This is a genomic window from Bradyrhizobium sp. CB1717, from assembly GCF_029714325.1.
Lineage (GTDB): Bacteria > Pseudomonadota > Alphaproteobacteria > Rhizobiales > Xanthobacteraceae > Bradyrhizobium.
Genome location: NZ_CP121666.1, coordinates 8,653,776 through 8,709,007, shown reverse-complemented (window position 1 = coordinate 8,709,007; position 55,232 = coordinate 8,653,776). Strand labels below are relative to the sequence as shown.

54 protein-coding genes and 1 tRNA gene (2 of these 55 cut by a window edge) are annotated in these 55,232 nt (G+C 65.1%); 37 read left to right on the top strand and 18 right to left on the bottom strand.

Going from position 1 to position 55,232, the window contains the following annotated elements:
- The 4 genes from QA649_RS40495 to QA649_RS40480 all read left to right on the top strand — a co-directional run.
- Nucleotides 1-1,483: the 3' portion of an FAD-dependent oxidoreductase gene (locus tag QA649_RS40495; RefSeq protein ID WP_283026209.1), read on the top strand. Its footprint begins 224 nt before the window's first position; only the last 1,483 of its 1,707 coding nucleotides appear in the window; its start codon lies beyond the left edge, outside the window; its stop codon occupies nt 1,481-1,483.
- A 125-nt stretch (nt 1,484-1,608) separates the two neighbouring features.
- A complete protein-coding gene (locus QA649_RS40490) occupies nt 1,609-1,917 on the top strand; it encodes an EthD family reductase (protein ID WP_035706504.1) in 309 nt (102 codons plus the stop codon).
- A gap of 183 nt (nt 1,918-2,100) precedes the next feature.
- Nucleotides 2,101-2,607, top strand: a complete 507-nt coding sequence (locus QA649_RS40485) for a hypothetical protein (protein ID WP_283022029.1) — start codon at nt 2,101-2,103, stop codon at nt 2,605-2,607.
- A gap of 125 nt (nt 2,608-2,732) precedes the next feature.
- Nucleotides 2,733-3,557, top strand: coding sequence for an alpha/beta hydrolase (locus QA649_RS40480; RefSeq protein WP_283022028.1), 825 nt, complete (start codon nt 2,733-2,735; stop codon nt 3,555-3,557).
- Between the two features lie 46 nt (nt 3,558-3,603).
- On the opposite strand, the gene QA649_RS40475 is transcribed toward QA649_RS40480, so the two are convergent.
- Entirely contained in the window at nt 3,604-4,245 is a 642-nt protein-coding gene (locus tag QA649_RS40475; protein WP_283022027.1) for a TetR/AcrR family transcriptional regulator, read from the bottom strand.
- Between the two features lie 83 nt (nt 4,246-4,328).
- Here QA649_RS40475 and QA649_RS40470 point away from each other — a divergent pair, with 83 nt between their 5' ends.
- The 9 genes from QA649_RS40470 (at nt 4,329) to QA649_RS40430 (ending at nt 10,398) form a co-directional block, all read left to right on the top strand.
- Nucleotides 4,329-5,267, top strand: a complete 939-nt coding sequence (locus QA649_RS40470) for an SDR family oxidoreductase (protein WP_283022026.1) — start codon at nt 4,329-4,331, stop codon at nt 5,265-5,267.
- Nucleotides 5,268-5,293: 26 nt separating this feature from the next.
- The gene (locus QA649_RS40465; RefSeq protein WP_283026208.1) at nt 5,294-5,953 is read left to right on the top strand and encodes an NAD-dependent epimerase/dehydratase family protein; all 660 of its coding nucleotides are present in this window, start codon (nt 5,294-5,296) and stop codon (nt 5,951-5,953) included.
- A gap of 81 nt (nt 5,954-6,034) precedes the next feature.
- A complete protein-coding gene (locus QA649_RS40460) occupies nt 6,035-6,484 on the top strand; it encodes a DUF2948 family protein (RefSeq protein WP_026312525.1) in 450 nt (149 codons plus the stop codon).
- A 269-nt stretch (nt 6,485-6,753) separates the two neighbouring features.
- Complete coding sequence (gene hisD, locus QA649_RS40455) at nt 6,754-8,049, top strand: histidinol dehydrogenase (protein ID WP_283022025.1); 1,296 nt, start codon at nt 6,754-6,756, stop codon at nt 8,047-8,049.
- Nucleotides 8,046-8,543 carry a UPF0262 family protein gene (locus QA649_RS40450; RefSeq protein WP_283022024.1) on the top strand — a complete coding sequence of 166 codons (498 nt, stop codon included), beginning with the start codon at nt 8,046-8,048 and terminating at the stop codon, nt 8,541-8,543. Before hisD ends, QA649_RS40450 begins: the two co-directional genes overlap by 4 nt.
- Nucleotides 8,544-8,548: 5 nt before the next feature.
- Complete coding sequence (locus tag QA649_RS40445) at nt 8,549-9,016, top strand: low molecular weight phosphatase family protein (RefSeq protein ID WP_283022023.1); 468 nt, start codon at nt 8,549-8,551, stop codon at nt 9,014-9,016.
- A 155-nt stretch (nt 9,017-9,171) separates the two neighbouring features.
- Nucleotides 9,172-9,801, top strand: coding sequence for a Maf-like protein (locus tag QA649_RS40440; RefSeq protein ID WP_018646418.1), 630 nt, complete (start codon nt 9,172-9,174; stop codon nt 9,799-9,801).
- Between the two features lie 152 nt (nt 9,802-9,953).
- The gene (gene yacG, locus QA649_RS40435; RefSeq protein ID WP_283022022.1) at nt 9,954-10,136 is read left to right on the top strand and encodes a DNA gyrase inhibitor YacG; all 183 of its coding nucleotides are present in this window, start codon (nt 9,954-9,956) and stop codon (nt 10,134-10,136) included.
- A gap of 186 nt (nt 10,137-10,322) precedes the next feature.
- Nucleotides 10,323-10,398 (top strand) — tRNA-Phe (locus QA649_RS40430).
- 99 nt (nt 10,399-10,497) lie between these two features.
- Here the strand turns inward: QA649_RS40430 and QA649_RS40425 are convergent.
- Nucleotides 10,498-12,987 carry an EAL domain-containing protein gene (locus tag QA649_RS40425; protein WP_283022021.1) on the bottom strand — a complete coding sequence of 830 codons (2,490 nt, stop codon included), beginning with the start codon at nt 12,985-12,987 and terminating at the stop codon, nt 10,498-10,500.
- A gap of 389 nt (nt 12,988-13,376) precedes the next feature.
- Between QA649_RS40425 and QA649_RS40420 the strand changes: the two genes are divergently transcribed.
- Nucleotides 13,377-14,180 (top strand): substrate-binding domain-containing protein, encoded by an 804-nt coding sequence (locus QA649_RS40420; protein WP_349254056.1) that lies wholly within the window; start codon nt 13,377-13,379, stop codon nt 14,178-14,180.
- Nucleotides 14,181-14,227: 47 nt separating this feature from the next.
- Here QA649_RS40420 and QA649_RS40415 read toward each other — a convergent pair whose 3' ends face one another.
- The 3 genes from QA649_RS40415 to QA649_RS40405 form a co-directional block, all read right to left on the bottom strand.
- Nucleotides 14,228-15,238, bottom strand: coding sequence for a 2Fe-2S iron-sulfur cluster-binding protein (locus QA649_RS40415; protein WP_283022019.1), 1,011 nt, complete (start codon nt 15,236-15,238; stop codon nt 14,228-14,230).
- Between the two features lie 147 nt (nt 15,239-15,385).
- Entirely contained in the window at nt 15,386-17,128 is a 1,743-nt protein-coding gene (locus QA649_RS40410; protein ID WP_283022018.1) for an ethylbenzene dehydrogenase-related protein, read from the bottom strand.
- Between the two features lie 294 nt (nt 17,129-17,422).
- A protein-coding gene (locus QA649_RS40405) for an IS3 family transposase (protein ID WP_283022017.1) occupies nt 17,423-18,576 on the bottom strand; the annotation gives its coding sequence in 2 pieces (ribosomal slippage) (nt 17,423-18,327 and nt 18,327-18,576; 1,155 coding nt in all).
- Nucleotides 18,577-18,866: 290 nt separating this feature from the next.
- Here QA649_RS40405 and QA649_RS40400 point away from each other — a divergent pair.
- The 3 genes from QA649_RS40400 (at nt 18,867) to QA649_RS40390 (ending at nt 21,233) form a co-directional block, all read left to right on the top strand.
- Entirely contained in the window at nt 18,867-19,112 is a 246-nt protein-coding gene (locus QA649_RS40400) for a hypothetical protein (RefSeq protein ID WP_283022016.1), read from the top strand.
- A 160-nt stretch (nt 19,113-19,272) separates the two neighbouring features.
- Nucleotides 19,273-20,592, top strand: a complete 1,320-nt coding sequence (locus QA649_RS40395; protein ID WP_283022015.1) for an aminotransferase class V-fold PLP-dependent enzyme — start codon at nt 19,273-19,275, stop codon at nt 20,590-20,592.
- Between the two features lie 137 nt (nt 20,593-20,729).
- Entirely contained in the window at nt 20,730-21,233 is a 504-nt protein-coding gene (locus tag QA649_RS40390) for a hypothetical protein (protein WP_283022014.1), read from the top strand.
- A gap of 154 nt (nt 21,234-21,387) precedes the next feature.
- Here QA649_RS40390 and QA649_RS40385 read toward each other — a convergent pair whose 3' ends face one another.
- Nucleotides 21,388-23,508, bottom strand: a complete 2,121-nt coding sequence (locus QA649_RS40385; RefSeq protein ID WP_283022013.1) for an ATP-binding protein — start codon at nt 23,506-23,508, stop codon at nt 21,388-21,390.
- A 136-nt stretch (nt 23,509-23,644) separates the two neighbouring features.
- Here QA649_RS40385 and QA649_RS40380 point away from each other — a divergent pair, with 136 nt between their 5' ends.
- The 3 genes from QA649_RS40380 to QA649_RS40370 are packed head-to-tail and all read left to right on the top strand — an operon-like array spanning nt 23,645 to nt 26,327.
- On the top strand, nt 23,645-24,316 hold the full coding sequence (locus tag QA649_RS40380) for a heme-binding beta-barrel domain-containing protein (protein ID WP_283022012.1): 672 nt from the start codon (nt 23,645-23,647) through the stop codon (nt 24,314-24,316).
- Nucleotides 24,317-24,335: 19 nt separating this feature from the next.
- Nucleotides 24,336-25,046, top strand: a complete 711-nt coding sequence (locus QA649_RS40375) for a RibD family protein (RefSeq protein WP_283022011.1) — start codon at nt 24,336-24,338, stop codon at nt 25,044-25,046.
- 9 nt (nt 25,047-25,055) lie between these two features.
- Nucleotides 25,056-26,327, top strand: coding sequence for an NAD(P)/FAD-dependent oxidoreductase (locus QA649_RS40370; protein ID WP_283022010.1), 1,272 nt, complete (start codon nt 25,056-25,058; stop codon nt 26,325-26,327).
- Between the two features lie 44 nt (nt 26,328-26,371).
- Here the strand turns inward: QA649_RS40370 and QA649_RS40365 are convergent, their stop codons facing one another.
- Nucleotides 26,372-26,674 carry a hypothetical protein gene (locus QA649_RS40365; RefSeq protein ID WP_283022009.1) on the bottom strand — a complete coding sequence of 101 codons (303 nt, stop codon included), beginning with the start codon at nt 26,672-26,674 and terminating at the stop codon, nt 26,372-26,374.
- Between the two features lie 163 nt (nt 26,675-26,837).
- Nucleotides 26,838-27,407: a cysteine hydrolase family protein gene (locus QA649_RS40360; RefSeq protein WP_283022008.1), complete on the bottom strand. Its 570-nt coding sequence runs from the start codon at nt 27,405-27,407 to the stop codon at nt 26,838-26,840.
- A 264-nt stretch (nt 27,408-27,671) separates the two neighbouring features.
- On the opposite strand from QA649_RS40360, the gene QA649_RS40355 reads away from it, so the two are divergent.
- Complete coding sequence (locus QA649_RS40355; protein WP_283022007.1) at nt 27,672-29,231, top strand: oleate hydratase; 1,560 nt, start codon at nt 27,672-27,674, stop codon at nt 29,229-29,231.
- Nucleotides 29,232-29,253: 22 nt separating this feature from the next.
- Here QA649_RS40355 and QA649_RS40350 read toward each other — a convergent pair whose 3' ends face one another.
- The 5 genes from QA649_RS40350 to QA649_RS40330 all read right to left on the bottom strand — a co-directional run bounded on the left by QA649_RS40350 (nt 29,254) and on the right by QA649_RS40330 (nt 35,103).
- Entirely contained in the window at nt 29,254-31,110 is a 1,857-nt protein-coding gene (locus tag QA649_RS40350) for an ATP-binding protein (protein ID WP_283022006.1), read from the bottom strand.
- 144 nt (nt 31,111-31,254) lie between these two features.
- The gene (locus QA649_RS40345; RefSeq protein WP_283022005.1) at nt 31,255-31,845 is read right to left on the bottom strand and encodes a hypothetical protein; all 591 of its coding nucleotides are present in this window, start codon (nt 31,843-31,845) and stop codon (nt 31,255-31,257) included.
- Nucleotides 31,846-32,035: 190 nt separating this feature from the next.
- Nucleotides 32,036-33,349 (bottom strand): tetratricopeptide repeat protein, encoded by a 1,314-nt coding sequence (locus QA649_RS40340; protein ID WP_283022004.1) that lies wholly within the window; start codon nt 33,347-33,349, stop codon nt 32,036-32,038.
- Nucleotides 33,350-33,364: 15 nt separating this feature from the next.
- On the bottom strand, nt 33,365-34,375 hold the full coding sequence (locus QA649_RS40335; RefSeq protein ID WP_283022003.1) for an aldo/keto reductase: 1,011 nt from the start codon (nt 34,373-34,375) through the stop codon (nt 33,365-33,367).
- 302 nt (nt 34,376-34,677) lie between these two features.
- The gene (locus tag QA649_RS40330; RefSeq protein WP_283022002.1) at nt 34,678-35,103 is read right to left on the bottom strand and encodes a PaaI family thioesterase; all 426 of its coding nucleotides are present in this window, start codon (nt 35,101-35,103) and stop codon (nt 34,678-34,680) included.
- A gap of 67 nt (nt 35,104-35,170) precedes the next feature.
- Between QA649_RS40330 and QA649_RS40325 the strand changes: the two genes are divergently transcribed.
- On the top strand, nt 35,171-35,800 hold the full coding sequence (locus QA649_RS40325) for a CoA pyrophosphatase (RefSeq protein ID WP_283022001.1): 630 nt from the start codon (nt 35,171-35,173) through the stop codon (nt 35,798-35,800).
- A 56-nt stretch (nt 35,801-35,856) separates the two neighbouring features.
- On the top strand, nt 35,857-37,071 hold the full coding sequence (locus QA649_RS40320) for a hypothetical protein (RefSeq protein WP_283022000.1): 1,215 nt from the start codon (nt 35,857-35,859) through the stop codon (nt 37,069-37,071).
- 151 nt (nt 37,072-37,222) lie between these two features.
- Here the strand turns inward: QA649_RS40320 and QA649_RS40315 are convergent, their stop codons facing one another.
- A complete protein-coding gene (locus QA649_RS40315; protein WP_283021999.1) occupies nt 37,223-37,525 on the bottom strand; it encodes a hypothetical protein in 303 nt (100 codons plus the stop codon).
- Nucleotides 37,526-37,719: 194 nt separating this feature from the next.
- On the opposite strand from QA649_RS40315, the gene QA649_RS40310 reads away from it, so the two are divergent.
- From QA649_RS40310 to QA649_RS40290, 5 genes are all read left to right on the top strand, one after another.
- Nucleotides 37,720-38,199, top strand: coding sequence for a hypothetical protein (locus QA649_RS40310; RefSeq protein WP_026312531.1), 480 nt, complete (start codon nt 37,720-37,722; stop codon nt 38,197-38,199).
- Nucleotides 38,200-38,371: 172 nt separating this feature from the next.
- The gene (locus tag QA649_RS40305) at nt 38,372-39,319 is read left to right on the top strand and encodes a TAXI family TRAP transporter solute-binding subunit (RefSeq protein WP_283021998.1); all 948 of its coding nucleotides are present in this window, start codon (nt 38,372-38,374) and stop codon (nt 39,317-39,319) included.
- 152 nt (nt 39,320-39,471) lie between these two features.
- Complete coding sequence (locus QA649_RS40300) at nt 39,472-41,580, top strand: TRAP transporter permease (protein WP_283021997.1); 2,109 nt, start codon at nt 39,472-39,474, stop codon at nt 41,578-41,580.
- Complete coding sequence (locus tag QA649_RS40295) at nt 41,541-41,954, top strand: DUF1850 domain-containing protein (protein WP_283021996.1); 414 nt, start codon at nt 41,541-41,543, stop codon at nt 41,952-41,954. The genes QA649_RS40300 and QA649_RS40295 overlap by 40 nt, the downstream gene beginning before the upstream one ends.
- Nucleotides 41,955-42,046: 92 nt before the next feature.
- On the top strand, nt 42,047-42,853 hold the full coding sequence (locus QA649_RS40290; RefSeq protein WP_283021995.1) for a glucose 1-dehydrogenase: 807 nt from the start codon (nt 42,047-42,049) through the stop codon (nt 42,851-42,853).
- Nucleotides 42,854-42,921: 68 nt separating this feature from the next.
- Here the strand turns inward: QA649_RS40290 and QA649_RS40285 are convergent, their stop codons facing one another.
- The gene (locus QA649_RS40285) at nt 42,922-43,692 is read right to left on the bottom strand and encodes a hypothetical protein (protein ID WP_283021994.1); all 771 of its coding nucleotides are present in this window, start codon (nt 43,690-43,692) and stop codon (nt 42,922-42,924) included.
- 98 nt (nt 43,693-43,790) lie between these two features.
- The gene (locus tag QA649_RS40280; RefSeq protein ID WP_283021993.1) at nt 43,791-45,368 is read right to left on the bottom strand and encodes a sodium:proton antiporter; all 1,578 of its coding nucleotides are present in this window, start codon (nt 45,366-45,368) and stop codon (nt 43,791-43,793) included.
- Between the two features lie 81 nt (nt 45,369-45,449).
- On the opposite strand from QA649_RS40280, the gene QA649_RS40275 reads away from it, so the two are divergent.
- From QA649_RS40275 to QA649_RS40255, 5 genes are all read left to right on the top strand, one after another.
- Nucleotides 45,450-46,214, top strand: a complete 765-nt coding sequence (locus QA649_RS40275; RefSeq protein WP_283021992.1) for a tetratricopeptide repeat protein — start codon at nt 45,450-45,452, stop codon at nt 46,212-46,214.
- 93 nt (nt 46,215-46,307) lie between these two features.
- On the top strand, nt 46,308-47,690 hold the full coding sequence (locus QA649_RS40270; RefSeq protein WP_283026207.1) for a tetratricopeptide repeat protein: 1,383 nt from the start codon (nt 46,308-46,310) through the stop codon (nt 47,688-47,690).
- Nucleotides 47,691-48,058: 368 nt separating this feature from the next.
- Entirely contained in the window at nt 48,059-49,981 is a 1,923-nt protein-coding gene (locus tag QA649_RS40265) for a propionyl-CoA synthetase (protein WP_283021991.1), read from the top strand.
- 159 nt (nt 49,982-50,140) lie between these two features.
- Nucleotides 50,141-50,410, top strand: a complete 270-nt coding sequence (locus tag QA649_RS40260) for a hypothetical protein (protein WP_283021990.1) — start codon at nt 50,141-50,143, stop codon at nt 50,408-50,410.
- Between the two features lie 25 nt (nt 50,411-50,435).
- On the top strand, nt 50,436-50,642 hold the full coding sequence (locus QA649_RS40255; RefSeq protein ID WP_283021989.1) for a DUF6494 family protein: 207 nt from the start codon (nt 50,436-50,438) through the stop codon (nt 50,640-50,642).
- A 32-nt stretch (nt 50,643-50,674) separates the two neighbouring features.
- On the opposite strand, the gene QA649_RS40250 is transcribed toward QA649_RS40255, so the two are convergent.
- Entirely contained in the window at nt 50,675-50,824 is a 150-nt protein-coding gene (locus tag QA649_RS40250; protein ID WP_283021988.1) for a hypothetical protein, read from the bottom strand.
- Between the two features lie 79 nt (nt 50,825-50,903).
- On the opposite strand from QA649_RS40250, the gene QA649_RS40245 reads away from it, so the two are divergent.
- Nucleotides 50,904-51,650, top strand: a complete 747-nt coding sequence (locus tag QA649_RS40245; protein WP_283021987.1) for an OmpW family outer membrane protein — start codon at nt 50,904-50,906, stop codon at nt 51,648-51,650.
- 261 nt (nt 51,651-51,911) lie between these two features.
- Here the strand turns inward: QA649_RS40245 and QA649_RS40240 are convergent, their stop codons facing one another.
- On the bottom strand, nt 51,912-52,607 hold the full coding sequence (locus QA649_RS40240; RefSeq protein ID WP_283021986.1) for a cell cycle transcriptional regulator TrcR: 696 nt from the start codon (nt 52,605-52,607) through the stop codon (nt 51,912-51,914).
- Nucleotides 52,608-52,861: 254 nt separating this feature from the next.
- Here QA649_RS40240 and ispH point away from each other — a divergent pair, with 254 nt between their 5' ends.
- The 3 genes in view from ispH to rnhA are tightly spaced (at most 6 nt apart) and all read left to right on the top strand, a layout consistent with a single transcriptional unit that may run on beyond the window.
- Nucleotides 52,862-53,830 (top strand): 4-hydroxy-3-methylbut-2-enyl diphosphate reductase, encoded by a 969-nt coding sequence (gene ispH, locus QA649_RS40235; RefSeq protein WP_260386698.1) that lies wholly within the window; start codon nt 52,862-52,864, stop codon nt 53,828-53,830.
- Nucleotides 53,831-53,836: 6 nt separating this feature from the next.
- A complete protein-coding gene (locus tag QA649_RS40230) occupies nt 53,837-54,820 on the top strand; it encodes a homoserine kinase (protein ID WP_283021985.1) in 984 nt (327 codons plus the stop codon).
- On the top strand, nt 54,817-55,232 hold the 5' portion of the coding sequence (rnhA, locus tag QA649_RS40225) for a ribonuclease HI (RefSeq protein WP_283021984.1). It continues 49 nt past the right edge of the window; 416 of the gene's 465 nt are visible here — the first part of the coding sequence; the start codon lies at nt 54,817-54,819; the stop codon falls past the right edge of the window. Before QA649_RS40230 ends, rnhA begins: the two co-directional genes overlap by 4 nt.

The following is a 55,232-nucleotide window of genomic DNA, read 5'->3' as shown; positions in this document are numbered from 1 at the left end:
CGGTCTCGGTCACGTCACCCCGGTGATCGATCAAGGACCGGGGCAGTTCCTGGCCGAGCTCGGCCAGCTCTCGGGCCGGCCGGCGCTGGTCGACGGCCGCGCCGAGGGCGATGTCGAGGTGCTGCTCGTCCCGCCGGACCGGCTGCGCGCGCTGCTGGTGGCCGAGGCTGAGCTTGGCGAGCGCATCATGCGCGCGCTGATCCTGCGCCGGGTCAATCTGATCCAGGGCGGCATCGGCGGCCCCGTGCTGATCGGGCCGTCGAACTCGGCCGGCGTGGTGCGCCTGCAGGGCTTTCTCACCCGCAACGGCCAGCCGCATCATCTGCTCGATCCCAGCAGCGAGCATGACGCCGCCGAGCTGATCGCGCGCTATTCGCCGAAGCCGGAAGATTGGCCGCTCGTCGTCACGGCCGGCGGCACGGTGCTGCGCAATCCCAGCGAGACCGAGCTCGGTCGCGCCATCGGCATGATCGGCGGGGCCAAGGACGGCCGCATCTACGATGTCGCCATCGTCGGCTGCGGACCGGCAGGGCTCGCGACCGCGGTCTACGCGGCCTCCGAAGGTCTCTCGGTCGCGGTCGTCGACACCCGCGCCTTCGGCGGCCAGGCCGGCGCCAGCGCGCGCATCGAGAATTATCTGGGGTTTCCGACCGGCATCTCCGGCCAGGCGCTGGCGGGCCGCGCTTTCACCCAGGCGCAGAAATTCGGCGCGGACATCATGATTCCGATGTCGGTGAGCTCGCTGGATTGCTCGCGCGCCAACGGCACCTTCGCGCTGGCGCTGGATTGCGGCGACACCTTGCGCTCGCGCGCGGTGGTGGTCGCCAGCGGCGCGCGCTATCGCCGCCCCGAGATCGCGAATCTCGACAAGTTCGAGGGCCGCGGCGTCTGGTACTGGGCCTCGCCTGTTGAGGCGCGGCTCTGCGCCGGTGAGGAGGTGGCGCTGGTCGGTGCCGGCAATTCGGCGGGCCAGGCTGCGGTGTTCCTGTCGGGCCATGCCAAACGCGTGCTGATGATCATCCGCGGCGGCGGCCTGGGCGCCAGCATGTCGCGTTATCTCATCGAGCGCATCGAAGCGACGCCGAACATCGAATTGATGTTCAACACCGAGATCACCGCGCTCGAAGGCGACGAGACCTCGTTGCTGCGGCGCGTCCGCTGGAAGAGCCGGCTGTCGACGGATGAGGATGAAGCCGACATCCGCAACCTGTTCCTGTTCGTCGGCGCCGATCCCGCCACCTCCTGGCTGCACGGCTGCGGCGTGACGCTCGATCGCGGCGGCTTCGTCGTCACAGGCGCGCAGTCCGAGCTGAACCAGGGCAAGCTGGTGGCGCCGCTCGAGACCTCCGTGCCCGGCGTCTACGCCGTCGGTGACGTCCGCTCCGGCTCGGTCAAGCGCGTCGGCGGCGCCATCGGCGAAGGCGCCCAGGTCGTGGCCTCCCTGCACGGCTATCTCGGCGACGCCGCAAAACCGGCGCTTTAGTCAAGGAGAAGGCAAGGGAATGGCAAGCCGAATCCGGCTTGCCATCTTGCCGACAACTACAGACTATCCACTCGTCGCGAGGCCAATCGCGCGCGGAAAAAACAGGATTCCCAAGGGAGGACTCAATGGCTGAAATCGTCGTGCTGTACAAAACACCCAAGGATGCTGCGGCCTTCGACAAGTACTATGCCGAGACGCACATTCCGCTCGCGAAAAAGCTTCCCGGCCTGAAGAAATACGCCGTCAGCAAGGGACCCGTCGCATCTCCCGCAGGTCCTTCCGGCATCCATCTCGTCGCCATTCTCACCTTCGACAGCGTGGCCGACATCCAGGCCGCATTCGCCAGTCCGGAAGGCAAGGCGACCGGCGCCGACGTGCCGAAATTCGCCAGCGGCGGCGCCGACCTCCTGATCTTCGACACCAAGGACGTGTGAGGGATCGATTCAACTTTCGTCGAAAGCCTGCTGTCGTTTGCGACAGCGCTGCAAAAAATTCAGCCATGCGTTTGTCGATTCGCACGATGACGCATGGCTGTGCGCAAGCCTGTGACATTGCGTGTGTAGCCATCCAATGAGGACCGTAATACCATCTCGCTGTTTCCCCATGGAGAGAGTGAGATGTTTGGATTGAGCCTGTCTGCCATTACACTGATCCATGTCGTCATCAGCCTGATCGCGATCGTCGCCGGCTTCGTCGTGATGTTCGGTCTGCTCGGCTCGAAGTCGATGCCCGGCCTCACCGCGATCTTCCTGCTGTTCACCATTCTCACCAGCGCCACCGGCTTCCTGTTTCCGTTCAAGGAGCTGCTGCCCTCGCACATCATCGGCATCATCTCGCTGGTGCTGCTCGCGGTCGCCTGCCTCGCGCTCTACGGCATGAAGCTCTCCGGCGTCTGGCGTCCGGTCTACATCGTGACCGCGATGATCTCGCTTTATTTCAACGTCTTCGTGCTGGTGATCCAGTCGTTCCTGAAAGTGCCGGCACTCGCCGCGCTTGCGCCCGCCGTGCCGCCGGCGCCGCCCTCCGGTCCGGTGTTTGCCGTGGTGCAGGGCATCGTGCTGGTGTTCTTCGTGGTGCTGACGATCGGGGCCTGGCGCCGCTACAAGCCCATGGCGTTTGCCTGATCACACGATTCTCATCGCCGCAGGCCGGTGCGAGGTCTCGACCTCGTATCGTCGCACGACCATCTCCGCCTCGTCGGCTCGCGTCTCGCGGGCCCCGGACCGATTCTCACTGAAGGAGCCCTCCAATGCCCACCATCACCACCAAAGACGGCGTCGAGATTTTCTACAAGGACTGGGGCGCGGGGCAGCCGATCGTGTTCAGCCATGGCTGGCCGCTGTCGTCGGACGATTGGGACGCGCAGATGATGTATTTCGTCACGCGCGGTTATCGCGTCATCGCTCATGACCGCCGCGGTCACGGCCGCTCGGCGCAGGTCGCCGACGGTCACGACATGGATCATTATGCCGACGATCTCGCCGCGCTTACCGCGCATCTCGATCTCAAGAACGCCATCCATGTCGGCCACTCCACCGGCGGCGGCGAGGTCGTGCACTACATCGCGCGTCACGGCGAGAGCCGCGTCGCGAAGGCTGCGATCCTCTCGGCGGTGCCGCCGCTGATGGTGCAGACCGCGGCCAATCCCGGCGGCCTGCCGAAGAGCGTGTTCGATGATTTCCAGGCCCAGCTCGCCGCCGGCCGCTCCGCATTTTACCGCGACATCGCGGCGGGCCCGTTCTACGGCTACAACCGCCCCGGCGCAAAGCCACTGGAAGCGGTGATCGAGAATTGGTGGCGCCAGGGCATGATGGGCGGCGCGAAGGCGCATTACGACGGCATCGTCGCGTTCTCGCAGACCGACTTCACCGAGGACCTGAAGAAGATCAACGTTCCCGTGCTGGTGATGCACGGCGACGACGACCAGATCGTTCCCTATGCCGATTCGGCGCCGCTCTCGGCCAAGCTGCTCAAGAAGGGCATCCTGAAAACCTACAAGGGTTTTCCGCACGGCATGCCGACCACCCACGCTGAAACGATCAACGCCGACCTGCTGGCGTTTTTCAAGGAGTGAGCGGGACGCGACTCCTACCCTCCCCCTCCAGGGGAGGGTAAGCGGCTCACTTCAATATCGCCCGGATCGCATCGAAGGTGCGCTTCACGAACGCCTCCGGCTTTTCGCGCACACCCTCGCCGATCCAGCTCTCGCCACCGACGCGCATCGCGCCGGTCGAGATCATCGCGACGAGCCGCGCCTTCAGCTGGTCCGATTTGTTTCGCGCACGCCGTGCAAGCCCTTCCGCCAGCGCGCGCTCGAGCTTCTCGTATTTGAGCTGGTCGCGGGCGTGGAGTGCGGGATTGTCGCGCTTGAGCCGCGACATTGCGGCGGCTTCCGCGGGATCGATCCGCTTGACTGCCGCTGCGATCGCATTCTCCGCCGCGGTCAGCATGGATTCCTCCGCGGGCCGTGCCAGGATCTCGGTGACCAGCGCGGCCGCGGCGTCCTCCTGCCAGGCGGAAACGACGTCCTCCTTCGACGCGAAGTAGTGGAAGAAGCTGCGGCGCGAGACGTCGGCCGCCGCCGCGATGTCGTCGATGGTCGTGGCCTCGAAGCCGCGCTCCAGGAACAGCGCCATCGCTGCGCGGGTCAGCCGCTCGCGAGTCTCCTGCTGCTTGCGCTGGCGCAGGCCGGCAGAGGGCGCCGATTTTGCGGCCGCTGACAATGGCTTGGCGCCTTTCCTGACCGCTTTCGAAGCCTTCAAATCATTTCACCTCTTGCAAATTTGCACTCAGTGCACATTTAGACCCGTCGCGGGCTTTTTGTAAGGCCGAACGGAGACACGGCATGACCGACTGGACCACGGCAGACATTCTCTCCCTCAGCGGCAAGACCGCGGTCGTGACCGGCGCCACCGGCGGGCTCGGTTACGAGACTGCGATGGCGCTGGCGGGCGCCGGTGCCATTGTCATACTCACCGGGCGCAGCGACGCAAAGGGCCTGCGGGCGATCGAGAGCATTTGCGAGCGGTTTCCCAACGCCTTGATCGCCTATGAGCATCTCGACCTCGCCAGCCAGTCCTCCGTCGCCGATTTCGCCAGGCGCTTTGCCGCTGGCAACGAGCAGCTCGATCTGCTCGTCAACAATGCCGGCGTGATGGCGCTGCCGAAGCGGCAGCAGACCGAGGATGGTTTCGAGATGCAGCTCGGCACCAACTATCTCGGCCATTACGCGCTGACGGCGCGTCTGCTGCCGCAGCTTCGCCGGGCGAAGGCGCCGCGTGTCGTCAATCTCTCCAGCCTTGCGCACCGCTCCGGCGCGATCAATTTTGACGATCTGCAAGGCAGGCATTCCTATCGTCCCTGGCGGGCCTATTGCCAGTCCAAGCTCGCGATGCTGATGTTTGCGCTGGAGTTGCAGCGCCGCAGCCTCGCCGCCGGCTGGGGTGTGACGAGCCTTGCCGCCCATCCCGGCTATGCGCGGACCGATCTCATTTCGAACGGGCCGGGCGCCAACACATTCCAGTGGCGGGTCGGCCGGTTGCTTCAGCCGTTGATGAGCCAGTCCGCGGCCGAGGGCGCGTTGCCGACGCTGTTCGCGGCGACCTCGCCCGGTGCTGAACCGGGCGGCTATTACGGTCCGAACGGATTTTACGAACTGAAGGGGGCGCCCGCGCCTGCGCGGATCATGCCGCAGGCGAAGGACTTTGCCGCGGCTGCGATGCTGTGGGATGTCTCGGCAACGCTGACCGGTGTATCCTTCGACGAGATCGCGGTCGCTGCATGAGCCGCGACATTGTTGGGGACGTCGCGATGCGCGTGATCATCTTCGGCGCGACCGGCATGGTCGGGCAGGGCGTCTTGCGCGAATGCCTGATCGATCCCGGGATCGAGCGTGTGCTCGTGGTCGGGCGTAGCCCGACCGGCGTGCGCGACGCCAAGCTCGCCGAGATCATCCACGATGACTTCCTGAACTATTCAGCGATCGAAGCCGAGCTCACAGGCTTCGACGCCTGCTTTTTCTGCCTCGGCGTCTCCTCGATCGGCATGAGCGAGGAGCGCTACCGCCACCTCACCTACGACCTCACGCTCGCGGCCGCGACGACGCTGGCGCGGCTCAATCCGCAGATGACCTTAACTTACGTCACCGGCGCCGGCACCGATTCCACCGAGCAGGGGTCGCGGATGTGGGCCCGGATCAAGGGCAAGACCGAGAACGATCTCCTCAAGCTGCCGTTCAAGGGCGCCTACATGTTCCGGCCCGGCGCAATCCAGCCGCTGCACGGCGCCCGTTCCAAGACTGCCTGGGTGCAGGCCGTGTATACCGCAACCTGGCCGCTCTGGTCGGTGCTGCGCCGGATTTCGCCCAGGCTCGTCACCTCGACCGAGCAGATGGGCCGCGCCATGATCCATGTTGCCCGGGAAGGGTATCCACGGAAGGTGCTGGAGATGGAGGATATCAATAGCATCTAGCCGGCCGGCCCGTTAGTTGTGAGGAAATTTCGGCGCCTGCGCGCGTTGAGCCCCGTCCGCCCTGAAGGAGAAGCGCCGGCGATGTCTCCCCAGCTCAAAATGATCGCGCTCGATGCCGACGACCTCGCCGTGATCTCGGCCCATGTCCAGGACGCCCGCGTGCAGGCCTCGGACATCATCTGGCGGCAGGGCGAGAAGCGCCTGGTGGTCGGAATGAGCCGGCTGGACTGGGAGCAGACCCTGGACGGCGAGACCGAGCCGCGCCGGCTGGTCGCCGCGCTCCGCTTCGACCGCGTGCTCGCCTGCAAATCGCGCAATATCGATTTGGGCGCGCTGGACAAGGTTCTGGACCTCGTCGGCATCGAGTTTCACCCCCAGGACGGCCGCGCCGAGGAGCCCGGCGGCAGCGCCCTCCTGCTGTTCGCCCAGGGCGGCGCCATCCGCCTCGACGTCGAATGCCTGGAATGCGAGCTGACGGATCTGGGTGCGGACGACCTGGGGACGGGCGTGGAGGTCGAAGGGGAGGGGTGAGGTGGCCTACAGTGTCGTCCCGGCCTAGTGCGCGATTGCGCACGGGGGCCTGGACCCATAACCCCAAGGCTTTGTTGTTGAAACGAGATGGGGCTCCGATATGCCCAATAATTACCGCCGGTGGATATGGGTCCCGGCCCCCGTGCGCAATTGCGCACTAGGCCGGGACGACACCTTCCAAGGGTTGACGGCGGGGGGCCGCCGCGCCATTGAGCAGGGGGCCCGGGTGAGCCAATCCGCCCCAAAGACCAGCCGGAAGCCAAGCCAAAATGCCCGTCCGTCTCGACCGCAGCAGCGCCGATTTCGACCAGCGATTCGCGGCCTTCCTCGCCGCCAAGCGCGAGGTTTCGGCCGACGTGGAGGCCGCCGCGCGCGCCATCGTCGACGATGTGGCGAAGCGGGGCGATGCGGCGCTGCTCGAGGCCACCGCAAAATTCGACCGGCTGAAGCTGGATGCATCCGGCCTGCGCGTCACCGCTGCAGAGATCGATGCTGCGGTGAAGATTTGCGATGCCCCGACGCTGGACGCGCTCAAGCTCGCGCGCGACCGCATCGAGACCTACCACAGCCGCCAGCTGCCGAAGGACGAGCGCTTCACCGATCCACTCGGCGTCGAGCTCGGCTGGCGCTACACCGCGATCGAATCCGCCGGCCTCTACGTCCCCGGCGGCACCGCGGCCTATCCGTCGTCGGTGCTGATGAATGCGGTGCCTGCGAAGGTCGCTGGCGTTGCGCGCCTCGTGATGGTGGTGCCCTCGCCAGACGGCAAGCTCAATCCGCTGGTGCTGGCGGCAGCCCATCTCGGCGGCGTCACCGAGATCTACCGCGTCGGTGGTGCGCAGGCCGTGGCCGCGCTCGCGCACGGCACAGCGACCATCGCGCCGGTCGCAAAAATCGTCGGGCCCGGCAATGCCTATGTCGCCGCCGCAAAACGGCTGGTGTTCGGCAAGGTCGGCATCGACATGATCGCCGGTCCCTCCGAGGTGCTGGTGATTGCCGACGACACCGGCAACGCCGACTGGATCGCCGCTGATCTCTTGGCGCAAGCAGAGCACGATGCCAGCGCGCAATCGATCCTGATCACCGATTCGGCGCGGCTTGCCGCCGATGTCGAAAAGGCCGTCGAGGCGCAGCTGAAGACGCTGCCGCGCGCGGCGATCGCAGGCAGTTCGTGGGCCGATTTCGGCGCCGTCATCATGGTGAAGAATCTCGCCGACGCCATCCCGCTCGCGGACGCGATCGCGGCCGAGCATCTCGAGATCATGACCGTCGATCCCGACGCGCTCGCGGCAAAGATCCGCAATGCCGGCGCGGTGTTCCTTGGGGCCCATACGCCGGAGGCGATCGGCGACTATGTCGGCGGCTCCAACCACGTGCTGCCGACGGCGCGCTCGGCGCGATTCTCCTCAGGCCTGTCGGTGCACGACTTCATGAAGCGCACCTCGATCCTGAAATGCGGCCCGGATCAGCTCCGCGCGCTGGGACCTGCCGCGATGACGCTCGGCAAGGCGGAGGGACTGGATGCCCATTCGCGCTCGATTGGATTGCGCCTCAATCTGTCATGACAAAGCCGCCCGAACAGGACGACTCCAGCAATCGCATCGTCGCGGTCACCCTCGACGAGGAATCGATCGGCCGTTCCGGGCCGGACATCGAGCATGAGCGCGCGATCGCGATCTACGACCTGATCGAGCAGAACCTGTTCGCGCCCGATGGCGCGGACGGGAAGGGGCCGTTCACGCTGCATATCGGCATCACCGGCAACCGCCTGATGTTCGACATCCGCCGCGAGGACGGATCGCCCGTGGTCGCGCATCTGCTCTCGCTGACGCCGTTCCGGCGGATCGTGAAGGACTATTTCATGATCTGCGACAGCTACTACCAGGCGATCCGCACCGCGACACCGGACAAGATCGAGGCCATCGACATGGGCCGCCGCGGCATCCATGACGAGGGATCGCGCACGCTGCAGGAGCGGCTGAAGGGCAAGGTGCGGGTCGATTTCGAGACCTCGCGCCGGCTGTTCACGCTCATTACCGTCCTTCATTGGAAGGGCTAAGCGCGATGGCGGGTCCGCCACGCGCACGCGATCCGCAATCGGTGCTGTTCGCCTGCGCGATGAACAGCGTGCGCTCGCCGATGGCCGAGAGCCTGCTGCAGCACATGTTTCCGCAAGGTCTCTACGTGAAGTCCGCCGGGGCGAGGAAGGGCGAGCTCGATCCCTTCGCGGTCGCCGTGATGGGCGAGCTCGGTCAGGACATCTCTAGCCACAAGCCGCAGACCTTCGAGGAGCTGGAGGATTGGGAGGGGCTGAATTTCGACCTCATCATCACGCTGTCGCCGGAGGCGCACCACAAGGCGCTGGAGCTGACCCGCACGCTTGCCGCCGATGTCGAATACTGGCCGACCCAGGATCCCACTACCATCGAGGGCAGCCGCGACCAGAAGCTCGCCGCCTACCGCGAGGTTTGCGACCAGCTCCTGCTGCGCATCCGCCGGCGGTTTGCCAAGGTCGGCGCGGCGAGCGGGTAGCATCCGGCGGGCGTAACACCCGCGTCACAGACTGAGGGCACAGCGATGTCGGACACCTCGAATAAGCAAAGTCCGGGTTCCCGGGTTGTGAAATCAGCCCCCTTCCGATAGGTTCCGCGCGCAATTCACCCCTGCCTCATCCCCCAAATCACCTGATGCTCGGCCGCCCCAAATTCGTACTTGCCTCCGGTTCGCCGCGACGCCTGTCGCTGCTCAACCAGGCCGGCATCGAGCCGGACGCGCTCCGGCCGGCCGACGTCGACGAGACGCCGCGGCGGGGTGAGCTGCCGCGCGCCTGCGCCAACCGGCTCGCGCGCGCCAAGGCCGATGCGGCACTCAAATCGGTGCAGCTCGACGACGAGCTGCGCGGCTCCTTTATCCTCTCCGCCGATACGGTGGTGGCGGTCGGCCGCCGCATCCTGCCCAAGGCCAATCTCGTCGACGAAGCCGCGCAGTGTCTGCGGCTGCTGTCGGGCCGCAACCACCGCGTCTACACCGCGATTTGCCTCGTCACCCCGCGCGAGGCCTTCCGCCAGCGCCTGGTCGAGACCCGCGTCCGCTTCAAGCGCCTCTCGGAGGACGACATCCAGGCCTATATCGGCTCCGGCGAATGGCGCGGCAAAGCCGGCGGCTATGCCGTGCAGGGCATCGCCGGCTCCTTCGTGGTCAAGATGGTCGGCTCCTATTCCAACGTGGTCGGCCTGCCACTCTACGAGACCACGACGCTGCTGGGCGGCGAGGGGTTTCCGATCCGCTTCGGCTGGCTCAACTCCACTGCGGTGTGAGCGCCAGGCCGCCGACAAAAACCTCGAAAACAACCCCATGCACAGTAGAATGGCCTGGCCGGGTCCGGGCGGCGGTGCACGCGCCGGTGCTCCAGGAACCCGTTCGCCGACAGGCGCTTGAACTCCCTCACCCCGTGTAAGCTGCGCATCTCATGGACGACCAGGTCAACAAGCCCGCCGGGCCGCTCAAAACCTGCCCGATCTGCGGCAAGCCGCAGGCGCAGGCCACCCGCCCGTTCTGCTCCTCGCGCTGCCGCGACGTCGATCTGAACCGCTGGCTGAAAGGCTCCTACGTCATCCCCGGCCGCGACGACGAGGCGGATGATGTTGAATAGTCAAATGATTTCAATTATTTAAGAGAATGGCCAATGCGCCGCGCGCCAGCCGCGGCCAGCCCGCCCCACCTTGTGCACAGCCGGGCCACCCCCCGCGAAGCCAAAGGCGAAGCGTGGGTGGACAGGCAGCTCTCGGCCCACTATAAACCGCCCGCTCGATGGGCTTTGGCCCCTCTCTTGGAGCACGCCCAGGTAGCTCAGTTGGTAGAGCATGCGACTGAAAATCGCAGTGTCGGTGGTTCGATTCCGCCCCTGGGCACCATTTCCCCACCATTCGGTATAAAACCGCGAGCCATTGCAGGGCTCTCGCAGGCCTGTTCGGTCCCCGATCGGCATCTGCGGCGGTGTCGTCGCCGACGCCTCAGCGGATAGCAGCCTGCCGCTCCGCTCCGTGTCGCCTGGGCGCCACTTCGACCGCCGAAGCCAAAAGGGTCGGCTGGAGCAGGACCGTGAACTCTTCGAGCGATACCGGCGGAGAGAAAATATAACCTTGGGCCATGGTCGCGCCGTTTTCGGCCGCGAACCGAAGGTCTTCGGCCGTTTCGATGCCTTCTACGACCGTTTCAAACCCCAATTCGTCCGCAAGTCCGAGCGCGAGGCGAAGGATCGTCTGCTTCTCGCGGTCTTCCGCGACACCCGCGACGAGCGTGCGATCGAGCTTCACGGCGTCGAAGGGGAGCCTCGCCAGCGTCGAAAGATTCGAATAGCCGGCTCCGAAATCGTCCATTGCGAAGCGTATGCCCAATTGCCTGAGCAGGCTTATTCTCTCGCGCACGACATCAGGATTGCGCATCGCGACCGACTCTGTGACCTCGATCTCGAGGTGTGGCGGCGGGAAGTCGGCCTTGCGAACGGTCGTGACGATATCCTTGATGAACAGCGGGTCCTCGATTTCCGTCGCTGCGACATTGACGGCGAGCACGAGGTTTGAGCCGGCCCGGATCAAGCCCCCGATTTCGGCGAGCGCGCGCCTGAGCACAAAGCGGTCGATCTCCATGATGAGGCCGATCTCTTCCGCGATCTTGATGAAGCGCTGAGGAGGAATGTTGCCCTCCTTCGGATGATGCCAGCGCGCCAGCGCCTCCACCCCGACGATGCGGCCATCCACGCAGGACACCTTGGGCTGGTAATGGACGATGAGCTCTTCATTGCGGATCGCCAAGGCGAGATCGGTTTCGAGCGCATGCCGGGCACGCGCGACCTCTGCAAGATCCGGAGTGAAGAACGCATGGGTATTGCGTCCCGAGCTCTTCGCGACGTACATCGCAAGGTCGGCGCGGATCAGGAGATCGTCATAGGTCGTGCCGTGGGTGGGCCAGATCGCAACGCCGATGCTGACGCCGATGGTCGCATGGTTGCTCTGGAGCTTGAACGAAACCTGCAGCGTGTCGATCATCTCGCGGGCACAGAGGCTCGCGGCCTCGACCGTCTTCACCCCGGCGATGATGGCGACGAACTCGTCGCCCCCGACCCGGGCGAGCAGACTTTTGCCGGCAGCGACCTTGGACGTCAGCAAATTGCTCAAGCGCTCGGCCACCATCTTTAGCAGCTCGTCGCCAGCCTTGTGCCCGAAAGTGTCGTTGATGGATTTGAAGCCATCGAGGTCGAGGAAGAACAGCGCTCCGCCTTCCTCAGCGTCGATGAGCGCCGGCGCATCGAGGCGCATCTTCTCCCGATTGGGAATGCGGCTCACCGTATCGTAGAAAGCGAGCTGACGAATTCTTCGCGTGCTGGCCCGCAAATGCGTCAGCATTCGCTCGAATGCGAGGCCGAGGCCGCGAACCTCGCCGATGCCCGTTGCGCGGAACGGAACGTCGAGATTGCCTCCCGCGATTTCCTGGGCGGTCTTGGCGAGCGCCGAAAGCCCTTTCGTGATGTGCCTCACGGCGACCAATAGCGCGATGACCAAGGCACCGAGCGCCAGCGCCGCGGATGCCAGGAACTGCCACATCAGCGAACGGGTATGGGCGGCGCCGATCTGGAACATCTGATCGCGTGTCGTCGTCACGAGCGATGCGCTCGCGAACGTACACACCTTGAGCGTCGCCTCATATTCGACACAGCGCGCGACGTAGTTGCCGTCATCCGAGCGCTGCAGCCCGCCCAAACGCGTCCTGGCGCTGCTGAATTTCACCCCTTCAGGCCCCGCGGACGACACGATCTCGTTGTCTCCCGTGATGATGACCACGCCGGCATTGGCTAGCGAAGTGAAGTTCTCGAGAGTCCCTTCCGTCCGCCCGAGCGGTCGGATGGCGACAAGCGCGCCGATGAGGTCGCCGAAGTCGTCGAACACGGGCTCGATTGCGGTGTGCGCTATGGTGTGGCGCTGCGGCAGGCCAAGCGCTGACAATTCACCTGATTTGAGCTCATAGGTGCCTTCCTCACCCCGCGGGTGCGAGCGGCTATTGTGCTTGAGGATCGACCTGAGATTGACAGAGAGGTCGGTCCCCTCGATGGCCCCGTTCAGAGCGAGGAGGTCGAGGGGCGTGTTGGCACCGATCACGCGGCCGGTTTCGTCGAAGGCGATCAGCCTTTCGAAGCCGGAGGTCGAAGCAACTATGCTGAGCAGCTCGCGGATCGTCACATCGTTGTTCGAGGCGACCGCCTTGGCGACATCGGCGCGCTGAGCGATCTGACGCAGGCGTGATGCGGTTTCTGCGCCGAGGACCTCGATTCGCGCGCGCGCCAACTGCGCCTCGCCGTCGAGGCGATGAGCGAGCTGGTCTTCCGAGAGTTCACCCAGTGCCGCAGCCTGCTGCCCCAGTTGCTGCTGCAGGCGTAGCGCCGTCAAGCCACCGATGAGGCCGAGCCCGAGCACGCCGGTCGCGAGCACGACGGCAACAAGGCGCATGGCGATAGACGAGGGGAAACCTGGAACCCCGGACGGAACGGCCCAACGACGCCAGCGGAGCGGCGCCTTCGATGCCTTCGTCATATCGGTGTCAGTCGCCACTACTGCCAGCATCCTGAACTTGCGGGGACCGATCAAATGTCGCTCGCTGAGGCCCCCACTGACTTGTCTTCCAGGCGCCGAATTTAGGCGAGTGAAACCCTCTAAATCGTCTATTTCTCGTCTATTTGTGCCTAGTTAATTACCAATTGGTTTTTCGAAACCATCAGATTGTGTACTTTCACTTTCTGTTCGCCACGCTGATGATTCCAAAAGGCACGGCGTTGCGACAACAGAAGGTTTAGGTTTCTTTGCCAGATTGTGCACCTCGTGGTTCGAAGGGGTCTGCAATGGCATTTTCGAGGATAATGGCAGCCCTTTTGGGCCTTTGCCTTGCGGTGGTGAATGCCGCTGGCGCCGAAACACGCAAGCTCGACATCGTCGGGACCGGAGACGGCATCGATGTCCTGCGCGCCATCGCCGCGAGCTTCATGCAGCAGGAAGGATCGGCACAGGTTGAGGTCCCGCCGAGCATCGGTTCTGGCGGAGGCATCGCGGCCGTGGGGTCCGGTAAGGCGATCTTAGGGCGCGTCGCACGCCGCCTGACCGACGCCGAAGCGGCTTCCGGGATGGTCTACAAGGCGATCGCCCGTCTCCCCTCAGCTTTCATCGTCCATCCCGGCTGCGGAGTGAGTGCCGTCACAAGCGCTCAGCTCGTTGCGATCTATTCGGGCCGCGTTGCGAATTGGAAGGAGCTGGGCGGCGCCGATATGCGCATCCGCGTCGTGCGGCGCGAGGACCAGGACAGCACTCTCACCGTGCTACGGGCCAGCATGCCCGGCTGGCATGATCTCGAGATCACCGAGAAATCGAAGATAGCAACGACCACACAGGAAGCGATCGAGACGGTTCGCGAAGTTCAAGGCGCGATCGGCTTCGGTCCTTTCTCGCGGCCGTTGGAACAGGGTCTCACGGTGCTTCGCGTGGACGGCCACTACCCGACGGACGCGGATTATCCCTCGAGCGTGGTGCTGGCGCTGATCTATTTGAATACGTTGCAGGATCCGGACGCCCTGGCCTTCCTGCGGTTTGCCGATGCGCAGAAAGCAGCCGACGTCATCACCAGCCTCGGTAGTCTGCCCGTCAAGCCGTGAGGCGCCGGGGCTCGGCGGCCGCCGACGCTGCCGAACTCGGCATCGGCTCACAGACCGGGGCGATGAGGCTGCTCCCGGCTTCGCCATAGACGGGTGACTTTGTCCATCAGCGATGGGGCTTGAGAGCTCGGCAGGAAAGGATCGGCGTAGCACTGCGCATTGGCCGAGTGCGCCTTGTTCTTCACGATCTCGACGAGACCAACGGGGCCGGCGACGTAGACCGTATCCTCCAGCCCAAGCAGGGGCAGGTAGTGCGATGGGCGCCCGGGCCTGATCGGCAGGGTAGACCCGACCTCCGTCGTCGCAATGACGTCGCGGACACCGTCGTCGATCAGCCACTGCAACGAGGGAAGCATATAGAGATTATCGACATCCCGGCTGCCGGCGACGACCGCCATCTCGCGGTTGCGCTGGGTCGAGCGCGCCGAGCGGGCGAGCGCCCAGATCGGGGCCCAGCCTGCTCCGCCGGCGACCAGCACCAGCGGCCCCTCGCCCTGTCGCAGATAGGCTTGTCCGAAGGGGCCTTGCACATGCGCCGCATGGCCTAGCCTGATGGCTTTGCCGAGCTGCCCCGACACGGTGCCGTCGGGCAGGCACCGGATGTGGAAGACGAGTTCGACTTGCTTGAAGGAACCATCGAGCCTGAAGGTCGGGCTGAACTCGCGCGCAGGATAGCCGGAAAACTTGACGCGCACATATTGGCCCGGCCGAAACTCGAGCGGCGCTGAGGTCGTCAGCACGACCTCGGCGATCTCCGACGAGAGCTGGTTGATCTCGGTGACGGCGCCCGCCCGCTTCACCGGTAGCGGCAGTTCTTCGAATTCGATCTCGGCATCGCCTGCGACCGCTGCCTGGCAGGCGAGCACAGTGCGGCCATGGCCCGAGCCGCCGTCATCGACCGAGCCCGAAACGACCGTCACCCGGCAGCTCTGACATTGTCCCGATCTGCAGTCGTGTGGAACGAGAATTGCGCCGCCGAGCGCCGCGTCGATCAGGCTTTCGCCGGCGCGGGCTTCGACGGGCTTGCCGTTGATGACGAGCCGACAATGCCTCTTCATCGCGAGGCCTCTAGGCGCTGCGAATGTGGGCGAGCAGGCCACTGCTCGCCCACCCAGAATGCGATGCGCGGGTGAGGGCGACGCCAGGCTTCAGCAGAGCCGCGCCGCAGTAGCCTCCGGTCGAGCCCTTCGCCCGTCATGAGACGCCTATTTCTCCGACACGACACGCACCGGACGGTTATGACTCGCATGCCGCGTCTGTGTATGGTCGAAGACAGCGACCCACATGTAGAGATCGCGGCCTGGCACGAAGGCTTTGTCATATCTGCCATCGCTTTTCATGTTGCGCGTCAGCTCGAGCGTCCAATGTCCGTTGCTCCATTTTGAAACCCCGGCGACATTGGCTCGCTCTCCTTCGGTGTCGCCGGCAATGATCACGCCGGGCAGGATCGTGCCGACGGGAATCCTCGCGTCGGCCTCTGGAGTGTAGGGTTCGCTCTCCCCGTCGAACATGTACCAGCGGCCGTTCTCGTCGTCGCTGCTGTTGGGATTAAGATCGAATTTGCCGAGGGCCGCGACTTGCGCCTTCAAGTCCTTGGGAAGCCGCAGAACCGTGACGGGCCCTTTGTCGTCCCGGTGGATGAACTTGAAGTTATACGAATAAAGAGAGCGGCCAGGCTTATTCCAATAGCCGCCCTGATAGCGGGCATCGTAATTCTGCTCGGCCAGGGTCGGGGCGTAGGGCGGGCCGATATATTGGCTGTCGACGCGCCCGAGCATGCCCCCGCGCGATGCCTTCCACTGCCACATGTCTATGTAGCTGCCATCCGTCGTGAAGTGGAAGCCCCGGCCGTTGATCGGCATCGGTTTGCCGGGCAGCGGGTTGGCGCCGAGATCCGTCGCGCCTGCGCCGCCGAGCGATGGATTATCCGAGAAAATGACCGCCAGCTTATCCTCGTAGAAGTCGGAGGCGTCTTGCAGACCCGCACGCTCGTCGAGGGCGTGCCAGCCATCCTCTTGCTTGATGATCGGAATGCGGCGGAGGGAGCGCGTGGGATCCTCCCAGCGGAAGGCAAAATAGATCTTCTGCCCGTCGTGCAGGGCGCGCACCTCCACGAGCGATTCGCCCGATCCGCCGAGATTGGCACCTTGCTGCGTGCGAATGAAGACGGGGAGCGCGCGCGACCAGGCGGGATCTCCCATGGCGCCGTCGAGCTTGGGCGCGGCGCTCACCCGCGCGATGACGAGCGTATCGCGCGTCGCCCAGTCGAGCCCGGCGACGCCGCACGCGACGGCCACCCCGATTGCAGCGGCGATGAGAAGAGGCCTCGGCCGTACGGCCTTCGTGATCGCGAGCGGCGTCGGCCGAAACACCCGGAAAATCTGCTGCCAGCCGCCATAGAGATAATGCGCGGCGACATGCGCGAAGATATAGACGAGCGCGACGAAGGCGGCGGTCGAGTGGAGATAAGCCCACCAGCCGCCATAGCCGAGATACATCATGACGCCCGTCCCCGTGAGGAAGATCACGAGCGCATAGGCGAACCAGTGCAGGAAGACGTTGACGGCTCCCCACTTGAGGCGAGCCGGGGCGCGCATCGCGAGGATGCGCGTCTTCTTGGGGCTGTTGCGCTCGACGAGGCCGCTGCGCGCGAGGTAGGCGACGTAGGCCGACCCGCAGAAGAAGACGGCAAGCCCGGCGAGGAAATGCCAGGAAAAGATCTCGCCCTGCGGCAGGACCGGAGCAAGCCATTTCGAGAAGGGGGCGTGCAGCGCGTCCGCTGCGATGCGTATGCCGGTAACGAGGCATATGACGAACGCGAGCGCGATTGCCCAATGGAGGATGATCGTCCCGACATCGGTGCGTGGCGGGCTTTCTCGAGTCTTGGTCTGAGCGAGGCGTCTCTCGGTCAAGGCATCGGCGTTCGTTCGAGCGGTGACATCGTTCATGGCACAAAGCTTACCCACGGTAAACCAGCAGTTGCGCCGGAAAGGCTGCGAAGCATTGGGAATTTGGCGAGGTGGGCGTGGTCGCCGAAGAAGCCAAGGCGACCGGCAACGATCATTATCCCAATCAATGCGGTCGGCCAACGAGCCGCCCTCGGGGCCTGCGCCAGTCTCGAAGCCTGGTCTCCAATCCTGCTTGGCTCTGGTGCTGGGCAGCTCAGAGCGCGGCCGTGGCGCGGGCCGCCAAGCCGCGTCCATCATAAGCTCTGAGCTGCTGCCGGTTTGACGGACACCCGGTTAAGCTAATCCCACCTTGCGCTCGAACTCAACCGGGCTGAGATAGCCGATAGTCGAGTGCCTGCGGGTCGTGTTGTAAAATCGTTCGATGTAGTCGAACACATCGGCGCGTGCCTCGTCTCTGGTTCGATAAATCTTGTTAGCTGTACGCTCGGTCTTGAGCGAGGAGAAGAAGCTCTCCATCGCCGCATTGTCCCAGACATTGCCGGAGCGGCTCATGCTGCAGACGATGCCATGGTCGGCCATCAGGCGCTGGAACTGCTCGCTGGTGTATTGGCTGCCCTGGTCGGAGTGATGCAACAGCGCATCCGGCTTGCCGCGTCGCCAGACGGCCATCAACAATGCGTCCGCCACAAGCTGTGCCGTCATGGCGGCACTCATCGACCAGCCCACCACGCGGCGTGAGAACAGGTCGATCACCGCCGCCACGTAGAGCCAGCCTTCGGCCGTCCAGAGATAGGTGAAGTCGGCGATCCACTTCTGGTTCGGCCGTTCGGCGGCGAACTGCCGGTCAAGGAGGTTCGCCGGTACGGTCTCGAGCTGTCGATCGTCGCTGTCCTTCGGCAAGCGCCGACGTCGCGGCCGCGCCCGCAGGCCTTGCAGGCGCATCAGCCGCTCAATCCGGTGCAGGCCGCAGTCAGCCCCACCGGCGAGCAGATCGCGCCAGACCCGGCGCGCGCCATAGGTGCGGTCGCTGGCGACAAAGCTGGCCTTGACCTTGCCACCGAGCTCCTCGTCGCTGCGGGATCTGGCGCTGGGAGAGCGGTTCAGCCAGGCATGGAAGCCCGACCGCGAAACTCCCAGCGCATCGCATAGCCATGCCACCGGCCAGATCGTCCGGTGCTTCGCGACGAAGGCGAACTTCATGTCGCTTCCTTCGCGAAGTAGGCTGCGGCCTTTTTTAGGATATCCCGCTCGGCCTTCAGCTTGGCGACCTCACGGCGCAGCCGGTCGATCTCCTGCTGCTCCGGCTTCATCTGCCCGTGGCCGGGAAAGGCTTGCGCCGGGTGGGAGCCGAACTCCTTCACCCATTTACGCAGAACGTTCTCATGAACGTCCAGGTCACGGCCGGCTTGCGCCACCGACACACCACGTTCCCGAACCAGCTTAACCGCCTCGACCTTGAACTCGCGACTGAACTTCCGTCTCTTCATCGCCCACCTCCGGCTTCATGAAACACCTAATCTCGGTGTCCATCAAACCGGCAGCAGCTCACTCGGCGGAAACCGTTGGGAGCACGTAGTTAGCCGATGCTCCCGCGAAAATTGAATTTATATAGCAATTTCAATTATATATGAGTTCGTGGTTTGCGCTGACTGGCGCTCGACCATCGCGCTGCTCGCTCCTGAACCAGATCCCGCCCGCCCATTCCTGGCACTCCGCTTGCTCAGTCGGGACCAATCCAGGCCCCAGCAGAGGTGGCCGTTTCAGGTTGAGGCAAGTGATGCAGGAAGTGTCCCGTTCTGGTGCTGGTGAACTCCAGCTTGATGCGTTGATCGCCGATTTGTGGTGGCGTGTTCGGCTGCTGAACACCGACATTCTCGAGGAAGAAGCGAGAACCGGGGTGTTCGACGTGAACCAGTCGACCTATCCGCTGCTCGCGGCCAATCTTCGCGCGCGACGCGACAATCTGGTGTCGACGATCGGCGTGCTCGAGCAGCGTGCGAAATCGATGTCGGAAGCGGCTTGAGCGCGGCCTTCGGCTGAGGGCCGCGATCAGCGGCCCTCATTCCCGCGACCGCCCGCACGATGCACGCACATTCCCTGTGCGGGGTCGCCGGCAATCATCGGATTGTCATCGCCCGGTCAATGAATGCTGCTCCTTTCGCCGCGCTTCGCGGAGAGTGGACATGCAACTGATCAAGACAATTTTTTCCGACCGCCGGTCGATCCTGAAGGGCCTCGCGGCCGCGGCCGTCGCGCCGCTGGCGGCGCCGGTGCTTGCCGCCGAGGGCCTGCCGCCGCAGCCGACCGGACCTGTGGCCGCAATCGCCACCGACAAGGCCTATTGGACGGCCGTGAAGGGGCTCTATGCCGTGACGCCTGACGTCGTCAATCTGGAGAACGGCTTCTGGGGCATCATGGCCGAGCCGGTGAGGCGCGAGTTCATCCGCCTGTCCGACATGGTCAACTATCAGAACACCTATTACGCGCGGCAGCGCGCAGGCGCGGATTTCGAGGCCGTGCGGGCCAAGGTGGCGGCGGCGCTTGGAGCTGCGCCGGAGGAGATCGCGCTCACCCGCGGTGCCACCGAAGCGCTGCAGCTGCTCATCAGCGGCTACAACAGGCTGAAGCCCGGCGACAGCGTGCTCTACGCCGACCTCGACTATGATTCGATGCAGTACGCCATGAATGCGCTGAAGGCGCGCCGCGGTGTCGACGTGGTCAAATTCGATGTGCCGGAGCCGGCCACCCGTCAGGGCGTGCTCGACGCCTATGCGCGCGCGCTCGAGGCCAATCCGAAGACCAGGCTTCTCCTCCTCACCCATGTCAGTCATCGCACCGGCCTCATCATGCCGGTCGCCGAGATCGCGCGCATGGCAAAGGCGAAAGGTATCGACGTCATCCTCGATGCCGCTCATTCCTGGGGACAGATGGACTTCAGGGTAAGCGAGCTCGAGGTCGATTTCGTCGGCTTCAACCTGCACAAATGGATCGGCGCGCCGGTCGGCGTGGGCTTCCTCTACATCAAGAAGGACCGCCTCGCCGCCATCGACCGCGACCTCGGCGACGAGGACTTTCCGGAAACCGACATCCGCTCGCGGGTGCACACCGGCACGGTCAATTTCGCCACGGTGCTGACGGTGCCCACGGCCGTCGAGCTCCATCAGCAGATCGGCGCTGCGGCGAAACAGGCGCGGCTGCGCTATCTGCGCGACTACTGGGTCAGCCGCAGCAGGGGCTTCAGGGATCTCGAGATCCTGACGCCGGACGAGGCCGGCCTCTATGGTGCGATCACGTCCTTCCGCCTCGCCGGCAAGACCAGCAAGGCCGACAACGACGCCATCGTGGCGAAGCTCAGGGACACGCACAAGATCCTGACGGTTCGCCGGGCGGGCGTCGCCAAGGGCCAATGCATCCGCGTGACGCCGGCGCTCTACACCGATGAGGCCGATCTCGACCGCCTCGTCGAGGCGCTTGCGGCCATCACGGGGGCGAAGGCGGGCTGAAGCGGCGCGGGCGCTTCAGCCAGTTGCGGTAGATTCACGTCAAGTTGCATGATTATTCCATGCAACTTCAATTGAGGCATAGTATCCTTCCGCGCGGGGATGGAATTGGCCGTCCCCGCATCTGGAAGGACATGGCCATGACGCTGTCGTCACGCTTCGTTGCGCGTCCCGCTCTCGCCGTCTCTTCGATCGGACTGCTGTTGTGCGCTCTTGGCGGCACGGCAATGTCTCAACCGACACCTGCGGACACCCAGATTCCCGGCGTCACGGTCGATGCGCCGGAGCACGCTGTGCGGCCACACCGGCCGGCACATCACGTGACAGCGCGCCGTCCCGCCTCCGGCACGCCGTCAGTGATTTCGACGGCATCGGCTGCGCCGATGTCGGATGCCGCCAAGCTTGCCAAGCTCGAGCGCTCGACGGGCAGTTGCGTCGGTGGCTGCCAATCGAGCTTCAAGACCGGCAACCAGCCCTGGGTCGGTTGCAACGCGACGGGCGGTGTGTACTCGGCTACGTGTCGAAACGTCGGCAACTACAAGAGCTACGACGAGTGCAAAGAGGCGGGACGCGTCACCGGCTGGCGATCGGGTGAGACCTCGGCGTATTGCAGCAGCGTGGCACTCGCGGCGGGTTGGCGTTGAAAGAGTTGCGGCTGTAGTTGACCGGGCCAGTGTTCACTCAAGTAGCCGGATGAGCGAAGCGACATCCGGGTCTTGTCCAGGTTCTGGGGGCTACCGTTCCCGCATATCGCTTCGCTCATGCGGGCTACGAGCTGATGCGCGGCGGTCCCGCGGCCTACTGCGCCACCTTGGTGAGGTTCGCAAGGCTCGCCGCCAGCTCGTCGCTCCGGAATGGCTTTGTCAGCCGCGACAAATCCGGCGTGATGCCTTCGCTGTTGGCGTAGCCTGAGACGACGAGGATCTGGAGCTCGGGGTATTGATCGCGCAGGATGCGGCCGAGGTCGGTGCCGCTCATGCCCGGCATGAGATGGTCGGTGACGAGCAGGTTCGGCCGAAGGCCCTCCCTGACGCGCTGAAGGGCGTCTTCCGCCGAGGCCGCCTCGACGACCCTGTAGCCGAGCTCGCTCAGCATCTCGGCGGTACTCATGCGCACCAGCGGTTCGTCGTCCACCAGCAGCGCCGTGCCGGCGGCAAGCGGCTGCAGTTTTGGCCGAGAGATGATGTCGATCGCGCCTGGGGTCACGTAGCTCACCGGCAGCCATAACTCCACCGTCGTCCCGGCCCCCACGGCACTCCTGATCGTGAGCGCGCCGCCGAGCTGGGACGCGAGGCCGTGGACCATCGAAAGCCCGAGGCCGGTGCCTTGTCCGACGCCCTTGGTCGAGAAGAACGGCTCGACGGCGTGAGCCAGTGTCTCCTCGTCCATGCCAATGCCGGTATCGGCGACCGCGATGCAGACATAGGTGCCCGGCATCAGTCCCGATGTGTGTGCGCGCTCGACCGTGCGGGCCTTGGCCGAGATGCGCAACTTGCCGCCGTCGGGCATGGCATCCCGTGCATTCACGCTGAGGTTCAGGATCGCCATCTCGACCTGGTTGGGATCGGCCATCGCCTCGGGAAGCCCTTCGGGCGCGTCCACCGTCACCTGGATCTGTGGTCCGGTCGTGCTCGAGATCAGGTCGCCCATCTCGGCGACGAGCCGGCTGATATTGACCGGGACGGCCTGCAGCGGTTGCCGGCGCGCAAAGGCGAGGAGACGCTGCACCAGGGTCTTGGCGCGCTCGGCCGCCTGCGCTGCGCCGGCGATCAGGCGGTGCTCGCGCTCGCTGCCGATGCCCCTGCGCTGGAACCTGTCGAGCAGGCCGACGATCGGTGTGAGAAGATTGTTGAAGTCATGCGCGACGCCGCCGGTGAGTTGGCCCATGGCCTCCATCTTCTGGGCCTGACGCAGCGCCTCCTCCGCCTGTGCGAGACGCGCCTGCTCCTCCAGGCGATCGGTCACGTCCATCCCGGTCAGGAACGCTCCGGTCCGTGTGCCATCCGGCGCGCGCAGCGCCTCGAACTTCATCTCGTAGACGCGGCGGTCGAAGCGGGGATCGCCGAATTCCTCGATTGTGGTGAAGGCTTCGCCGCCCAGCGCGCGGCTCCAGATCGCCGTGGCCGCAGCAAGATGCTCCGGACGGTCGGCGAGGAATTCGTGCAGGGAATCGCCGACCTTCGGCCGCTTGCCGAAGATGCGCTGATAGGCATCGGCGCAGGACGCGTTGATGGCGAGCCAGCGGTAATCGAGATCGAGGGCCTGAATCTGTCCGTCGGTGGTTTCCACGATCGTGGCGAGCAGGTGCCGCTCGGCGGTGCGTTCGGCCACACGCTGTTCGAGCGTGGTATTGAGCTCCCTGTAGCGCGCTTCGCTGGCCCGCAGCTGGGTCTCGCCGAGAACACGCTCGGTGGTCTCGGAGACGATGCAGAGGACGCCGCCGACCGAGCCATCGTCATCCGGTATGGCCGAATAGGAGACGTCCCAGTAACTCGTCTCGCCGTAACCGTGACGCTCGACGTAGAAGGGGCGGTCCTTTGCGGCGAATGTTGTCCGCGTTCGGCGGACGCCGGCCAGCAGCGGTTCGAGATCGTCCCACAGCTCCCCCCAATTCTCGATCGCCGGGCGGCCGAGGGCGCGGGGATGATTGGCGCCGATGCCCGGCGCATAGGCATCATTGTAGAGCGCGACAAAATCGGGCCCCCAGAACAGAACGATCTGGGCTTGCGCCGCCAGCAGCATGCCGACCGTCGTCCGGAGGGCCTGTGACCAATGATTGGGGGGGCCGAGCGGCGAGTCCGACCAGTCGAGGGCGCGCATCATCGCGCCCAGCTCGCCGCCATCGGCGAGGAAGCTTGCATCAGTTGACTGCCGAGCGGCTTTCTCAGACAGCACCGAACTCCCCGCGACGCGTGACATGGGCACCCTTGCCCAACCGAGCCCGGATTTCGAAGACTCAACGGCCGACAACGTCCGGCACGGCTTCTGGTTCCGTCCCAGTAGTTTTGCGCTGGCCTTGTGCTATTGCTGCCTCCCGCAACGACGCGAGGTTCCCATGCTCCCCATTCCCGCCGACATCTTCACCGAGCCCGAGGACGTCTCGCCCGACGCCCTTGCCAATCTCGGCCCGCTTCGCCGTCTTGCCGGCACGTGGCAGGCGGACAAGGGCATCGACATCAATCCGAAGGCGGACGGGCCGGAGCGGCGGACCTTCATCGAGCGCGTCCGGATGGACCCGATCGATCCGCAGGCGAACGGCCCGCAGCTGTTCTATGGCTTGCGCTATCACATCCACATCAACACGCCGGAAGAAGACATCACCTTCCACGACCAGGTCGGCTACTGGCTGTGGGAGCCCGCGACCGGGCTGATCATGCAGACGCTGGCGATCCCGCGCGGGCAGGTGCTGCTGGCCTCGGGCAAGGCCGCGCCGGATGACCGGAAGATCTCCGTCACCGCCAAGCGCGGCGATACCGCTTACGGGATCTGCTCGACCGACTTCCTGGAACAGGCCTTCCGCACGGATTCCTATCGCTGCGACATCACCTTCAACGACGATGGAAGCTGGACCTATCTGATCCAGACCGAGTTGTTCGTCCGCGGCGCGCCGTTCAATCACCACGACGCCAACACGCTCCAGCTCGTAGCACCGCCAAAGCTCAATCCGCTCGCGGTGATCGTCAACGATCGCGCCAAAGCCGACGGCGGCAGCGGAACGGCGGCGTGAGCGTCATCCGGAGATTTGCATGAAGCCGTATGTCATCTGCCTGATGCATTCGAGCCTCGACGGCCGCACGCATCCCAGCCGCTGGCGACCGAAGGGCGCGGGCACGGACTGGTTCGAGAAGATCCACGAGGAGCTCGGCGGCGATGCCTGGGTGATCGGCCGCGTCACCGGCTCGGAGTTCGCCAAGGGCAAGCCCTATCCCGCGATGTCGGGCGAGACCTTTCCGCGTCAGAACTGGTTCGCGCGGCGCGATGCGAAGACCTATGGCGTGGTGCTCGACGCGCAGGGCAAGATCGGCTGGGGCCGCTCCGATATCGGCGGCGATCCGATTGTGGTGGTGCTGACCGAGAGCGTGCCGGATTCGCATCTCGCGGGGCTGCGCGGCGAGGGCGTGTCCTACATCTTCGTGGGCAAGTCCGAGATCGACCTGGCGCTGGCGCTCGACATCCTCAATCACGAGCTGGGAGTGAAACGGCTGCTGGTGGAGGGCGGCGGCGTCGCCAACGGCGCCTTCCTGCGCGCCGGTCTGATCGACGAATTCAATCTGATCCTCAGCCCCGCGATCGACGGCGCCAAGGGCGCACCCTTCGTGTTCGACTCGACGGAAGCGGACAGCGACAAGCGCGCGCCGCTTGCTGCGATGACGCTGGACAGCGTGCGGGAGCTCGGTGGCGGTGTCCTGCTGCTGCGCTATCTGATCAAGAATGATCCGCAAGGCGTGGCCGGATAGCGCGCCGCCATGCCTGATACACCAGAGCACATTGTCATCGTCGGCGCCGGTGCGGCAGGCCTGATGGCGGCGCGTGAGCTCGCGCGCGCCGGCAAGAGGGTGACCATCCTCGAAGCACGCGAGCGCTGCGGCGGCCGCATCCATCCACTGCCGGCATCGGAGTTCGGCTATCCCGCCGATGGCGGCGCCGAATTCATCCATGGCGAAGCGCCGGTCACGCGCGCTTTGCTGCGCGAGGCGGGGCTGCCGCTTCGGGAGATCGAGGGCAAGCAATGGAGCTTTGATGGCACAGGGCTCTCGCGCGAAGAGCGGCACGATCCGCATGAGGCAAGGCTGCATGCCGTGCTCGGGGCGTTGAAGGACGATCTCACCGTCGCTGATTTCCTGCGGCGGTTCTTTGCCGGACCAAAATACGAGCGGCTGCGCCATTCCATCGAGCGCATGGTCGAAGGTTACGATGCGGCCGATCCGGCGCGCGCCTCCATCCTGGCGCTGCGCGAGGAATGGATGGACGGCGGGCATCACGCCCAGGCGCGCATCGTCGGCGGCTACGGCGCGCTGATCGAAATCCTGGCGGAAGAGTGCCGCGGGCATGGCGCCGCGATCCGCTTCGGCTGCGTGGTGACGGCCATCGACGAAGAGGGCGGCGCCCTCTTCGTCCGTTGCGCCAATGGCGAGGTGCACGGCTGCGATCGCGTGATCGTCACCGTGCCGCTGCCGTTGCTGCCGGACATCGCTCTGCCCGCGGCTGCGCGGATGAAGGCCGCTGCTGCCGACGACATCGGCTTCGGCAGCGTGATCAAAATCCTGCTGCGCTTCGCGCGGCCATGGTGGCGTGAGCGCAAGCCGGATCTCGCCGATATGACCTTCCTGCTGTCGGAGCAGGCCATTCCGGTGTGGTGGACGCGCCATCCGGACGCGCATCCCGTGCTCACCGGCTGGTTCGGCGGCCCGCGGACGGCGGAGCTGTCGCATCTTGATTCGCAAGGATTGGTCGACGCTGGCCTGGACTCGCTCGCCGCGATCTTCAGCCTGCGCCGCGAGGACGTCGCGCGCGAGCTCGTCGCGGCGGCGGCGGCCAACTGGGCGCATGACCCTTTCGCCCGCGGCGCCTATTCCTGGGCGACGCCGCGCACGCGCGATGCGCAGGCGATCCTCGCGCGCGCAGATGGTGCCGTGCTGTTCTCGGGCGAAGCGCTCTATCGCGGCCGCGACATGGGTACGGTCGAGGCCGCGCTGGCGAGCGGGCTGGCGACGGCGGAGATGATGTTGCGCGGATGAAAAAGGCCCGCGCATGCGCGGGCCTTTCGTTCGTCCGTGCCAGTTTACCAGCGGCTGCCGCCAAAGCCGAACGTGACGCTGGGGCCGCCGCCGTAATAGCCGTACGGTCCGCCGCCATAGTAGCCGTGGTGCCGCGGGTAATAGCCGTAGTTCCGGTAGTGCGGACGATAATAGCCGTGGTTGTGATGGCGCCAGTGATGATGGCGGTGGCCATAATGGTGCCGGTGCTGCGCGCTGATGTCGGTCGGCGCGTTCTGCTTCGCGCTCGTGCTGTTGGCCGCGTTCGCCGCCGATCCGCCGACAAGCGCCGCGGCACCGATGGCCATCGCGGCAATGAGATACTTCATGTCGTCACTCCAGTTGAATGTCGTGTGACAACACATGGGGGCTGGCTGCGTTCCGGCCAGTGCGGGCGTCGAAACGACGCAGCGCGCGATGTCTGACTCGTAATGATGATCGCGTGTCGTGGGATTTATTGTCGCATCATCCGCGCTGACCGCATTGTTGCCATCACTCCGCCGCGAATGATGCGATCACCTCGTCTGCCGTGACGATGCGCGCGAATTCGCCGTTGAGATTCGACAGCGTCATCGCGTGGATCTCCTCGGCGGAATGCGCGTCACCATCGGGCCCGATCCGGTCGAACGTCCAGGTCGCGTCGCGCACGAGGCGCGCATCGAAGCCGAGATTGCCGGCCATCCGCGCCGTCGTCTCGACGCAATGATTGGTGGTGGCGCCGCAGATGACGAGTGTGGTGATGCCAGCTTCGCGCAGGCGCGTTTCGAGATCCGTACCGATGAAGGCGCTGTTGACGCGCTTGTCGATGACGGGCTCGCCGTCCTGTTCGCGCGCCTCGTCCTTGACCGCGTAGCCTGAGCGCGACGGCAGGAATGACGAATTCGGCCTCGTGCCCTCGTGGCGGATGTGGAAGATCGGCGCGCGGTTTGTCCGGAACGCTGCGAGCAGTTCGGCGATGCGCGCCACCGCATCGGGATTGTTGCGCCGCTTGCCCGCCGCCTCCCATTCGTCGAACGCGCGCTGGACGTCGACCACGACGAGGGCAGGGAGGGGCGTGGGCATGGTGGGGCCTTCAGACGTTTGTCGAGCCGACTATGCGCAGCGATCGACCGGGCGCAATGCCAATCTTCCCTCGTTTCGTGACGTCGTTGCAGGTTCGTAGCCCGGATGGAGCGCAGCGCAATCCGGGACCGCCGCATTCGGTGAAGCCGCGGCAATAACGTCGACGTGATTCGCGGCTCTCGCCCTGCTTGATCCAGCGCAACTTTGGCTGCGCCCCGCCATGCAATGTCGCTTTGGAAAGTGGAATTGCAATCGAGGCAAGTCATGAAGGCGTATTTCATCGGCGGTGGCATCGGATCGCTCGCGGGCGCGGCGTTCCTGGTTCGCGACGCGCAGCTGCCGGGACGCGACATCGTGATCTACGAGGCGCAGCCGCTGGTCGGCGGCAGCCTCGACGGTGCGCTGCTCGCGAGCGGCGCCTATTCGCTGCGCGGCGGGCGCATGCTCACCACCGATCACTACGAATGCACCTGGGACCTGCTGTCGAGCATCCCCTCGCTCGAACAGCCCGGCCTCAGCGTGCGCGAGGAGACGATCGCGTTCAATCTGGAAAATCCGGCGCATTCGCAGGCGCGGCTGGTCGACCGCAACCGCTTCAAGATCGACGTGACGCATATGGGGTTCTCGGCGCGCGACCGGCTCGAGCTGCTGCGGCTCACCGAGGCCTCGGAGGAGACGCTCGGCAACAGCCGCATCACCGACTGGCTGTCGCCGAAATTCTTCGAGTCGAATTTCTGGTACATGTGGCAGACCACCTTCGCCTTCCAGCCCTGGCACAGCGCGGTCGAGCTGAAGCGCTATCTGCACCGCTTCATGAACGAGTTTCCGCGCATCGAGACTCTCGCCGGCGTCAAGCGCACCGTCTACAATCAGTATGACGCGATCGTGCGGCCGCTCGCCGACTGGCTGAAGCGGCAGGGCGTGCAATTCGTGCGCGGCACGGCTGTCACCGACATGGTGCTCGAGGATGAAGGCGGGCGCGTGCGGGTCCGCCAGCTCGTGCTCGACCGCGACGGCCGCACCGCCAATGTCCGCCTCGAGGACGGCGACCTCGTGTTCTTCCAGAATGGATCGATGACGGACGCCTCCAGCCTCGGCACCATGACCGAGCCGGCGCCGCACCTGACCAAGAAAGACAGCCAGGGCTGGGCGCTGTGGGAGACCATCGCGCAAGGGCGCCCCGAATTCGGCAATCCCGCCGCGTTCAACACCTCGATTCCCGAATCCTACTGGCTGTCCTTCACCGTCACCTGCCGCGATCCGCGCTTCTTCGAGAAGATGGAGGCGTTTTCCGGCAACAGGGCCGGCACCGGCGGGCTGGTCACGTTCAGGGATTCCAACTGGCTGATGTCGGTGGTGCTGTATCACCAGCCGCATTTCGCCGGTCAGCCGAGGGACGTGCAGGTGTTCTGGGGCTATGCGCTGCATCCGGATCGCGTCGGCAATTTCGTCGGAAAGCCGATGTCCGATTGCGGCGGCGCCGACATCCTGAACGAGCTCTGCGGGCACCTCAATTTCGATCGCGAAATGTTCGAGACTGCGACCTGCATTCCCTGCCGGATGCCCTACATCACCAGCATGTTCATGCCGCGCAATCTGGCCGACCGGCCGTTGCCGGTGCCCCAAAATTCGGTCAACCTCGCCTTTGTCAGCCAGTTCGTCGAAATCCCCGACGACGTCGTCTTCACCGTCGAATATTCGGTGCGCGCGGCGCAGATGGCGGTCTATCAGCTGATGAAGATCGATCGCCCGGTGCCGCCGGTGACCCGCCACGACAAGTCGCTCGCGGTGATCTTCGCGACGCTGGAGAAGGCGTTCGCGTGAGGCTTTCGCCGGGACGGCATCGCTACCGCGGCGCTGCCAGCGGCAGGCTGACGTGAAAGACGGCGCCCCCTGACGGGGCGTTTTCGGCCCAGATGCGGCCGCCATGCGCCTGGACGATGGTATGCGCGATCGAGAGACCGATGCCCATGCCCTGCGCCTTGGTCGTGAAAAACGGCTTGAAGATCTCGGTCACTTTCTCCGCGAGGATGCCGTGACCTGCGTCGGCGATGGAGACAAGGGCGAGGTTGCCCTCAGTGAGACTGGTTCGTCCAACGACGCGGCGCCGCTCGTCCGGAAGTTCGGACACGGCCTCCATGCCGTTCACGACGATGTTCAGGATGGCCTGCTGGAGCTGCACCTTGTCGCCCTTCACGCGGATGTCCAAGGACGACGATTCCGTTACGAGTTCGACATCGTGGGTCAGGGCTTGCACGGAGAGGAATCGAAACACCTCGCCGACGGTGGCATTGAGGTCGAGCTCGCGCCGTTCGGTCGGGTCTCGTTTCAGAAACGAGCGCAGCCGGCCGATGACTTCGGCGGCCCGCTGATCGTCACGGCGGATGTGGTCCAATATGTCCCTGACTTCGCCGAGGTCGGGCGCCGGCTTCCGTAATATCTGCTGGGCCGTCTCGGCATTGATCATAATGGCGGCGAGCGGCTGGTTCAGCTCGTGTGCGAGCGAGACTGACATCTCTCCCGCGGTGGCGCGGCGGTTCATGTGGGCGAGCTCCGACATGCGCTGGCGCGCCTCGACCTCGGCCACGAAGCGCAGGCGTCGCTCGCGCAGCAGAATGGTGATCATCAGCGCCTGCATCAGCACCACGCCCGCGATGATGATGGAGTGCCAGTAATACTGCGCCCAGAAGCTCGGTTCGCGGAAACGTATCTCGCTGCCGGGGGGCAGACTGACCTCATCTACATTCCAGCGCTTCAACTGCCGCCAGTCGAAGATCGGCTTCACGTTGTTGCCGCTGAACGGAACGATGCTCGACGGCGCTTCGCCGTCGAGCATCCGCATCGCCACCTCGCCGGCTTCCCGTCCGATGATCTCTGGCAGCAGCAGGAAGCCGCCCACGCCCGAGCGCCCGAGGAACGTATCTGATGTGATGATGATCGGGCGGTTCGCACTCTCGGCGACGCGTGCGAGCGCCGAGGCGGGGGAATAATAGGTGCCTTCGCCGTCGGAATACATCGCCGAGGTCAGGATCGCAGAGCGTGCGGGCAGGGAAGCGACGTGGCTGCGGACCTCACGCAGCACCGCGCCGGACAGATCGGTGACTTCGAGATCGGGCATCTCGGCCGCGAAGTCCTGTTTCCAATGTCCGTAGGTTAGTGGATTCTTCCAGGCCTCGCCCACGAGGACGACATGGGTCAAGTCGGGAACGATGGCGCGCGCTGCGGTCAAGAGCTGTGCCGGTCTCACCCTTGCGAAGACGGCTGTCGTGTTGGGCAGGAACAGCGCGCGCGTCTCGGGCAGATCGGGCACGAAGCCGTAAACGACGGGCGCGGCGGGCCAGATGTCCTGCTTGCGCGCTTGAAGGAATTTCGCCGATGTCACGCCGATCGAAACGATGACGTCGATCGGCCGCTGCGCATATTTGGTCTTGAGATGACCGACCAGACTCTCTTCGTAGCCCGGCCCCGGGAAGCGGGCGAGATCGAGGCTTTCGCCGTAGATCACCGTATGACCCTTGCCGTTCTGCTTCGCGGCGGCGCGGATACCGGCAAAGATCTCGGAATAGAAGGGCGAGCGAAAGTCGGCTTCTTCCAGCACCAGGATCGAACGCTGCCGTGGGCCGTCGGCTGCGATGCATTCACGCGACAGGCTTGCGAGCAGGCAGACGATCAGGATGCGCACGAGCCCGGTGATCATACGCATTGCTGGACTCTCGGCCCCGCGGCTCCAGTTGCAATCGGGCCTCCTCGATGAGGACGCGCGCGCGAGCATACCCGCCTGGTCCGGAGTTTCAAATGGAAGGATGCGCGTCTGCTCCGCTGCCGGGCAGGGCGGGACGAAGTGCCGCTACTTGAACGGGTCCTGGATCGACGGCGACGATTGCCGGATGCGGCGCACACTCACCGGCGTACCGTCGGAGACGAACAGCAGTTCATATCGACGGCCTTCGCTGTCGGTCGCGGAGCAGGTTACGTCGTTCACCTTCCTGGCAGCGAAGTTACCAGTCTGGCGGCAAATGCCGGTGGAGGCCTGTTCGGCAGGTACCGGCAGTCCGTCGACCTTGGGCCGGTCCTTGGAGTTGAGCAGCATGCGGTCGATCGGCAGCTCGTAGGAATTATCGTCAGCGCGCTTGCCGTTCTCGCCGGAGAACGACACGACGTGGTTTTCGTCGCTGGGGTCGTCGACGGCGACCGCGAAATTGACCCGGCCCGTGTCGCCATGGGCGTAGGCGACCGTCTTGCAGGCGAAGGTGCGGCCCGCGACCTTCAGCGTCTTGCACTGGCCGGACATCAGCGCCAGCAGGTCGATCAAGGCGTTCTGCTGCGCCGGTGGATTGTTGACCGGAATGGGCTTGGAATCCTCGGCGAAACAAGGGCTTGCCGAAGCTGCAAGGGAGGCGACGAGGGTTGCTGCGAGGACCGGTCGGCGGAGGCGCATCGTCAGGCTCGTATGCCAAGGGACGCTGGAGGTCCGCTTCATAACCATCGAACCGCAAATTGGTTGCGATCCCGTTCGCGCTGCCGAGTCCGTCTGGAATACCACCGCACCATCCCTGGCGATTCGTCCAAATCGCCCCACCGTCCCGCCGGGCACTTGCCGTCAGGCCGGTGTTTTTTTCGTGGCGGAGCTAAGCCATCGTCGCCTGCCAGCGCGTATCGCGCAGGGAGGGGCGGCGGTGCAGGCGGGCGTCGAGCAGGGTGCGGGCGCGAGGGACGTCGCCGCTGCGCATCAGCGCGACGATGAAGGTGTCCTCGATCAGCTCGCGCTGGGCGTGGCTGCCGCCGATGCGGACGACCTCGCCGAGGACGGGTGCGAGCATTTGCACGCAGGCCGCATAGTCCTCGTCGGCAAAGGCGGCCAGCGCGCGGCAGATCGCGGGGACCACGGGACCGGCGGGCAGCTTGCCCTCAGCGAGGCGCTGCTCGATCGCGGCAAGCCGCGCCGCCAGCGCCTCATTGTTTTGCGTTGCCGCAGCGAACAGCGCCATGTGGACGTCGGCGAACGGCAGGCTCGATTTTGGAAATAGGTTTTGCGCGGCCGTGTCGGCTTCCAGCCACAACGCTCTGGGCACGGCGTGGCCGTAGGCGGACAGGCGCCAGAGCAGCGAGGCGCCGTCAGTGACGACGTTGAGCGGCGGCGCCTGCGTGGCGGAAGGCTGGAGCACGTCGGCATAGATCTTGAGCGCGCGTGCTGCGTCGCCATGCTCGAGCGCGCCGAGCGCCTGGTGCCACAGGATATGGCCGTGCAGGATGCCGGCACGGTCGTAAGAGGGGATCCAGTCGTCGACGAGACGATCGGCTTCCTCGATCGAGCCGTCCTCGAACATCGCATGCAGCACCGCATGCGCGGCGTGGGCGTTCGTGCGGCGGAGGTTGAAGCCACGCTCGGTGACGGCGCGGCCGCGCGCGACATCGCCATTCTCCGTCATCGCCCAGCCGGACATCGTGAGAAACCACCAGTCCTCGCCATAGTGCCGTGCGACCCGCTCGCACAGCTGATGCCGCGCGCGGTCGTGATCGGCCATGCCTGAGAAGGCGAACAGGCCGAAGGCGCCGAGCGGCAGCGACAGCACCACGGCATCGCGCGGCCAGGCGTCGACGTGCTTTGACATCGTCGCGATCGCTTCGGGCAGCCGCCCCTCGATCGCCAGCGCCAGTGTCTCGACATGCGAGCGCTCGCGCTCCGTGCCGCGCCTGGCAACGAGCTCGCGCGCCAGCGCCGCCTTCTGCCGCGCGAGATCGCCCTGCTGGTAGAAGGCGTGGACGCGGCCGCGGGCAATGTGAGCAAGCGCGAAGCCCGGATCAGCCGCAATCGCGCGCTCCAGCGTCTCGGCCGTACCGGTCCAGCCCGAGAGCATGAGGTCGATGCCCTCGCGATAGGCGGATGCCGCCTCGTCCGAGGAGGTAGAAAGCGGAAGACCGTAGCGATCTTCAAGCGGCATCGTCGTCTCCCGCTGTCAGCTCGTCCGCGCGCGGCGGCCCTCGATCGGATAGGCCGGATCGTTGTAGCCCGGCGTCGAGGGATGGCCCGGCACGACTAGTCGATCGATCAGCGCCTCGTCCTCCGCGGTGAAGCGATAGTCGAGTGCGCGGATATAGTCGTCCCACTGCTGCTCGGTGCGGGGACCGGCGATGATGGAGGTCACGAACGCCGAGTTCAGCACCCAGGCGACCGCGAACTGGCCGGCGGTGATGCCTTTCTTCTCGGCGTGAGTCTTGATCTCCTGCGCGAGCTGCAGCGACTCCGGCCGCCACTCGGTCTGCATCATGCGGGTGTCGTTGCGGCCGGCGCGCGTCTCCTTGTCCGGGGCGGCATCCGGCTTGTACTTGCCGGTGAGCACGCCGCGCGCCAGCGGGCTATAGGGCACGATGCCGAGGCCGTAATAGGCGCAGGCCGGAAAATGCTCGACTTCGGGCATGCGGTTCATCGCGTTGTAATAGGGTTGGCTCACCGCCGGCCGGTCGATGCCGAGCCGGTCGCAGATGTTGCAGATCTCGGCGATGCGCCAGGCGCGGTAGTTGGAGACGCCGAAATAGCGCACCTTGCCTGATCGGATCAGGTCGCCCATCGCGCGCACCGTCTCCTCCAGCGGCGTCGCATGGTCTTCCTTGTGCAGATAGTAGATGTCGATGTGGTCGGTGCCGAGCCGCTTCAGGCTTTCGTCCGCGGCCTGCAACACCCAGCGTCGCGACACGCCGACACGGTTGGGATCATCGCCCATAGGGTTGGCGAGCTTTGTGGCGAGCACCCAGGCATTGCGGTTGCCGGCGATGGCGCGCCCCACGACCTCTTCGGAGGCGCCTTTCGAATAGGCGTCCGCGGTGTCGATGAAATTGATGCCTGCACCGTGCGCCTTGTCGATGATCCGCTTCGAGGCAGCTTCATCGGTCGGCCCGCCGAACATCATGGTGCCGAGACAAATCGGCGAGACTTTCAGGCCGGTGCGGCCGAGCTGGCGGTATTGCATGAGCTAAGTCCTTGCTGCGTTTTCGGATACAGCATAGCGGCGTCATTCCGTCATTGCGAGCGCAGCGAAGCAATCCAGAAATGTGTCCGCGGAGGGATTCTGGATTGCTCCGCTGCGCTCGCAATGACGGGTGGCGGAAAATACCTGCCGCACTCTCAACTGTCATCGCCCGGCTTGACCGGGCGATCCAGTACTCCGAGCCGATAGTGATGGAATCGATGGGCCGCGGCGTACTGGATTCCCCGCTTTCGCGGGGAATGACGGCGGTGGGTGTGGTCGGCAGCGGGCTGCCTAACGCGCGCCTACGCCGGCCCCTTCAAGATCTTGAACACGCCATTGGCCATCACGATGCAGCGGTCGTCCACCGTCACCTCGGTGCTCATGAAGATCAGGCTGCGGGTCGAGCGCACCACGCGCGGGCGGGAGATCAGGATGTCGCCGATCTGGCCGGCCTCGACGAAATGGGTGTCGAGCTGCACCGTCGCCATGAATTCCTTGCCGGAGGTGTAGCGGGCGGTCATGCCGCAGGTGCGGTCGGCGAAGGTCATCGTCACGCCGCCCTGGACCATGCCGCGGCGGTTGTGGTGCTTGTCTTCGGTGGCGAGTGCGAATTCGTAGTGGCCGTCGACCTTGCGCTCCCACAACGGGCCAATCAGGTGCATGAAGCCGGTGGTCTCCAGGATGCTCCAGCCCTCAGATTTGAGCCTTGCGGCGGCCTTGCTCGTCATCGTGTCGTCCATTCCTGTGCGGGCCTTCGATCTCATTTCATCGGGGCCGGACGTGGTGTAGTCAAGCATGATGAGACCGTTCGACGATGCCACACGGCGGAATATCGCGGCTGCCTGCGCAGCCTTCACGCGGCTGTCGGAGCATGACGACGCACCGGCGCTGAAGCGCGCCGCGGTGGCGGTCGCATTGACCGCAGCAGGCGAGGGCGACGACACCGCGTTCCTGCTCACGCTGCGCGCATCGCATTTGCGCGCCCATCGCGGCCAATGGGCGCTGCCGGGCGGGCGCTGCGATGCCGGCGAGACGCCGGTCGAGGCGGCGCTGCGCGAGCTCGACGAGGAGCTCGGCCTTCGCCTCACCGGCGCCGATGTGCTCGGCACGCTCGACGACTATCCGACCCGCTCCGGCTATCTGATCACGCCGGTTGTGGTCTGGGCCGCAGACAGCGCCGCGATCCGGCCGAACCCCGATGAGGTCGCCTCGGTCCACCGCATCGCGCTCACGACGATCGAGCGCGAGGATGCCTTCGATTTCACTGTCATTCCCGAGAGCGCGCGCCGGGTGATCCGCTTTCATCACCAGATGAGTCTGATCCACGCGCCGACGGCGGCGCTGATCTACCAGTTCCGCGAGGTGCTGGCGGGGCGGCAGACCCGCGTGGCCGAGCTGGAACAGCCGGTGTTCGCCTGGAAGTGACGATGGTAAACGGCACGTTAACGTGACGGTTACCGGATGCCTGCTAAGAGGGCAGCATGCATCAATCGATTCGAAAAAGCCTGGTTGCGGTTCCAGTCGCGTTTCTTCTGCTCGCGCCCGCCGCGCGTGGCGGCGAGGCCGACACGCTGCCGCCTTCCGTCGCCAATGCCAACGCCCAGCTGCTGTCGCAGTTCTTCGCGCAAGGCGGCGCCTCGCCCGCCGTGCTCGAATATCGCCGCAAGCTGCAGGAATATCAGGCCGCGCGCGCCGCCTTCGACGAGGAAGCCGGTGCCTATTGGAGCCAGATCTCCGAGAAGCGGAAAGGCCGCAACGCCAAGCGGCGCAGCGGGCAGCAAGTGACGCTCGACGATTACGTGCTGGAGCATCCGCCGCTCTATACCGGGCCGAAACGGCCGGTGAATCCGGAGCCGGAGGAAACGCCGGAGCGACCGACCAAGAAGCCGATTCCCGTGGTCGCCGACCTCCTGCGCGCGGCGCAGGAGCTCTACCAGTTCACGCCGCAGCGGCCGTCCAGCGAGGTCGAGTTCAAGCGCGCCTATGCGCGCTACGCGCTCGCCTCGGGGCTGACGCGCGAGCAGGCGGTGCGGGTCTATTCGTTCGAGACCGGCGGCACCGGCAGCTACGACGTGCAGGCGGGCATCGAGCATGGCGGCAAGCGCGCGATCTCGACGGCGATGGGCTACAACCAGCTGCTCACCACCAACAGCGTCGAGCTGCTCGCAGAGCAGGGTCACGAATTCATCCGTGCGCTCTCCGACAAGGTGGCGCGGACCTCGGGGCCGGCGCGCCAGGCGCTCGAGCACAAGCTCGCTGTGCTGAAGAAAATGGTGGCGCATGCGAAATCGGTGCCCGACACCTGGTCGGAGCACGAGAAGATCGGCAACACGGCACAGGGCTGGGCCATGCATGCGATGGTGCTGGACGTCGACATCGGACCGATGCTGCAGACCCACAAGCTGCTCACCTCGGTGCTGTTCGCGCGCGCCAAGGGTTACAGCCGTCCGCTCACCGCGGCCGAGCTCGAGATGATGAACCTCACCGGGGACGGCACCGGCCTCGACATGGTGACCATGCCGCAGGCGATGCGCGAGCAGGTGCCGACCTCGAACTTCTTCCAGCGCGGCGGCTACGAGCGCAACCCGGTCGCAATCCGCCACAACACGGTGGCCAAGCTGCTCGCGGTGACGGACACGCGGATGGATTCGAACAGCAACAACGCCGGCGCAAGGGAATTGGCGGCGGCGTTTTAGACATAGGTGTCGTCCCGGCGAAGCTGCCGTAGGGTGGGCAAAGCGAAGCGTGCCCTCCGCTTTCGACCAGAGTTTGCTGACGGTTGGTGGGCACGGCGCTGACGCGCCTTTGCCCACCCTACGGCAGCTCGCTTGTGGCGAGAGCCGGCCCCTACTGATCCGGCCCGAACTTGAACTTGCCGTCGCCTTCCAGATACGGGCCGCTGCGCATGTAGAGCTGGCCGTTGTGGCCGATGAAGAACAGCGTGCCCTTCGGCACCTTCTTGGCGCCCTTCAAGAGCTCCCCGGCATTGCTGGTGCCCATCTTGTAGGAAAAGGTCTTGCCCTCCTTGTCATAGGCGTAGCCGGTGTCGGGCTTGAGCTCCCATGGCGTCGGCCCTGTCTGCGCCAATGCGGGGGCTGCGAATGCCGCGAGGGCGGCAGCGATTGCAAATGTCTTCGTTGAAAATGCCATGTTTCCATCCTCCCCATCCTCGGGGCGCCCGCTTGAACAAATCACGAACGGTATTTCCCGGTCAATTCGCGAAAGCGCCGCGGCGCATCACGTCTCGCCCAGCAGTTTGTGATTTTCCCTTCGTCCCCTCGCGACTATGTTCCGCTTTCCGTCTAGAACGCAATTCGACAAAAATATTGGTGGGGATGATTCGAATGAACCATGTCATTAAAGCCTGCTCGGCTGCCGCGCTGCTGCTCACGGCGTTGGCGCCGGCCGCCCGAGCCGATGATTACCAGCTCAGCCACAACCAGCGGATTTCCTGCAGCCGCGGCCTTGCCCCGGGCAAGCTGAACACGGCGACCTGCAAGTCCTACACCTACCTCTTCAACACCAAGACCTCGGAATATTTCCGCTGCCAGGTCTCGCTGGCGCTGACGCGGGACAACAAGGAGGTCATCAACGTCCAGACCGATGGCGGCTGCACCAAGAAACCGCGCATCTTCGAGACCGACGGCAAGTATGATTTCGACGCCACCGAGACCGAGCCGCCGAACACCAACTCGTTCTTCGGTCCCGGCGGCTACTCGGTCTGGGCCGCCGACGTCACCACGCAGAAGGTGCGCGGCTGCATCATCATCTCCTCCGGCCTCGGCTCCGACATCTCCAAGTGCCTGGACATGACGTTCCAGTAGGACTTTGCCAGCTATGGCGAGGTGCGCTCCTGCGCCACCTCGCCGCACCTGCCGGTTCCCAAAAGTCCAGCCGGAACGGCCGTTTACCGCAGTGCTGTTTTGCCTTTTGGATGGGTTGACCCGCATCCCTCGTCCGGCCAATTTCGCCGCCGGTTTGGGGAGTACAAAAATCATGAAACGGACGTTCTTCGGCGTGGCCGCGGCTCTGGCTCTGGCGGCGTCGGCACCTTGCGCGCATGCGCAATCCTTCATTAACGTGCTGACCGGCGGCACCTCCGGGGTCTACTATCCGCTCGGGGTCGCGATCGGGAAGATCTACGGCGACAAGATTCCGAACGTGAAGACGCAGGTGCAGGCCACCAAGGCGTCGGTCGAGAATTTGATCCTGCTGCAGCAGGGCCGCGGCGAGCTGGCATTCACGCTGGGTGACTCGCTGAAAGCGGCCTGGGACGGCGAGGAGGAGGCGGGCTTCAAGACCAAGCTCGACAAGCTCCGGACCATCGGCGCGATCTATCCGAACTACATCCAGATCGTCGCGACCGCCGAGAGCGGCATCAAGACGCTGGCCGACCTCAAGGGCAAGAGCCTGTCGGTCGGCGCGCCGAAGTCCGGCACCGAGCTGAATTCCCGCGCGATCCTGGCCGCCGCCGGCATGAACTACAAGGATCTCGGCAAGGTCGAGTACCTGCCGTTCGCCGAATCCGTCGACCTCATGAAGAACCGCCAGCTGGGTGCGACGCTGCAATCGGCCGGCCTCGGCGTTGCCTCGCTGAAGGATCTCTCGACCTCGAGCCCGATCACGGTGGTGTCGGTGCCGAAGGAGACCGTCGACAAGATCGGCCCGCCCTTCATCTCGGCGACCATTCCCGCCAACACCTATACCGGCCAGGACAAGGACGTACCGACCGCGGCCGTGGTCAATTATCTCGTGACCAGCTCCGCCGTCTCCGACGACCTCGCCTATCAGATGACGAAACTGGTCTACGAGTCGCTACCGGAATTGCAGAATGCGCATGCGGCCGGCAAGGAGATCAAGCTCGAGACGGCCGCCACCGGCAGCCCGGTTCCGCTGCACCCCGGCGCGATCCGCTATTACAAGGAAAAAGGGCTGATCAAGTAATTCTTCCTCTGTTGTCATTCCGGGGCGGCTCGCCAGAGCCGAGCCCGGAATCTCGAGGTTCCGGGTTCGATGCTTCGCATCGCCCCGGAATGACGGAGTGAGAGTGGGTGCCGGGGTCGGGCACGACGAATTTCAGGGCGGGGGACTTATCGATGTTGCAGGCTGAGGGTGCTCCAGTGCCCATCAAGGTCGAGTTCGACAATTTCGAGCACGGTTTTCCGGAAGGTTTTGGTCCGGGCTGGTGGGGCCAGCTCGCCTACTGGATCGGCATCGCGTTTGCGACCTTCCAGCTCTATGTCGCCGCCTTCAACTATCTGCCGAGCCAGGTGGTGCGCGGCGTCCATGTCGGCTTCCTCGTTCTGCTCACCTTCGGTCTGATCGCCAACTTCACCGCGAAGAGCAATTTTGGCCGCGCGCTCGGCTGGGTGATCGGCGGGGCCGGATTCTTTTGTGGCCTCTACCAGTGGATATTCTATGCCGACCTGATCGCGCGCGACGGCGATCCGACGAAGCTCGATCTCGCGGTGGGCACGCTGCTCGCCGTGCTGATCTTCGAGGGCACGCGGCGCCTGATGGGCGCGGCGCTGCCGCTGATGTGCGGTGCCTGCCTGCTCTACTGGTTCTTCGGCCAGTACCTGCCGTCGCCGCTCAACCATCGCGGCTATGATTTCGACCAGATCGTCACGCATCTGTCGTTCGGCACCGAAGGCTTCTACGGCGTGCCGATCTACGTCTCGGCGACCTACATCTTCCTGTTCATCCTGTTCGGCTCGTTCCTGGAGCGCGCCGGCATGATCCAGCTGTTCACCGACGTCTCGCTCGGCCTGTTCGGCCGCACCCGCGGCGGACCTGCCAAGGTCGCGGTGTTCGCGTCGGGCATGATGGGCACGATCTCCGGCTCGGGTGTCGCCAACGTCGTCACCGTCGGCCAGTTCACCATTCCACTGATGATCAAGTTCGGCTATCGCCGCGCCTTCGCCGCCGGCGTCGAAGCCACGGCGTCGATGGGCGGCCAGATCATGCCGCCGGTGATGGGCGCGGTCGCCTTCATCATGGCCGAGACGCTCGGTGTCCAATATTCGGAGATCGTGAAGGCGGCCGCGATCCCCGCGATCCTCTACTTCGCGTCCGCGTTCTGGATGGTGCACTTGGAGGCCGGCAAGCATGGCCTCGTCGGCATGAAGCGCTCGGAGATCCCGAGCGCCTGGAAGGCGCTGGTGACGCGCTGGTATCTCGTGCTGCCGCTCGCAGCCCTCGTCTACATGCTGTTCGAGGGCTTTACCCCGCTCTATGCCGGCAGCATGGGCCTTGCGCTCACAGTGGCGCTGATCCTCGGCACCGCCATCACGACGGGGGCGTCCTCGACGGTGATCCGCATCATCTTCTGGGTCGGGCTTGCGCTGGTCGTCGCCGCGCTGTCGCGTGACGGCCTCCAGATCGTGCCGGTCGCGAGCGTCGTGGTCGGGCTGATCGTGATCACCGCGTTCGTCCGCGGCGGGTTCAAGGCTCTGCGCGAGTGCCGCGACGCGCTGGCCGAGAGTGCCAAATCCGCCATCACCGTCGGCATGGCCTGCGCCATCGTCGGCGTCATCATCGGCATGATGTCGCAGACCGGCGTCGGCACCATTTTTGGTGGCTGGGTGATCGGGCTCGGCGAGAAGAGCCTGTTCCTGGCGCTGATCATGACCATGCTGCTGTCGATCCTGCTCGGCACCGGCATCCCGACCATCCCGACCTACATCATCACCGCCGCGCTCGCAGCGCCGGCGCTGGCCAAGCTCGGCGTGCCCCTGATCGCGAGCCACATGTTCGCTTTCTATTACGGCATCATGGCCGACCTCTCGCCGCCAGTGGCGCTCGCCGCGCTCGCGGCAGCGCCGATCGCGAAGGAGAATCCGGACAAGATCGGCTGGGAGGCGATGCGCATCGCGCTCGCCGGCTACGTCATTCCCTTCATCTTCGTCTATTCGCCGGCCCTGATGCTGCAGGCCGGCGATCCCATGGCGGTAAAACTCGGCTTCTACGGCGCGGTGGCGCTCGCGACCGTCAAGGCGCTGGTGGCGATCGGCCTGTTCGGCATGGTCGCGATCGGCTTCCTGTTCACGAAGCTGACGCTCGTCGAGCGCCTAGTCGCGCTCGGCGCCGCGTTCTGCCTGCTCGGCGACTTCGCGTTCAGCGACACCGCCGGCTTCGTGCTGTCCGCTGCGCTTCTGCTGTGGCAATGGCGGCAGCGGCCGCCGGCGCCGGTCGAGGCGGTGTGAGCCTCTGCTTCGCAACAGCCGCCGGCGTGAAGGCGCTGGCGCTGTCCGCGTTCACGCTTGCATGGACGCATTCAATCGCGAAGGTCGAGTGGCAGGAGGATTGGCGCGTAACACCCGCCGGCCTCGAACTGGTGCAGGCGCGCGTCAAGGGCACCGGTCCCGGCATGGAGCCGCCGCCCGAGGCGCGGCTCGTCGACGGCTGGTTTCAATGGCGGGCGCAGCGTGCGCCGATGCCGGAGGTGGTGCTGGGCAATTCCGGTGCGGCCGGGGAGTGGCGGCTATGCCATGAGGGAACGTGCCGGACATTGTCGGAGATTGTCGGGCATCCCATCGGTGCTAACGTCACGACGATGAGAGTTTGCAACGATCCGTAGCCCGGATGGAGCGCAGCGTAATCCGGGACCACCGCCCCGGATTGCGCTTCGCTCCATCCGGGCTACAAGAACAATAAACAGGGAGAAACGCGATGGATCGGCTCAAGGGCAAGGTTGCGATGGTGGTGGGCGCCGGCTCGATCGGACCGGGCTGGGGCAACGGCAAGGCGACCGCGGTGACCTTTGCGCGCGAGGGCGCGCAGGTGTTTTGTGTCGACCGCAACGGTGCCGCGGCCGAGGAGACCGCCAAGATCATCACGGGCGAAGGCGGCAAGGCGACGGCGTTCACGGCCGACGTTGCGCGTCCTGCCGAAATCGAGGCGATGGTGGCGGCGTGCCTGAAGGCCTGTGGCCGCATCGACGTGCTCGACAACAATGTCGGCATCGCCGAGATGGGCAGCGTCGTCGACGTTGCCGAGGAGAGCTGGGATCGCGTCTTCACCGTGAACCTCAAGAGCTCCTACCTCGCCATGAAGCACGTCATCCCCGTGATGGTGAAGCAGGGCGGCGGCTCGATCATCAACATCTCCTCGATCGCCTCGATCCGCCATGTCGGGATTTCCTACGTAAGCTACAACGCCAGCAAGGCGGCGATGAACCAGCTGACGCGCTCGACCGCGATCGAATTCGCGAAGAACCATGTGCGGGTGAATGCGATCCTGCCCGGCCTGATGAAGACGCCGATGGTGGAGCACTCCGCAGGCCTCGCCAACAGCTACGCCAAGGGCGACGTCGAGGCGATGTGGCGCGCCCGCGATGCGCAGGTGCCGATGGGCCACATGGGCGAGGCCTGGGATGTCGCGAATGCCGCGCTGTTCCTGGCATCGGACGAGTCGAAATATGTGACGGGGATCGAGCTGGTGGTGGACGGCGGGATCACCTGCAAGGCGGGGGCGTAGGCGCCGCCTCCCACTCCGCTGTCGTCCCGGCCTAGTGCGCAATTGCGCACTAGGCCGGGACGACATCTTCACTGCGCCAGCGCCAAAATCCCGCCGGCGAAGGAATGCCACGCGGCCGTCTCGCTGATCGGCCAGTTCAAGAACTTCACCGCCAGCAGCGCGAGCGTGCCGTAAATGTAGACCGGATGCACGCGGCCCTCGGTGCGCCAGTCGCGCACCATGGCGACGACGAGCAGAAGTGCGGCGACCACGGCAGGCGCGATCGTCACCGGCACCGGGGGCGGGCCGGGTGGTCCCGGAGGCGCGAGGAAGGTCAGGAACCAGCGCGCGATCGCGGCGTCGAGGATCGAGACCGCGGCGAGCAGCATCAGGCGCTTGTGAATCTCGGGCTTGCGCGTGTTCATGATGGCAAGCACGAACACCAATGCGAAGAACGCGATGCCGCTCATCGGCACGATCGAGAACGCGATACCGGCGTCCTTCTGCCCGAGCGCGGCGGAATGCTGCATCACATGAACGGAGGCGAGGAAGCCGAAGATCGTCATCGCGGTCGCAAGCGAGACGCCGACAATGCCGAGCGAGCGGTGATTGACCACGCGGCCCGAGGCTGCGAGCCAGGTCTGGAGCGCGAAATAGATCGACCAGGTGAAGAACAACAGTCCGTGAAAATGAATCACCGGGCTTGCGGAGAATGTCCGTTGAGCGAGCGGCACCCAATAGGTCGGCGCGAAGCCGAGAAAGGCGGTGGCCGCGCAGGCCAGGGCCATGTGGAAATAAAAATACCGTGCAGGCGACGCATCACGCGCGCGTACACGACGGTCGTCGATCAGGGTTGTCATCAAGAATGAGTCTGGAGGGGCGGCGTTTGGTTCAAATCGCACGTCGTCCCGGCCTGCGCCGGGACGACGACGGAGAGTTTGTGGCTACCGCGAGATCATCATCCGCCCGCGCTCAGCTCCGCACGATCGAGCTCCTCCTCGAGCCGGTGAAACGCGTCGTCGCCGATCACCTCGGTGGTGCGCAGGTCGAAGATGGATTTGCGAGCGGCCTCGATGGCGCGGCGGCGCAGGGGGTCGGCGGGCAATTCGCCGCTCGCGATGCCGCCGTTCGGATCGGTCTCGGTCTGCATCAGGATGGCGCGATATTCGAGCCGCAGGATTTCCGCCTCCTCCGACGGATCGCTCTCGATCGCATCGAGCGCCGCGCGATAGGCGACGGCGCGCCCGCGCGCGACCTCGATGCCGACGGGATCGTCGTCCTTGAGATCGAAGGCGAGGATCAGCGGCCGCAGCGTCAGACCCTGGATGATGAGCGATCCCAGCACGACGGCAAAGGCGATGAAGACGATGAAGTCGCGATAGGGAAAGTTCTCCGGCAGAGCAAAGGCGGTGGCGAGCGTGACGAGGCCGCGCATGCCGCACCAGGAAATGATGAGCCCGCCTTTCGGCGAGGCGACCTGCTTCGGATCCTTGGGATGGTAGAGGTTATGCGCGATCAGCACGCGCAGCGCCGTGCGATAGAACGTCACCCAGAACAGGCGCACCAGGACCACCGTGAGCAGGATCCAGGCCGCAGCCACGCAATATTCCCAGCGCACGTCGGCATCGAGCCGCGTCCAGATCGGCCGCATCTGCATGCCGATCAGCATGAAGGCGAGCACGTTGAGCACGAACACCGTCGTCTCCCACACCGCATAGGACGGCACCCGCAGCCGTGCCGGGATGCGCGCCGGCGCGGTGCGTGCGAGGGCGATGGCGTAGATCACGATGGTGAGGATGCCGGACAGGCCGAGATGCTCGGCGCCGATCCAGATCATGAAGGTGGTGGCGAACTGGACGATGATCGCGCTCGGGGCTTCCGTCACGCGCTCCATCATGGGCGCGATGATGCGTGCTGCGGCAAGGCCGGCGATGACGCTGCCGACCAGCGCCAGCGCCATGGTCGGCGCGACCTGGCTCCAGGTCAGATGCTCGGTTGCGACCGCGCCGACGGCGATGCGGTAGATCAGGAGCGCGCTCGCATCGTTGAGCAGGCTCTCGCCCTCCAGCACCTTCACCATGCGGTGGGGCAGCTTGACCTGGCTCAGGATCGCGACCGCGGCGGCGGCATCCGGCGGCGCCACGATGGCGCCGAGTGCAACCGCAGCGGCCCAGGGCATGTCGGGCATCAACCGGTGCGCGACATAGGCGACGCCCGCCGTGGTCAGGCCGACGGCGGCGACGACCAGGGTCGAGACCGGAACCCAGTTGTTGCGCAGATCCCGCAGCGAGGTGTCGAAGGCGGCATCGAGCAGCACCGGTGCGACAAAAAGCGCCAAGGCCAGGTCCGGCTCCAGCGTCCAGGTCGGGCTCGACGGCACGAACGCGATCAGGGCGCCGCCGATGGCGAGAAAGGTCGGGTAGGGGACCTTGATCCGCCGCGCCAGCGCCGATAAGGCAACGGCGCCGAGCAGCAGGGCGATGGTCCATTCGAATGTCGACACGATAGTCCCCGAGACCGATTTGAGCGGCGCCACAAGCTAGCACCAATCCGGCCGTATGATGGATAATGCGGCCCCAAGGCAAGAGTGAAGCAAGACCTTCCGACTGCAACAAGCATGCGTTTTCAAAAACTCATCCAATGGTCAGCTGCCGCAGCGCTCTCGGCGCTTCCGATCGGCGCGGTCCATGCTGCGACCGGCGGCGAGCCGGCGGCCGTCACGCAGGTCGATATCGCACCGTGCCTCGCGGCCACCGCGGCCGACGACATCGACAAGGCGAATTCCGCATGCGCGGCCGTGATCGACAACGAGAAGACGGCGAAGGCGGACCTGGTCAAGGCGTTGATCGCGCGCGGTGCGCTTTATGCGCGGCACGACCAGATCGATCGCGCAATCGCCGACGACAGCCGCGCTCTTTTGCTCGATCCCACGCTCGCCGATATCTTCAACGCCCGCGGCGAGCTCTGGCTGAAGAAGGGCGACAAGCCCAAGGCGGTGCAGGATTTCGGTGCCGCGCTCAAGATCGATCCGAACCACGAGAAGGCCAAGGCCAATCACAAGGCCATGGCGCGCGAGCTCGAGCGCATCGGCGCGCAGATGGCGGTCGCCGGCAAGCCCAGCTTCAACTGCGCCCGCGCGGCTCGCGCCGTGGAGAAGGCGATCTGCGGCAATCGTGAGCTCGCCGATCTCGACCGCGAGATCTATGGGTCGCATCTGCGCGCTGTCCGCGAGGCCCAGAGCCCGGCGGAGGCGCGCAAGATCCAGCGCGAGCAGGATGCCTTCGTCGCCCGCCGCAACGCCGAATTCGGGCGGCCCGGGTACGACCTGAAGAAGGCGATGCAGGAGCGCTTGCAACAGATCAACGGCGTGGACGGATATTGATGCCGCCTGCGGCGGGAGGGAGAGCCCGCCGTTTGAACCTGTTGCCGGATGGCGGCGACAATGGGGAAAGCCCTTGTCCTGGAGTCCAAAGCCATGTGCGGCATGTCCCGTTCCGCGCAAATGTCCTCGTTTGCCAAAATCTCGCTCCGCGCCTTCTTCCTCGGCGCGGCTATGGGCCTGACCCTCATCGGTCCGGCTTCTGCCGGCACCGATTGCGTGCCGGGCAGCAAGGCTGCTCCCGCGGAACTGATCTCCGCGTGCAGCGCCATCATCGACCAGACGGCAAATCCGGCGTCTGAACGCTCCATGGCGCTCGTCGCTCGCGCCGAAGCCAATGCGCGAACCTCCGGAGGCCAGTCGCAGGCGCTGCGCGATCTGGACCGCGCCATCGCGCTCGACGGCAAGAACGCAAAGGCCTGGCGCGTGCGCGGCAACCTCTTGCGCGAGGCCGGCGGCGACCTCAATCGGGCCGCGGCGGATCTGAGCAAGGCGATCGAGATCGATCCACAGGATGCGGAATCCTACGAGCTGCGCGGCGTCGTCTACACCAACCAGCATCGCTTCGACCGCGCCATTGCAGACTACGACCAGGCCATCAAGCTGAAGGCGGATTCCGCCCAGGCCTGGTCCGACCGCGGCGCGACCTTCTATCTGCGCGGCGACTACGACAAGGCTGTCGCTGACCTCAGCGAGGCGCTACGGCTCGATCCGAACCGGGCGCGCAGTTACACCAACCGCGGCGCCGCCTACAAGAAGCTCGGCGAGCTCGACAAGGCGATCGCAGACGACAGCGAGGCGATCCGGCTCGATCCAAAGGTGCCGGAGTATTTCGACAACCGCGGCCTCACCTATGCCGCGCTGAAGGAGTACGACAAGGCGATCGCCGATTACGATCAGGCGATCCGTCTCGAGCAGCGTGTGAACTTCCTGACCAACCGCGGCGACTCCTACCAGTTCAAGGGCGAACTCGGTGCTGCGCTGTCGGACTACAATGACGCGCTGAAGCTCGATCCGAATTTTGCCAAGACCTACAACAACCGTGCCGTGCTCTACAAGAAGATGGGCGAGCGCAAGAAGGCGCTGGCCGACTACGAGGCGACGTTGCGGCTCGATCCCGCCAATGAGAACGCGCTCAACGGCCGCCGCGCGATGATCGCCGAGATTGCAAAATTCGGCGGCGAGCCGTCCCGTGTGCTGAACGCCGCCTCCAGCGATCCGTCATTCGACTGCGCCTCCGCCAAGCGCGAGGTCGAGAAGGTGATCTGCGCCGATCCGCAGCTCGGCGTGCTCGACCGCCAGATCGCCGAGGCCTACGAGCGCGTGCTGAAAGCGGCGGGCAAGCGCTCGGCGGATGGCCTGCGCAAGTCCCAGCGCGATTTCCTCGTCACGCGCGATGCAAGCTTCCGTCGCCCCGGCTACGATCTGAAAAAGGTCATGCAGGAGCGATTGCAGAAGCTGAACGCGATGGAAAGCTGAGAGGCGAAGGAGCCGAAGCCTTGCGGCTGGCTCCGTACCTCTCCCGCTTGCGGGAGAGGTCGACGCGCTCGGAGAGCGCGGCGGGTGAGGGCTCTCTCCTCTTGGGGACCTTCATGAGTCCTGCACAAACCCAACGCGGAGGCACCCCACCCCAACCCTCCCCCGCAAGCGGGAGAGGGAGCCGACTGCCGAAGCCGCGCAAGCTCCACGCCTCTCCCCAAAAAAGCCCATCCTTTTCAGCTTGAACCGCGGCCCTTTCCCGGGAAAATAGCCCTCAAACGAGACCGGCAATTGATCCTGGTCATGGCGGGACGCCTGTCCTGCCACAAGGGTCAGGGCCAGGCCAAAAAGGGAACGGGAGCGCGGGAATGAACGTCCAGGGAAACGTCGACGGGAAGAGTAGTTATCACGAGGTCTATGCGCGCTCGCTGGCCGATCCCGAGAGCTTCTGGGGCGAAGCGGCCAAGGAGATCGACTGGATCGAGCCGCCGAGGACGATCTTCGATCCTGCGCAGGGACCCTACGGCCGCTGGTTCACCGGCGGCGTGGTCAACACCTGCTACAACGCGCTCGACCGCCATGTCGAACGCGGCCGCGCCGACCAGGTCGCGCTGATCCATGATTCTCCGCTGACGGGCTCGATCACCAAGCTGACCTATGCCGAGCTCCTGGGCGAGGTGCAGGCGCTGGGCGCCATCATGCAGGATTTCGGTGTCACCAAGGGTGACCGCGTCATCCTCTACATGCCGATGGTGACGGAGGCGGTGGTCGCGATGCTCGCCTGTGCACGCATCGGTGCGGTGCACTCGGTGGTGTTCGGGGGCTTTGCCGCAAAGGAGCTCGCCACCCGCATCGACGATGCGCAGCCGAAGCTCATTCTCTCGGCGAGCTGCGGCATCGAGCCCGGCCGCATCGTGCAGTACAAGCCGCTGCTCGACGAGGCGATCAAACTTGCCGGCAGCAAGCCGAAGGCCTGTATCGTGCTGCAGCGTCCGCAGCTGACCTGCGACCTCACGCCCGGCCGCGACTATGATTGGGCGAGCCTGCGCCGCAAGGCGATCAACGACGGCAAGAAGGCCTCTTGCGTGCCGGTTGCCGCCACCGATCCGCTCTACATCCTCTACACATCGGGCACGACAGGCATTCCCAAGGGCGTCGTGCGCGACAATGGCGGCCATCTGGTTGCGGTGAAATGGTCGATGTTCAACCTCTATGGCGTCAAGCCCGGCGAGGTCTGGTGGTGTGGCTCCGACATCGGCTGGGTGGTCGGCCACAGCTACATCATCTACGGCCCGCTGCTGCATGGCGCGACCTCGATCATGTACGAGGGCAAGCCGGTCGGCACGCCCGATGCCGGCGCATTCTGGCGCGTCATCAGCGAGCACAAGGCGGTCGCCTTGTTCACCGCGCCGACGGCGTTCCGCGCGATCCGGAAAGAGGATCCGGACGGGAAGTTCATCCGGCAATATGACCTGTCGAAATTCCGCACGCTGTTCCTCGCCGGCGAGCGCGCCGATCCGCCGACGGTGGAATGGGCGGAGCAGCAGCTGAAAGTGCCTGTCATCGACCATTGGTGGCAGACCGAGACCGGCTGGTGCATCGCCGGCAATCCGGTCGGCCTCGGCATGCTGCCAGTGAAGCACGGCTCGCCGACGGTGCCGATGCCGGGCTATCAGGTCGATGTCGTCGATGAAGCGGCCAAGCCCGTCGGCCCCAACACCATGGGCTCGATCGTCATCAAGCTGCCGATGCCGCCGGGCTGCCTGCCGACGCTGTGGAATCAGGACGCGCGCTTTAGGGAAGCCTATTTGAGCGAATTCCCCGGCTACTACAAAACCTCCGACGCCGGCTACAAGGACGAGGACGGCTATGTCTTCGTCATGGGCCGCACCGACGACATCATCAATGTCGCTGGCCATCGCCTCTCGACCGGCGGTATGGAGGAGATCCTGGCCTCGCATCCGGACGTCGCCGAATGCGCCGTGCTCGGCGTCAAGGACGCGATCAAGGGCGAGGTGCCCTGCGGCTTCCTGGTGCTCAAGGCCGGCGTGAAGCGCGCCCCCGCCGAGATCGAGAAGGAGATCGTCGCGCTGGTGCGCGACCGGCTCGGCCCGGTCGCCGCCTTCAAGCTCGCCATCACCGTGGGCCGCCTGCCCAAGACGCGCTCCGGCAAGATCCTGCGCGGCACCATCAAGAAGATCGCCGACGGCGAGTCCTGGACCATGCCGGCGACGATCGAGGATCCCAAGGTGCTGGACGAGATCGGCGAGGCGCTGAAGGGGCGGGTTTGAGGCGAACTTGATCTGTCATTCCGGGGCGATGCGAAGCATCGAACCCGGAATCTCGAGATTCCGGGTTCGGTCCCTGCGGACCGCCCCGGAATGACGGTGTTGCCGACTTACAATCTCCTCATTCCACGCTAAACAGGGCCGGCCAACAGGGGACCTCGTATGCCACTCGCCACCGCGCCGCGCCTGCTTGCAGCCGTAGCTCTCGCCATCGCTCTTTCCGCCTGCTCCGCGCGCTACCAGACGCCGGTGGCGGTGGGCGGTGACGATGACGACGCGGTCTGCCAGGGCCGCGGCTACGCGGTCGGCTCACCCGAATACGTGGCCTGCCGCAAGGACCGCGACGTCCAGCGCAACGCCGCCACCGCCCGCGCCGACCGCCGTCAGCGCGACCTCGGCGAATACATGCTGAACCATCCCGAGCGGCCGTAGGCCGCCTCGCTCAACGGAGGCCGTCATGAACGAGGACCAGTTCAACACCAGCCTGCGCAAATTCCTGAAGCAAGTCGGCGTCACCTCGCAGCGTGAGATCGAGAAGGCCGTGCGCGATGCGATCGCGGCGGGCCGGATCAAGGGCCATGAGAAGCTCACCGCGAAGATGGTGCTGACGATCGACAGCGTCGGACTCGTCCACGAGGTCAACAACACGATCGAGCTGGGCTGATTCGCCGTTCGCGTGGACCGCACGTTGGCGGCTCACGCGCCGACCGCCGCCAGCGCGATCTCGGCGAGTACATGCTGAACCATCCCGAGCGGCCATGATGCAAAGTGCGGCACTATCCTGCCGCGACACATCTGCAACGCCGCGGCCAAATCATGTCGCGGTTGTCCTGATTTGATCGGCATCAAATCCTTCCGCATCCCCTTTCTGCTCTGACGCTGATGTCGCGCAACGACGCGCGAAAGATGGCTGAAGGGGACTGCAATGAACGGAACGATAAGAAACGTAGCGCGGCTTGCGACGGTCGGCGCGATGCTCGCGGCGACTTTTGCCTCGGTGCAGGCTGCCGATTTGCCTGTTTACAAGAAGGCGCCGCCGCCGGCTGACAGCTTCAATCCCTGGATGGTGCGCCTGCGCGTGCTCGGCGTATTGCCGGATGCGGGTGGCTCGACCGTCAATGTCGCGGGCGTGCCGTCGCTGTCGTCCCCGAATTCGGGCCTCTCGATCAGCGACCAGGTCGTGCCCGAGCTCGACATCAGCTACTTCTTCACCAAAAACATCGCGGCCGAATTGATCCTCGGCGTGACCCGGCATTCGATCAGCGGCACCGGCTCGCTCGCGAATCTGCCGATTGGCAAGACCACGCTGCTGCCGCCGACGCTGACCCTGCAATATCACTTCGACAATTTCGGCGCGTTCAAGCCGTATATCGGCGCCGGCGTCAATTACACGGTGTTCTTCAACAATTCGGCCGCGAATGCGCCGGCCGCGATCGCAGGTCCCCCCGCGATCGTCGCCACCACCACCAGCCTGCATGTCAGCAACGCGTGGGGTGGCGCCGTGCAGTTTGGGTTTGACTACATGCTCGACCGGCACTGGGGTCTCAACGTCGACGTCAAGAAGCTCTGGTTGCGTCCGGACTATTCGGCGACGGTGAGTGGGTTGCCCGTCACCGGCACCGCGCATATCGATCCCTGGCTGGTCGGCGGCGGTGTGACGTACAAGTTCTGAGGGACGCTCGCATAGAGCAACAAATTCCGCTGTCGTCCCGGCGAACGCCGGGACCCATACCGCGGAAGCTATCGATTGAACGCGGTAGCAGTACCGAACGACGAGTCTTCGCCAAACCTCTCCCTGTGGCTATGGGTCCCCGCGTTCGCCGGGACGACACCGTGGCTGTGGCGCGCTCTGTCGCTCAAACCCCTCTCACAAACAAAAACGCGGCGGGTTTTCCCGCCGCGTTTGCATTCGATAGCAACGGAGAGCGGAGCCTTACTCCTCGTCCTCGTCCTGCTTCTTGCCGCCGAGCGTCTTGAGCTTGGCGAACACGGCGTCGACGTTGAGGTCGTCGCTCGATCGCTCGGCCGGCTCGAACTCGTCCTTCTTGGTGGTCTCGGAGGCCGGCAGCAGGGTGGCGCCGCCATAGGCCGCGTCGATCGGCTTTTCCTTGGCCGCGCGCTGCACTTCGAAATCCAGCTCGATCTGCGAGCAGAGGCCGAGGGTGACGGGGTCGATCGGGGTCAGTTGGGACGTATTCCAGTGGGTGCGGTCGCGGACGCTGGCGATGGTGCTCTTGGTGGTGCCGACGAGGCGCATGATCTGGGCGTCCTTGAGCTCCGGATGGCTGCGCAGCAGCCAGAGGATCGCGCTCGGGCGCTCATGGCGGCGGGAGACCGGGGTGTAGCGCGGGCCCTTGCGCTTGGGCTGCGGCGGCAGCACCACCTTGCTCTCCTGCAGGCGGAGCCGATAATCCGGGTTCTTCTCGCCCTTCTCGATCTCCTCACGGGTCAGCTGGCCGTTGGAGAGGGGGTCCATGCCCTTGATGCCCTGGGCGGCGTCGCCGTCGGCGATGGCGCGCACCTCGAGGGGATGCATCTTGGTGAAATCGGCGACCTGGTCGAAGGTCAGCGCGGTGTTGTCGAGCAGCCAGACGGCGGTCGCCTTGGGCATCAGAGGTGCGTTGCTCATGGCAAATCTCCTTTGTGCTTCGCCCACCCCTCTGGAGGCGAAACCGGTGGTCATCAGCGATGACAGGGAATTCGCGCTATATAAGCCCGGAGGGGCTGGCCACGCAATGGTTCTGCTATAGATAGTGCCTTGACAGCGCCCGAAAGGGGGCCCAATTCCCTCTGCAGTCCCGTAAGCCCGTACCTAAGCCCTATTCATCCATCCGACCGCTTCCCGCCCCATTTGGCGAGGTGATTCGGTCCCGAGATCGCCCAATGTCAGCCAAACCAGACCTCAAGATCGTGCTTTGTTCTCCCCGCGGCTTCTGTGCCGGGGTGGTCCGGGCGATCGACACCGTGGAACGGGCGCTCGATAAGTACGGCGCCCCCGTCTATGTTCGCCATGAGATTGTACACAATAAATACGTCGTCGATGGGTTGAAAAAGAAGGGCGCCATCTTCGTCGAGGAACTGGCCGAAATCCCGGAAAATACCACCGCACCGGTGGTGTTCTCGGCCCATGGCGTGCCGAAATCGGTTCCGGCCGACGCCCAGTCCCGCAACCTGTTCTCGCTGGACGCGACCTGCCCGCTGGTGACCAAGGTCCACCGCGAGGCCGCGATCCACTTCAAGCGCGGCCGCGAGATCTTCCTGATCGGCCATTCCCATCACCCCGAGGTGGTCGGCACGCTCGGCCAGCTCCCCGTCGGCGCCGTCACCCTGATCGAGACCGCCGAGGACGCCAAGACCATCAATCCGAAGGACCCTGACAACCTCGCCTTCGTGACCCAGACCACGCTGTCGATCGACGACACCGCGGAGATCGTGGCGCTGCTCAAGGAGCGCTTCCCGAACATCAACGGGCCGCACAAGGAAGACATCTGCTACGCCACCACCAACCGCCAGCTCGCGGTGAAGAAGGTGGCGCCGGTGGTGGACGCGCTCATCGTTGTCGGTGCCCCCAACTCGTCGAACTCGCAGCGCCTGCGCGAGGTCGCCGAGCGCGAGGGCTGCAGGATCGCGGTGCTGGCGCAGCGCGCCACCGACATCGACTGGGACAAGTTCGGCAACATCGCGAGCCTCGGCATCACCGCGGGCGCCTCCGCGCCGGAAGTGATCGTCGAAGAAATCATGGACGCGTTCGCCGAGCGCTACACGCTGCATGTGGAGACGGTCTCGGCCGCGGAGGAGAACGAGTTCTTCCCGCTGCCGCGTCAGGTGCGCCCCGAAGCTGCCGCCGAGTAGACCCTTATGGCGGTCTACACCGACGTCGCCGCCGACGAGCTTGCGGATTTCCTGAAGCAATACGATCTCGGCGAATTGCTCTCCTACAAGGGCATCGCCGAGGGCGTCGAGAACTCCAACTTCCTGCTGCATACCAGCCAGGGGTCGTTCATCCTCACGCTCTATGAGAAGCGCGTGGCGAAGAACGATCTGCCGTTCTTCCTCGCGCTGATGACGCATCTCGCCGAGCACGGCGTCAATTGCCCGCTGCCCGTGAAGGGACGAGACGGCGAAGCGCTGCGCGAATTGTCGGGCCGCCCGGCCGCGATCATCACCTTTCTCGAAGGCGTCTGGCCGCGCAAGCCGAACGCGACCCATTGCGCCGGCGTCGGCGAGGGGTTGGCCCGGATGCATCTGGCCGGCGCAAATTTCGCGGTTCGACGCGCCAATGCGCTGTCGGTTGCGGGCTGGCCGCCGCTGTTCGACGCGGCGTCGAGCCGTGCCGACCAGGTGCAGCCCGGCCTGCGTGCGTTCCTCGCCGCCGAGCTCGATCATCTCGCGAGCGGGGTCTGGCCGACCAACCTGCCGGAGGGCGTGATCCACGCCGACCTCTTCAACGACAACGTCTTCTTCCTCGGCGACAAGCTTTCCGGGATCATCGACTTCACCTTCGCCTGCAATGACATGCTGGCCTATGACGTCGCGATCTGCCTCAACGCCTGGTGCTTCGAGCCGGATCACTCCTTCAACGTCACCAAGGCGCGCGCCTTCCTCAATGCCTATGGCCGCGTGCGCAAGCTGAGCGAGGCTGAAGAGGCCGCGCTGCCGCTGCTGGCGCGCGGCGCTGCGATCCGGTTTCTGCTGACGCGGCTGGTGGACTGGCTCAACGTGCCGCCCGGCGCGCTGGTCAAGCCGAAGGATCCGCTGGAATATGTCCGCAAGCTGCGCTTCCATCAGAGCGTATCGAGCGTGCGCGATTACGGGCTGATGCCATCAGGATTGGTCGCGTGAGCGAAAAGCCCGTCGTCACGATCTATACCGACGGCGCCTGCTCGGGGAATCCCGGGCCGGGCGGCTGGGGCGCGATCCTGAAGTTCGGCGACAAGGAGAAGGAGCTGAACGGCGGCGAGCGCCACACCACCAACAATCAGATGGAGTTGATGGCGGCGATCTCCGCGCTCGAGGCTCTGAAGAAGCCGTGCACGGTCGATCTCTACACCGACAGCCAGTATGTCCGGCAAGGCATCACCGGCTGGATATTCGGCTGGAAGCGCAACGGCTGGCGCACCGCAGACAAGAAGCCGGTGAAGAATGTCGAGCTATGGCAGCGCCTCGACGCTGCCTTGAAGCAGCACGAGGTCCGCTGGCACTGGGTCAAAGGCCATGCCGGCCATCCCGAGAACGAGCGCGCCGATCAGCTCGC

What these genes read in the sequence shown, in the direction of transcription:
- QA649_RS40490 (WP_035706504.1), top strand. Translation starts at nt 1,609, where the DNA reads ATGGCTGAAATCGTCGTGCTGTACAAAACACCCAAGGATGCTGCGGCC.
- QA649_RS40485 (WP_283022029.1), top strand. Translation starts at nt 2,101, where the DNA reads ATGTTTGGATTGAGCCTGTCTGCCATTACACTGATCCATGTCGTCATC.
- QA649_RS40480 (WP_283022028.1), top strand. Translation starts at nt 2,733, where the DNA reads ATGCCCACCATCACCACCAAAGACGGCGTCGAGATTTTCTACAAGGAC.
- QA649_RS40470 (WP_283022026.1), top strand. Translation starts at nt 4,329, where the DNA reads ATGACCGACTGGACCACGGCAGACATTCTCTCCCTCAGCGGCAAGACC.
- QA649_RS40465 (WP_283026208.1), top strand. Translation starts at nt 5,294, where the DNA reads ATGCGCGTGATCATCTTCGGCGCGACCGGCATGGTCGGGCAGGGCGTC.
- QA649_RS40460 (WP_026312525.1), top strand. Translation starts at nt 6,035, where the DNA reads ATGTCTCCCCAGCTCAAAATGATCGCGCTCGATGCCGACGACCTCGCC.
- hisD (WP_283022025.1), top strand. Translation starts at nt 6,754, where the DNA reads ATGCCCGTCCGTCTCGACCGCAGCAGCGCCGATTTCGACCAGCGATTC.
- QA649_RS40450 (WP_283022024.1), top strand. Translation starts at nt 8,046, where the DNA reads ATGACAAAGCCGCCCGAACAGGACGACTCCAGCAATCGCATCGTCGCG.
- QA649_RS40445 (WP_283022023.1), top strand. Translation starts at nt 8,549, where the DNA reads ATGGCGGGTCCGCCACGCGCACGCGATCCGCAATCGGTGCTGTTCGCC.
- QA649_RS40440 (WP_018646418.1), top strand. Translation starts at nt 9,172, where the DNA reads ATGCTCGGCCGCCCCAAATTCGTACTTGCCTCCGGTTCGCCGCGACGC.
- yacG (WP_283022022.1), top strand. Translation starts at nt 9,954, where the DNA reads ATGGACGACCAGGTCAACAAGCCCGCCGGGCCGCTCAAAACCTGCCCG.
- QA649_RS40425 (WP_283022021.1), bottom strand. Translation starts at nt 12,987, where the DNA reads ATGCGCCTTGTTGCCGTCGTGCTCGCGACCGGCGTGCTCGGGCTCGGC.
- QA649_RS40420 (WP_349254056.1), top strand. Translation starts at nt 13,377, where the DNA reads ATGGCATTTTCGAGGATAATGGCAGCCCTTTTGGGCCTTTGCCTTGCG.
- QA649_RS40415 (WP_283022019.1), bottom strand. Translation starts at nt 15,238, where the DNA reads ATGAAGAGGCATTGTCGGCTCGTCATCAACGGCAAGCCCGTCGAAGCC.
- QA649_RS40410 (WP_283022018.1), bottom strand. Translation starts at nt 17,128, where the DNA reads ATGAACGATGTCACCGCTCGAACGAACGCCGATGCCTTGACCGAGAGA.
- QA649_RS40400 (WP_283022016.1), top strand. Translation starts at nt 18,867, where the DNA reads ATGCAGGAAGTGTCCCGTTCTGGTGCTGGTGAACTCCAGCTTGATGCG.
- QA649_RS40395 (WP_283022015.1), top strand. Translation starts at nt 19,273, where the DNA reads ATGCAACTGATCAAGACAATTTTTTCCGACCGCCGGTCGATCCTGAAG.
- QA649_RS40390 (WP_283022014.1), top strand. Translation starts at nt 20,730, where the DNA reads ATGACGCTGTCGTCACGCTTCGTTGCGCGTCCCGCTCTCGCCGTCTCT.
- QA649_RS40385 (WP_283022013.1), bottom strand. Translation starts at nt 23,508, where the DNA reads ATGTCACGCGTCGCGGGGAGTTCGGTGCTGTCTGAGAAAGCCGCTCGG.
- QA649_RS40380 (WP_283022012.1), top strand. Translation starts at nt 23,645, where the DNA reads ATGCTCCCCATTCCCGCCGACATCTTCACCGAGCCCGAGGACGTCTCG.
- QA649_RS40375 (WP_283022011.1), top strand. Translation starts at nt 24,336, where the DNA reads ATGAAGCCGTATGTCATCTGCCTGATGCATTCGAGCCTCGACGGCCGC.
- QA649_RS40370 (WP_283022010.1), top strand. Translation starts at nt 25,056, where the DNA reads ATGCCTGATACACCAGAGCACATTGTCATCGTCGGCGCCGGTGCGGCA.
- QA649_RS40365 (WP_283022009.1), bottom strand. Translation starts at nt 26,674, where the DNA reads ATGAAGTATCTCATTGCCGCGATGGCCATCGGTGCCGCGGCGCTTGTC.
- QA649_RS40360 (WP_283022008.1), bottom strand. Translation starts at nt 27,407, where the DNA reads ATGCCCACGCCCCTCCCTGCCCTCGTCGTGGTCGACGTCCAGCGCGCG.
- QA649_RS40355 (WP_283022007.1), top strand. Translation starts at nt 27,672, where the DNA reads ATGAAGGCGTATTTCATCGGCGGTGGCATCGGATCGCTCGCGGGCGCG.
- QA649_RS40350 (WP_283022006.1), bottom strand. Translation starts at nt 31,110, where the DNA reads ATGCGTATGATCACCGGGCTCGTGCGCATCCTGATCGTCTGCCTGCTC.
- QA649_RS40345 (WP_283022005.1), bottom strand. Translation starts at nt 31,845, where the DNA reads ATGCGCCTCCGCCGACCGGTCCTCGCAGCAACCCTCGTCGCCTCCCTT.
- QA649_RS40340 (WP_283022004.1), bottom strand. Translation starts at nt 33,349, where the DNA reads ATGCCGCTTGAAGATCGCTACGGTCTTCCGCTTTCTACCTCCTCGGAC.
- QA649_RS40335 (WP_283022003.1), bottom strand. Translation starts at nt 34,375, where the DNA reads ATGCAATACCGCCAGCTCGGCCGCACCGGCCTGAAAGTCTCGCCGATT.
- QA649_RS40330 (WP_283022002.1), bottom strand. Translation starts at nt 35,103, where the DNA reads ATGACGAGCAAGGCCGCCGCAAGGCTCAAATCTGAGGGCTGGAGCATC.
- QA649_RS40325 (WP_283022001.1), top strand. Translation starts at nt 35,171, where the DNA reads ATGATGAGACCGTTCGACGATGCCACACGGCGGAATATCGCGGCTGCC.
- QA649_RS40320 (WP_283022000.1), top strand. Translation starts at nt 35,857, where the DNA reads ATGCATCAATCGATTCGAAAAAGCCTGGTTGCGGTTCCAGTCGCGTTT.
- QA649_RS40315 (WP_283021999.1), bottom strand. Translation starts at nt 37,525, where the DNA reads ATGGCATTTTCAACGAAGACATTTGCAATCGCTGCCGCCCTCGCGGCA.
- QA649_RS40310 (WP_026312531.1), top strand. Translation starts at nt 37,720, where the DNA reads ATGAACCATGTCATTAAAGCCTGCTCGGCTGCCGCGCTGCTGCTCACG.
- QA649_RS40305 (WP_283021998.1), top strand. Translation starts at nt 38,372, where the DNA reads ATGAAACGGACGTTCTTCGGCGTGGCCGCGGCTCTGGCTCTGGCGGCG.
- QA649_RS40300 (WP_283021997.1), top strand. Translation starts at nt 39,472, where the DNA reads ATGTTGCAGGCTGAGGGTGCTCCAGTGCCCATCAAGGTCGAGTTCGAC.
- QA649_RS40295 (WP_283021996.1), top strand. Translation starts at nt 41,541, where the DNA reads ATGGCGGCAGCGGCCGCCGGCGCCGGTCGAGGCGGTGTGAGCCTCTGC.
- QA649_RS40290 (WP_283021995.1), top strand. Translation starts at nt 42,047, where the DNA reads ATGGATCGGCTCAAGGGCAAGGTTGCGATGGTGGTGGGCGCCGGCTCG.
- QA649_RS40285 (WP_283021994.1), bottom strand. Translation starts at nt 43,692, where the DNA reads ATGACAACCCTGATCGACGACCGTCGTGTACGCGCGCGTGATGCGTCG.
- QA649_RS40275 (WP_283021992.1), top strand. Translation starts at nt 45,450, where the DNA reads ATGCGTTTTCAAAAACTCATCCAATGGTCAGCTGCCGCAGCGCTCTCG.
- QA649_RS40270 (WP_283026207.1), top strand. Translation starts at nt 46,308, where the DNA reads ATGTGCGGCATGTCCCGTTCCGCGCAAATGTCCTCGTTTGCCAAAATC.
- QA649_RS40265 (WP_283021991.1), top strand. Translation starts at nt 48,059, where the DNA reads ATGAACGTCCAGGGAAACGTCGACGGGAAGAGTAGTTATCACGAGGTC.
- QA649_RS40260 (WP_283021990.1), top strand. Translation starts at nt 50,141, where the DNA reads ATGCCACTCGCCACCGCGCCGCGCCTGCTTGCAGCCGTAGCTCTCGCC.
- QA649_RS40255 (WP_283021989.1), top strand. Translation starts at nt 50,436, where the DNA reads ATGAACGAGGACCAGTTCAACACCAGCCTGCGCAAATTCCTGAAGCAA.
- QA649_RS40250 (WP_283021988.1), bottom strand. Translation starts at nt 50,824, where the DNA reads ATGCCGATCAAATCAGGACAACCGCGACATGATTTGGCCGCGGCGTTG.
- QA649_RS40245 (WP_283021987.1), top strand. Translation starts at nt 50,904, where the DNA reads ATGAACGGAACGATAAGAAACGTAGCGCGGCTTGCGACGGTCGGCGCG.
- QA649_RS40240 (WP_283021986.1), bottom strand. Translation starts at nt 52,607, where the DNA reads ATGAGCAACGCACCTCTGATGCCCAAGGCGACCGCCGTCTGGCTGCTC.
- ispH (WP_260386698.1), top strand. Translation starts at nt 52,862, where the DNA reads ATGTCAGCCAAACCAGACCTCAAGATCGTGCTTTGTTCTCCCCGCGGC.
- QA649_RS40230 (WP_283021985.1), top strand. Translation starts at nt 53,837, where the DNA reads ATGGCGGTCTACACCGACGTCGCCGCCGACGAGCTTGCGGATTTCCTG.